The sequence below is a fragment of the uncultured Photobacterium sp. genome (assembly GCF_947039875.1).
Classification (GTDB): Bacteria; Pseudomonadota; Gammaproteobacteria; order Enterobacterales; family Vibrionaceae; genus Photobacterium.
Genome location: NZ_CAMRAN010000021.1, coordinates 1 through 57,671 on the forward strand (window position 1 = coordinate 1; position 57,671 = coordinate 57,671).

The following is a 57,671-nucleotide window of genomic DNA, read 5'->3' on the forward strand; positions in this document are numbered from 1 at the left end:
GCAGCCGCTTAATTTAAACACCTATAAAGGTGTACAGTTTTACTTGACCACTTCAGTTGTAAAGTCATTGCTCTTCCTCGCCCCTGTTTCCCTCACCCTATCTTACGTCCTATGCTATTCTGTTGCTCTTAGTTACTTCAATAGAGTAACTTATTCTAAACAATGATTTATTTAGGGCTAAAAATGAAAATTGTCGCGGTAACGGCCTGTCCAACGGGCATCGCACACACCTACATGGCTGCGGATGTACTTAATAAAACCGCGCATCAGATGGGGATTAAAATTCAGGTCGAAACCCAAGGTGCAATGGGGATTGAAAACTTTTTAACCGCCAAAGACATTGCGGCTGCAAATATTGTCTTAATTGCCTCGGATATTGAAGTTGAACAACGGGCGCGTTTTACCGGTAGCCGCATTCATTGTGTGACGATAGAAGAAGTATTGGTTGATACAATCGCAGTGATTGAGCGTTGCCAGCAATTATGCCAATAATTATTGGGCTAATAACTTCATGCTAATAAAACAGGTCAGAACACGACAGGGATAATGGATGTTAGAGCGACGGATCACCTTCTATTGTGGTGCAGCAGGTCTGCCTTCTTACCAACTTAATCAGCTAAAAAAACTGACGGGTTATTTTCAATCTCATGTTGAATTATTTAATGTGAGTCAATTGACGCGCGCGCCAGTATCACAGCCATTAAAAATGCTATCGTTGGCGAATAAACCCCATGCGTTATGCCAATTAATTATCAAGGGTTGCGATGCTGAACTCGCGAACTTGGTGTTAACCGACTTTATTTCTCAATATGCACTGTCATTGACACAATACTCACCATCGAGACCGTTTAATATAAGCTTGCCATTAACCAGTATTGGTTGGGCTGATGGCGGTGAGAATCATAAAATAGACACCATTACGCAATTAAGCCAGATGCTAGTGGCACAACAGGCGATCACTTCTGAACAACAGCCCGCATTAAAACAAGCACTATTGGCTCGAGAAAATGTTTCTGCCACTGTTATGGGGCCGGGTATTGCCTTGCCACATGTGATGCATGAAATGATCGCAAAACCTGCAATGGCAATAGTGTGTCACCCTCAGGCGATTGATTGGGGATCGTCACGGGGTAATATTAGCCGTGCGGTTGCGATGATCTTGCCCAAGCCACCTCAGAAAGTCGTGATCATGGCCTTTGCGCAGTTTTCAAAATGTTTATTAAACGAGGATTATTGTACTGCACTAACATTAGCCCAACAGCCTCAAGAGCTAAAAGCATTAATTATTGAAGCGTTAAGATAGCAACGTTAGGTAACACCTCGGTATTCCGATGGCGTACGACCCGTTTTATTTTTAAATACACGGCAAAAATAATTCACATCGACAAACCCGCAGCGGCTAGCAATTTCAGTTAATCGAAACGGGTATTGGCGTAACATAAATTTGGCACGTTCAATCCGTACCCAGCAAATATAATCCGCGAGCCGCATATGACCTTGTTGACGAAATAAACGCGATAGGTGATTGGGGGTAATATTAAACCGATTAGCAATCGTGTCACGGCTGATGGCACGGTGAAAATTTTCTTGAATATAAATACAGATCCCTTGATACAGATCTTCAGTCCGATTTTTTGATTGATGCAACGGAACATGGAGCATATTTTGGGTGTAGCTGAGTAAAGCTTGTAATAAATGCTCATCCATTGGCTGCTGTTGGTGTTCTGTTGCTAACATATTCAGTGCCGTTAAAATGGGATCAACCGCGTGTCCTGTCCATGCTTGAATCGAGTGTTTTTGAACATCATAAAACTTGGGGCTATCCTTGGTTTTACTGACTAAACTAAAGCCCAATTGACGTTTACCAAACAGCAAACTCAACACGGAACATTCGGTATTCCAGCTTGGTTGATTCCAACTATTAGGCGGAATATAGATAGCATCACCTCCCATTAAACTAATTTGACAGATACCATTATCACCATCATCGAGTTGGTTAATATATTCGCCTTTTAATACTAATTCGAGCCGTGGAAAATTTACCTGATAGCTAAATTGTGGCGGTTGAGTTTTACCGCCAGCAAACCAAATTCGATTAAAACTTTCCCGTTCAGTTAACACCGAATCAATTAAATTAAAGAAAACATTGTCCATGGAATTCACTATATGTTTGGAATGGTAATAGCTGGATGATGAGTTTGTGCTGAATAAACCGATTAAGTTTTGTTATAGTGCTGTCAGTTAGCGTATGACGTCAATAATAATGATTGATGCCATACCATAAATATCGTGAGCAATAATAACAATAGGATCTGACAATGACTGACTCTACCCGCACTGTCTTTTTTAAGATGGATAACGTGATCCAAGATTATGCTTGGGGCAGTGTAACATCAATTGAGCAACTGTTTGCTATTCCAAATCTAGACCAAAAACCGCAAGCTGAAATGTGGATGGGTGCCCATGCTAATGGTTGCTCAGTGATCACGGTTAATGGTGAAGCAGTACGCTTAGCTGATTTTATTGCCACCGATCCTGACGCAATTATTGGCGCAGAAACTCAAGCTAAATTTGCTGAGTTGCCATACTTATTTAAAGTGTTAGCAGCTGAAAAAGCGTTATCAGTGCAAGTTCACCCAAGTAAACATCAAGCTGAAATTGGTTATGCAAAAGAAGAAAAAATCGGTATTGCGCGTAATGCCGCCAACCGTAACTACAAAGATCCTAACCATAAACCTGAGCTAGTGTTTGCGTTAACACCTTATCAAGCAATGAATGGTTTCCGTGAGTTAGCAGAAATTGTTGAATTATTTACCACAATCAATCTTGATGTGATCAGCGATCTTGTTAATACTTTTGCAGCTAATCAAACTGATGCAGGTTTACGAGATTTCTTTGAAGCGATGTTATCGCTTGAAGGTGATCCTAAAGAGGCTGCGGTTAATGGACTTTTAGCGTTCTGTTATGAACATAAAGATCAGCCATTATTTGCGTTATTGATTGATTTATCTGAGCAATACCCTGGTGATATCGGCCTGTTTGTTCCATTAATGTTGAACGTATTAACATTACAACCAGGCGAAGCGATGTTCCTAAGTGCATGTACACCACATGCCTATATTAAAGGAACTGGCCTTGAAATCATGGCTAATTCAGACAATGTGCTACGTGCTGGTTTAACCCCTAAATTTATGGATGTGCCGGAGTTAGTTGCTAATACTGAATTTAAGAGCATGGCGGCAAATGAATTATTACTGGCGCCAACAATGGTTGCTGGTGGTTTAGATTACCAGATCCCTGTACCTGACTTTAAATTTAGCGTGTATAAGCAAGTTGATGATATTGCATTACAAAATACCAGTGCTGAAATTTTATTTGCCATTGACGCACCGCTAACAGTAACGCATCAAAATGGTGAGACATTGACGCTTGAAAAAGGCCAGTCAGTGTTTATTCCTGCTTATGCGAAGGCATATTCAGCGCATTGTGATGGTATGTTTGCTCGCGCGTATAACTAAGTAATGAGTTTCGAGTTTTAAAGATTACGAGACTAAGCGATGGGTGAAAGCCTATCGCTTTTTTTGTACCCATTCCGTCATTCCCTACAGTGAGGTTACGAACGAGATAGGAAATCTCCTGTTAGCGCGTTGTAGGATCATTTATTCCTCAGACTTCTTTTCCTCGCTCCTCCTTTCTGTGATCTATCGCACTAAAAAATCGAAAATTCAGCTAAGTAAAAGCCTCTTTTAGATAGTAGGTGAAATTATTCGATAATCGTTTTTTGATGTTTTCACCCATGATTAATAATTTAAATTATTGAAAATATTAATATAAAAATACAATTCAACCTGTTTTATATACAGTAAAAAATATGAGTGATAGCTCACACTGATAGTTTAATGTTACAAATTTCCAGTTAAAGCCTGTTTTGTACTCTACTTTATCCCCATTAAAAAACCGACAATATTGCCATGCTGATGACCAATACAATGTCATCGAGCCCATAATAAAATTATCGGGGATAGAATATGATTACCACCCTCATCAATGAACAGTTGATTAACATCAACCTTAAAGCGACCACTAAAGATGAAGTGTTTGCTGAAATGGCAGATATCTTAGTTCAGCAAGGTCGCGTTGCGAATAAAACCCAATTTTTAGCAGACATTCAAGCACGTGAAGAATTAGGTAACACAGGTTTTGAAGACGGTGTTGCACTACCACACGCTAAGAGTGCGGCAGTTATTAAACCTGCGGTTGCGATTGGTGTTAGCCGTACAGGTATTGAATACGGCGCAGAAGACGGCTTGCCATCAAAACTATTTTTCATGATTGCTTCTCCTGATGGTGGTGATAATCACCATATTGAAGTATTGGCTGAGTTGTCATCAAAATTGATTGAAGATGGTTTTATTGACGCATTTCTAACGGCTAAAACACCTGCTGATGCATTGGCATTGTTGCTTGCTGAAAAACAAGCGGTAGCAACATTACCCCAAGATAAAGGTTTATTGATTGGGGTTACTGGCTGTCCTGCTGGTGTTGCGCATACTTACCTTGCAGCAGAAGCATTAGAAAAAGCGGCGGCTGAATTAGGTTACGAAATCAAAGTTGAAACTAACGGCTCTATCGGTGTTAAAAACTCACCAACCGCTGAAGAAATTGCCCGCGCAGAAGCGATCATTGTTAGTTGTGATAAGCAAGTCGATATGGATCGTTTTGCAGGTAAGAAATTAATTAAGACTGGCGTAAAAGCCCCGATTAAAGATGGTAAAGGCGTTATTCAACAAGCATTAGTCGCGAAACCATTTGATGTTAATGGCGATGGCTTAGATGACGGTGAAAGTAAAGTTTCTAAAGCCCGTTCTGATTTATACCGTTTCTTAATGAACGGCGTATCACACATGATCCCGTTTGTTGTTACCGGTGGTTTGTTAATTGCGTTGGCATTAGCGATTGGTGGACAGCCAACGGATACGGGAATGCAGATTCCTGTCGGTAGTATGTGGCAAAAAGTACTCGATGTCGGTGTGGTAGCCTTTACATTAATGATCCCTGTACTTGCAGGTTACATAGCGTATGCAATTGGTGATCGTCCTGCATTAGCACCGGGTTTCATTGGTGGCTGGATTGCAAATAACGGTTCATTTTATGGTGCAGATGCAGGTACAGGTTTTATCGGTGCCATCATTGCTGGCCTATTAGTGGGTTACTTTGTACGTTGGGTTGCAACACGTAAATACCACAAGTTATTACAACCATTAGTACCAATTCTTATTGCACCAATTACAGGTACATTATTCATTGCAAGTGCGTTTATCTTTGTTATTGGTGCGCCAATTGCAGGCCTAATGCATACCATGAACACTGTACTAACTGAAATGAGTACAGGTAACGTAGTATTACTGGGTATCGTATTAGGTGGCATGGCTGGCTTTGATATGGGCGGTCCATTTAACAAAGTGGCATTCTTGTTCTCTGTTGGCATGATAGCCAATGGCCAAACGCAATTTATGGGTGCGATGGCATGTGCAATTCCTGTAGCGCCATTGGGTATGGGTTTAGCAACGATTATTGGTCGTAAACTCAATATCTTTGAGCAATCAGAAATTGAAGCAGGTAAAGCAGCGGGTGCAATGGGCTTAGTCGGTATCTCTGAAGGTGCGATTCCATTTGCAGCGCAAGATCCAATCTCTGTTATTCCAGCAAACGTATTAGGCAGTATGGTTGCCGCGGTAATGGCGTTCTCATTTGGTATCACTAACAGCGTAGCTCACGGTGGCCCAGTGGTTGCATTATTAGGTGCGATGAACAAACCATTACTTGCTTTAGTCTGTATGGCAACAGGTATGGTAGTTACAGCGCTGGTAGCGGTATCACTGAAGAAATTCCGTAAAGCAAAAGCGGATAAAGTGTTAGCGGTAGCGTAGGGGCTAGATTTCGAGTATCGAGATTAAAAGGCTACGAGATAAAGCGATGGGTGAAAGCCTGTCGCTTTTTTTGTAGGTGGGAGGGGAATAAGGGAAGAGCAGAGGCTAGATTTTGAGTATGAATACCAAGCCCACTCCCGTCATTCCCTACAGTGAATGCCCGCGAGGGCGATAGGGAATCTACTATCAGCGCGTTGTGGAGTTAATATATTCATGTGTCTTTAAGGCTCAAGCACGCGTTAAGTCGATCCCGGATAGTATCGTGCCTCAACTTTCGGGATGACGAATAATGGGCTAAGTGAATGCTTGCCCCTACTTTATTCCTTGCTTTTCAAATCACATCTTTGCAGTATGTATTAATCACCATAATTAAAAATGCATGTAAGCATAGATATCTCACAGGGGAAGTCATGGCCGGAAATACCATAGGACAATTGTTTCGCGTTACCACCTTTGGCGAAAGTCATGGAGTAGCATTAGGATGTATTATTGATGGTTGCCCACCAGGATTAGCGCTCACCGAAGCTGACATGCAACACGATCTTGATCGCCGTCGCCCTGGCACTTCAAAATATACCACTCAACGTCGTGAAGCGGATGAAGTTAAAATTTTATCCGGCGTCTTTGAAGGCCAAACTACAGGTACTTCGATTGGTTTATTAATTGAAAATACCGATCAACGCTCAAAAGATTATTCTAATATTCAGGATTTATTCCGTCCCGGTCACGCTGATTACACTTACCACCAAAAATATGGTGTACGTGATTACCGTGGTGGTGGCCGTTCATCTGCACGTGAAACTGCAATGCGTGTTGCTGCGGGTGCTGTTGCGAAGAAATACCTTAAAAAAGTGCATGGCATAGAAGTATGTGCTTACTTATCACAGATGGGTGATGTCAAAATTGATAAGGTTGATTGGCAACAAATTGAACAAAATGCCTTTTTCTGCCCAGATATCGATAAAGTCGATGCCTTTGATGAGCTGATCCGTCATCTTAAAAAAGATGGTGATTCGATTGGCGCAAAAATTACCGTGGTTGCTCGCAATGTGCCTGTCGGTTTAGGTGAACCGGTATTTGATCGTTTAGATGCCGATATTGCGCATTCACTGATGAGTATTAATGCCGTTAAAGGGGTTGAAATTGGTGATGGCTTTGATGTGGTTGAACAACGGGGCAGTGAGCACCGTGATGCAATGACATTACAAGGATTTAAAACCAATCATGCGGGCGGTATTTTGGGGGGGATCTCATCAGGCCAAGATGTCATTGCGCACATTGCTCTAAAACCGACCTCAAGTATCAGCGTTCCGGGTGAAACAATCACTAAGCAGGGAGAGTCAACCGAAGTGATCACCAAAGGCCGTCATGATCCATGTGTTGGTATTCGTGCGGTGCCTATTGCTGAAGCGATGTTAGCGATCACTCTCATGGATCACTTATTGCGTAATCGTGGTCAAAATGCGGATGTAGTAACCACAACGCCGAAGATTTAGATGTGAGGCAAGAAGGTTCAGAGATTACGAGTATATTAGTAACAAGTTTTGGCATGACTTCTAGTTATTGTGTTTTTACTTAATAACTAAAATACTCTTTTTCTTTCTTTCTTTCCTTCTTTCCTTCTTTCTTTTCTAGCCTTTATTACGCTTCAGCTTCTTCGAAGTTAAATACGGGTAAACTCCAGCTAAAGAATACCGCTGCCATACGTAAACTAAAGCCAACAACCAATGTCACTAGTGTCGTCGTATCAGCTGGTATATTAAAGTGCAGCATCGTGACATATATAATGCCAGCAAGGAAAGACACTGACGCATAGAGTTCTTTGTGCAATACCATTGGCTTGCGACGAGTGATCATATCGCGAAGTAACCCACCAAAAACCCCTGTAATTACTGCCGCAACGACACAGATAATTGGCGATAATCCCATTGTGATTGCAACTTGACAGCCAATAATACTAAATACTATTAAACCAATAGCATCAAGAATAATAAAAATCTTATGAAAGCGGACTACCCATTTACCTAATACTGTTGTTAATAATCCAGCAACGCAGGTGATGACTAAATATTGTGGGTGCGCTACCCAGCCAAGTGGATAATGGCCTAATAAAATATCACGCATTGTACCACCACCAATCGCGGTTGCACTTGCGACTAACATTACTCCAAACCAATCCATGTGACGTTTACCTGCGGCGAGTGCGCCCGTCATAGCTTCTGCAGTAATACCGATAATGTATAAGATAGAAAGTAGCATAATAACTGTGATGGCCATTGTTAATCATAAGGATAGAGTATTGTAATAGTGACGGTTATCAACTTCTAATGAAAATAATTTAGTATCAGATGAATTGAATTCATGTATAAATAATATAAATATTGACTAGAATATATTATCAATAGCGAGAGTTCGCGCTCAGTTATGAAAACATATATACTTCGGCGGTTAAAGAATAATGACATGCTGATTATAATTAGATGAAAACATATATAAAACATGACTATAACGATCTTATTCGTTTGTTTAACTCGGTATTCTTAGAGCGTTTAAATACTGAGCTATTATTAGGTGGCGATGAGCCTATTTATCTTCCTGCCTCGAAGGAACGTGTCCATCACCAAATTATTTTTGCGCGCGGTTATTATGCCTCAGCAATGCATGAGCTAGGGCACTGGTGTATTGCAGGAGAAGCAAGACGTTTGTTGGAAGACTATGGCTATTGGTATCAACCTGATGGACGCAGTGCTGAAGTGCAAGCCGCTTTTGAAGTCGTTGAGGTTAAGCCACAAGCTATCGAGTGGATTTTATCGGCCAGTTGTGGATTTAAATATCAGGTAAGCTGCGATAATTTGAGTGGAAACTGTGAGCCTGATAGAATGGGTTTTACTTTAAAAGTACGTGATCAAGTTATCAGCTATTTGATTAATGGTATTCCAGAGCGTGCCCAAATGCTCTCTGACGCCTTTCGTGATTTTTATAGTATTGCGCCGTTAACAGTTGTTGATTTTTCTAAACCAATTCCATTAACTGATTATGCTTAATAGCAAGGATAGAACATGATCCACGATTATGAACACAAGCTATTGCAGCTGATTGATGACAATATTGATACTGCAACCGATGATGAATTGTTTGCTGGTGGCTATTTACGTGGGCATATCTCACTTGCCGCTGCTGATTGTGAGATGCTAAATATTACCGATCTCCATCTGATGGAAGATAAAATTAAAATTAATATTAATAATGCTAAAAGTGAGCTTTCACCTCAAGATTATCTTTTAGTTTGTAACTTTATGAATGATATTTTTAATAAAAATTAGTAAATTATATGATTACCATTCTATCATAACTATATATTTAGACTTACATTTAGATATATTGGTTTAGTTTTTAATTGATTGTAAATATAAATAATATTTTCACTTGAAAGTTGCATTACTAAAAGTAATAAGGAAAATAAAATGCAGGATAAAGTTGTTTACGTATCGGGAACGTTTGATTTGTTTCATAGTAATCATTTAAAAATGATTAATTACGGAAGAGGTTTAGGCTCAACACTAATTGTTGGTGTAAGTACTGATGAGTTAGTTGATAGTTATAAAAAGCCACCAACAATTCCTTTTGAAGAGCGTATTGCTATTGTTGAAGGTTTAAAAGCTCCTGATGTTGTTATTCCTCAACATACACTAGATCATAATTCAACTGTAGAAAATTTAAATGTTGATATTTTTGTTATCGGGGATGATTGGGTCGGTAAGTATGATTATTTAAAAGATAAAGGAGTTAAAGTATTTTACTTTCCATATGGTAAAGGTATTAGCTCAACAAACTTAAAGAAAAAAATATATAAACAATATACGGAAATATTAAAAGATTCTGATGAACATCCTATTCCAGAACCAAAGGATCATCTATTATGATGAAAAAAATATTGATAACGGGAGGAAATGGTGATTTGGCTAAGATGTTAATTAAACAACTTAGTGATAGCTATATAATAGAAGCACCATTAAGGGATGAATTAGATGTTACATCTATAAACAGTGTCGATCAATTTTTTAAAAATAGAGAATTTGATATTGTAATAAATAGTGCTGGAACATTATATTCCTCGACAATTATTGATTCAGATCCAGAACTATGGATTAAAGATATAAATGTAAATCTAATTGGAACATATTTAGTTACTAGATCTGCATTATTAAAGAATAAAGATACATTAATAATTAATATATCGTCAACGGCAGCTTTCAATTCATATAATGATTGGACATCGTATTGTTCATCGAAAGCAGGAGTGATAAAAATATCACAAGGACTACAAAAAGATAATTATAATGTAGTTACATTATGTCCAGGTGCTATTGATACAAAATTGAGAGATGGTTTAAGTATTATTAACAGTAATGTTATGACGTTAGAAGAAGGAACAGCTCCAATTATTAAAGCAATAGCATTAGAATATAATAATGGTGATATTATTTTCTATAGAAAAAACATGTTAGAGATAAACCCTAACTATAATCAATTATAGTTAAGTTATGTATAGATATAAAGTTGATTCATAGCTATAAAATATAGCTATGAATCAAACTATTTATTTCATTAGTTTTTTAATATATTCAAAATGCTCATCGCAGTTTCCACTATACTTAACATTAAATAATTCGGATAAATGTTTTTTCTGAGTACTATAATTATTATTTTGCTCTTTTAAAGCACTTAAGAATTCTTCAAAAGTTAAAGTTTTAGGCCCTGGTGTTAGTTCATCATATTCCATTGAGAAACCAGTAAGCTTTGTATAAATTTCAATATCATATGGAATAAACATGAATTGTGTACGTGAGTTTGCTAATCCATCGAGATATAAACTTGAATAATCAGTAATTATTATATCCATATCTAAAATGTAAGGAGTAAAGTCAGGAATAATGTTTGAATTGAGCACTTTCACTCTAGGATGATTACATAACCCTTCAGGTATAACTGCAGGATAAAATGGATGTTCACGTAAAATTAATACAGAATCACTATTTTCCAAATGAGAATGGAGCTGGTTTATATCAAGATCATCAAATGGAAAAAATTTAGTTATAGAATCATATCTCCATGTTGGAGAATATAAAATATGATTTTTAATATTTAACTCATCATCAAAGAACGATGATATATTTTTTTGTTCTATAGATTGTGATATAGAGTCATTTCTTGGTTGTCCTAAAGGAATATATTCAGCTTTTAACTGACCAAACATTTTTTCCATTTTACTTTTAAATTCATCAGAGTAACAGGTGATATGAGTAAAACATCTAATATTTTTATAGCGATTTATATAACGCGGAATTGATATCTTTGGTTCATTTAATCCTATATTCTTTAAAGGGACGCCATGACCAAAATGATAAACAATTCTATCTGTATGCTTAAAGCAAAAGTAAATAGGCAGATCAATTGTAGAGCATAGCCATATTTTTGCTGACGCAATAGTTTTTATATCTTGGGATAAATAATTGGTAATGAACTTTCCGGGATAAATCTTATTTAAAGAATCTCTTTTTTTATCGTCATTAACAATAAAGTAAACATTGAAATCATGTTCAACACTTTCTAAATATTCAAAAAAATACTTTGAATTAAAGTTGAAATTATTGTTTACAGTTGAATTTATAATAATCGTCTTTTTATTTAGTTTACTCGTTTTGGTGAATAAACTTGCGAGACATCCATTAAAAATATTTTTTTTGATAAGTTTTTTATGGGTAATATTGAATTTATTTTTTACTTTTGGAAATATTTTGGATGTAGAGATATAATAGAGAGCTTGTAGATTAACTAATATTGATTGTTTAAGTAATAAATTACCAAAATACTTTTGATTTTTTATGTTTTTTGATTTTAAACTTTGAAATAACATGATAAGTAGCCATGTTGACTTATCTTGTTCTTTCATTTTATGTTTATGCTTATTATAGGCGCTTTCAACCACTTTAGTCATCAAATCATATTTTTGGAGGACAGAGGTGTTTGACGATTTACTTACATTATCACTTCCAGTTAAATCATAACAATATCCGGGTTTATTAATAAAAGATGATTCTTCAGTATGTGAAAAATAGGTACGCCAAAAGCAAATAGCATCTCCCCAACGATATTCTTCATCCATTCCACCCGACAATAGGTAAATATCTCTATTTAAGCAGTATGGAGGTAATCCAGCATAGTTAAGTGGTGATGCGAGCATATATTCATTCATATTAGTGTTGGAGCTCATGTTTGCTTCTTCAATAACACGGCCTGTATTTCTAATCATTTCAATTTTATTGAATGCAATAAATTTGGAGCCTGTAGCAATTTCAGCTGCGCATTCAGCTAGAATATTATTGTCATAAAAAGTATCGTCACTATCAAGGAAAATGATATATTCACCAGTAGCTAATTCAACACCTTTATTTTTTGCGGCTCCAGCACCTTTGTTATCTTGAGAATAAATGATGACTTTATCTTTATACGAGTTAAGAACTTGTTGGTAGTTGTCTGTTGATCCATCATTTATAATTATTATTTCTTTGTTAATATAGTTTTGCTCAAGTGCACTTTCTATCGCATCTTTAACGATATGTGCACGATTATATAGAGTAATGATAATAGATATTTTCATGATTTCACTTTTGGTTATTTTGGATTATCTCTTGAGCGCGATCAATACGATAATAATCTAGATTTAAATAAGATGGTAATTCTGTTAATACACTTTGATATGGCATGAATACAACTGCATTTGCCTCAAATCGTAATGTGTTATATAAATTAATAAATGAAAATAATATACATATAATAACACCAAGACTTCTTGAATTTTTTCTATTTAATATGTTATATATAAATAAAGGGTAATAACATGAAGCAATTACCATAAAATAAAACTTCAGTCTTGTGTAAATTGCTTGGATGTCAATAAATAAAATATAAATAGCAAAGTAACTTAGTAAAAGAAGAGCGATTAAATTTAAACTTCTATTATTATTTTTTTGAATAAATAGATAATGAAACATAATGGATAGGAAAAACAATTTTTCTATAAAACCAAATCCAATAGTTCTGCTTGCCCCAAAACGTGTGCTATTAATATAAAATTCTATTTTTTGATTTAGTCCTTGAGGAAGGAAAGAATGAAAAATATTATAGAAAACCTCAAATATTGATATATGACTTATGGCAAAAATAGTTATTATTAGCAATATTGTTATAAAAAAACCTTTTTTGATTTTTATTATTGTACTTAAAAAAATTAAAGGTAAAAATATTATGGCACTGAAATGAAATAAAGTTGCTGTTAAGAGGTATATTAATACTTTTAAATTGCGTTTGTTAAAATAGCTATCAATTGCAAGTAGAACTAAACCTGCAGCAATACCTTGTCGTAAAATAGAAAAATTAATAAATAAATAGCAAAGACTATAAAATAACAATATAGCTGAGTTTTTGTATTCTATATGTCTATTTATAAAAGAATAGACACAGTAAATAACAAATAGATTACATATGAATATTAAGGTTTGAAATCCTAAACCGATAGATTTAATAATAGATATTAGAAACTTAAAGCCTAGATCGAAATAAACTAATGGTGAAAAACCATTTGTTAGAAATATAGAAATAGTATCTACTTTATTAAAATAAAAACGATAAGTTGCAAAATCCCAACCAGTATCAAGTCTCAAACTTCCAAAAAGAAATAAGATAAAAAAAGATACGATAAATGCCAGTTTGCTATAACGCTTATCTTGCCATACATCAGTAAATGAAAATAATGCAAGTATACTGAAAATTATATAATAAATCATAATGTTATACGTATTGTATTAATTAATAACAGAATTATCGATACAAACAATTTATCTTTTAATGATATAGATAAAGAATGTATTTTGTGAAAGCTTAATTTTAATTCGTTTTCTGACTCTAGCTTTAGCATACTAAATAATACTGAAAATTGTTTTTCTTTTAATAGCTTGATAAACATTGTTTTCAAATAAGTATTTATGTAAATATATAAGGCGCTTTCTGAATTGTATTTTTCTTTTATTATACAATAAATAGAGTCTGCAGAATGTTTTCTATTCTTTAAAGCTTCTAGTGTAACTTTATTACTTAATGATTGTTCCGTAATTCGGTAAAGAAATCGTTCTTTATTATTAATGATTTCAACATCATCATTTTCTAAATATTTTAAGCATGTAATGTTAAATAAAAAGTCTTCTCCAATTTTAATATCGCTATCAAATCTTATCATATTTTCATCTAAGAAATTTTTCTTATAGAGTTTTCCCCAGACATAGACACAAATTCTATTTTTAAAAAAATCTGATTGTAATTTTAAATTGTTAGGCCAAGGTTTAATATTATTAAGAGAATACATGTTGTAAATGTTTTGCGCGCAAACAATATTTTTATTGTTACTTTGGTTATATAGTTCAGCATAAAAATCATTATCAATAATATCATCAGCATCTAAAAATGAAATATATTCACCTTGAGCTATATTGATGCCAATATTTCGAGCATTACTTACACCATTATTTTCTATTCTTTTTATTTTAACATTTATATTATTTTGTGAGATTGTATTTATAATATTTGAAGTTGAATCGGTTGAGCCATCATCTATAATTATAATCTCTAAGTTAGTATAAGTTTGAGATAATAATGATTCTATTGTATCTCTTATATGAGTTTCTGCATTATAAGCTGCAATTATAACTGATATTTTAGGATTCATATATTTTCTTCATTAAACCAGATTTGTATACGAAGTATAGTAATAGTAATAAACTAATTATCTCTGTAAGTAATATGCTAATACCTGATCCTATTGCACCATATAGATTTGATAACGGTATTACGTAAATAAAATGACAAATACAAGTGATAATTGGTACTGTTAGGTAATAACGTTTATATTCCCATGAAAGAAGTAAATAATTTGATAATAATACACTTAATGGTACGAATATTACCATTGGGCTCATTATTTTCAATAGAATAATAGACTGATAGAAGTCTTTACCTAAATAATTATGAACAATGAAATTTGCAGATAAATAAATTAGAATAGAGAAAGCAAAACCTAGACTTGTTTGTAAAAAGAAAACTTTTTTTATAAATCGAAGAGCTTTAGGTTCTGACTCCATGCGTAATTTATTTACTCTTGGGTATATAACATTCGATAAGATTAAAAAAATAGATATAAAAGCTCCTCTAATTTTGTCAGTTGCGGTATATTGTCCTACTTCATATGCAGTGCTTACAAGTCCTAGAATTATAGGTGTACTCATTGTATATAGGCTTACACTAACTGTACCTAAAAAAATTGGTGAGGCATGTTTTAATTGATAAGTAATATCCTCTATTTTTATTCTTACAAAATGAATTTTCTCTTTAGTTGCGATTAGAATCAGTATCAATGCGCTAGCTAAAAAGGTAGAGCTTTGAATAATAGCTAGTTTGTTTAAGTCGAATTCTGTTTTTACGAAGTAAAATATTAAAGGTACTGAGCTAAGTTTTATAATAATATTTACATATGAATAGATACGTACTTTTTCAATGCCTTGATATAACCATATCGTTGATATAACAGAAGACAAAAGTTGAATATTTAAAATTAAAACGATAGTTTTTATATCATGAAACTTTGTAATATAAAAAGGTATTACTGAAATGACACTACATATAGGTATAAATAATAAAAGTTTTGTTATTATTGTAATTGTATATGTTTTATTGATTTCTTGTTTATTCTTAGCTTTTGCAATCATTCCTGAAGAATAAAGATTAAATCCAAAATCAATAAATAAGCAGCCATATAGAATAATAGACAAAGCTAAATTGAATTTACCATACTCTATTGGGCCTAGTACCCTAACTAGGTAGGGTACTAATACTATAGGTACAAGAAAATTTATACCTTGTGAAAAAAATAGCATGATTATATTTTTCAACATATTCATTATTAAACGGTCTTACGTGTACTGAATATATTTAGCGCCAGAGAGATGACCATGCCAATACAAATAAATAATAGAGCGAAAACAAGAACAATAACTTTATTACTTGTTGATATATGATCTGGGTTTTTATAGGCGGTTTGTATGAAACTAAAGAATGAATTACCGTTTAGAACTGGCCCATCAATGTTTTCTAGATATTTTATTTTTGAATTTAGTTGAGTGATGCTTCCGTTTAATACTGATAAATCTGTGATGGATGCAATTGCTTTATTTTCCGCTTTAAGTGCTTTTGAACCAAGTGCTACATTAAATGTTGATCCTTTTTCATAATAATTACTTAATGGTTCATTAATTCCTGCTTTTTCTGCAATATTTAAAGCTAATTGAGTGTTTTGTATTTTTACTTTTTGAATATTTTTTGTATATGAAATGTTATAACGTAATTGTTGCTGTAAATTAATTAATTCTGTTTCTTTATATTTTATTAATGACAATGAAACAGCATCATTGTAAATTTTTGTTGTGAAATCAATGTAGTCATTTAATAAGCTGTAACTGTTATCTAAATCATCAGCTTGAACTACAATAGTATAAGAGTGCTCATTTAAAATTAAAGACTTTTTCTTAACTATAATATCATCCGATAAAGTGTTGAGTTTTTTTGTTATTTTGTCTTCAGAATCTATATTGTTTTCATTTAAATAATCTAGGATTATTTTATTCTTTTGTAAGAATGCAAGTTTGTTTGATTTTGAGCTTAATAAGTTAATGAATGAGGTGTAATTGTTGTTGATATTAGTTATCCGGTTTAGATTTTCAACAACTGCTTTGTCAATGTTAATCTTATCTGCGTAATTTATAAAGCCTGAATAATTTGAATATTGTGGGTGAGTTATTTCAGCACTACTTTCCCACCATTGTTTTGAATTATTAATAATAATCAATGCTAAAATAATCCCGAAAATCATACTGGATATAATTATAATTTTCTTTGCCCAAAAAACTTTAAATACATTGATAATATTTAGTTGATTTTCATGATAGATAGATAGCTCATCTGAACTCATTTTTCTGCAGACCTTGTGTTGTATAGCCTAAAATGATTACGCTACCGCCCTTGGGTATCTAGCTCCCACAAGCGATAAGTATTAGTTAATTCTGTGTTATTATGCCTGATTTATATAAATAATATCAAGTTTAGTAAGGTTAACTGTCATTGTATAACATTTTGTTTTATAAGCCATATGCGCTTTGTTATTTTCATGTGATAATTATAGTTTATTAGAATTTACATGCTGTACAACTGTTATTATACTGATAGAATTAGATAAACGTTTTAGTTGTTTTTCGGTAAAGTATAGTGTGGTTATTTTATGAACAACATTTCAGTCTTAATGTCTTTGTATAAAGGTGAAAAGGCACAATATTTTTCTGATGCTTTAAAGAGCATTGAGACTCAAAGTTTACAACCAGCAGAGGTTGTTGTTGTACATGATGGCCCTTTGACTAATGAATTATACAGCCTTTTAGATGTTTGGCGTTTAAAGTTACCCTTAAAAGAAGTAATTTTAGAACAAAATCAAGGTTTAGGTATTGCATTAAATATTGGCCTTGATGCTTGTTCTTATGAGCTTATAGCTAGAGTTGACACTGATGACATCAATGTGAATAAGCGTTTTCAGACACAGTATGATTTTATGAATGCTAATCCACAAATCGACTTGTGCAGTGCTCATATTGCTGAATTTGACGTAGACCCTTCGGTAATATCTAGTTTACGTAATGTACCTCTTTCTGATGATATTGAGAGGTTAATTTATCGAAGAAATCCAATAAACCATATGGCTGCGATGTTTAAGAAATCTTCAATTATAAAGGCCGGTGGCTATTTGCATATGCCTTATATGGAAGATTATTACCTATGGGTAAGAATGCACGTAATGGGTATGACAATTGCTAATATTGATGATGTGCTAGTATATGCTCGAGTTGGTAATGGTATGCTTGAGAGGCGGCAGGGATATAAGTATTACTGTTCTGAATTGCAATTTATGAAGAAATTGTTAGAGCTTCCAATAAAAGGTAAGCCAAAAGTAGCGCTAATTTTTTTAATAAGAGCTCATATGAGATTATTACCGATGAAGGTTTTAGGTAATATATATAAATATATTCGACAATAAGTAAGTATAAGATGAAGAATAAAGAGAAAGGAATTAATTTTGTAAAGGTCTTTAAAACTTTACTAAATAACACCTATATTTGTCATAGTTTAGGTTTGGTTATAGTTGTTTATTTAACATATTTATTTTCCGGATATAATGTAAAAGCTGTTCCCAATACTGTCATGAATACATTATGGTTATTAGTTGTGTGCTACTTAGGCATATGCACTGTATTGCCAAAAATAACTTCATATCTTTTAGTTGAGCGTAAATACTATATTTTACCTGTTATTATTTCTGTTTTTATTTTGATTATGTCAATCGTGTTTATGACTCGCATTGATTATTCAAGAAGTGTATTAATTAATGGGGCTATAATTTCTTTTATATGGTTTTATACAACGGCTCTTCTTCGTCAAGAAAGTCAGCGTTTAATCCTTTTTGCTATTCCTAATTTTGATATTAGTTCTTTAAATCAAAAGGGAAGAGTACGCGTTATCGAATTAAAAAAACCTTACGATATCAGCAACATTAAAGGTAGCTTAGTTGTTGACTTACATCGTAATTTATCGCCAGAAGCGGAAAAGTTCATTGCTGATTGTAGCTTAAATAAGATTGCTGTTTTCCATGCTGAAAGTATTCGTGAAATGCTGGAAGGTAAGGTTCAAACTAAGCATTTAATGGAAAATGCGATTGGTTCATTACAACCAAATCCGCTCTATATGACTTTTAAACGTATTTGGGAATCATTAATTATTATCGCAACGTTACCGATTACGTTACCTATTATGGTTATAACGGCTATTTTGATTAAGCTTGAAAATCCGGGTCCAGCAATGTTTATACAAGAACGTGTAGGGCAAGGTGGTCGCTTATTCAGAATTTATAAGTTCCGTAGCATGACGGTGAAAGAAGCGGGTGCTGAAGACAAATTTGCTACGGCAGAACAAGCGCGCGTAACCAGAATTGGCAAAGTTATTCGTAAAGTCCGTATTGATGAATTGCCTCAATTTTTTAATGTTTTAAAAGGGGATATGGCGTTAATTGGTCCTCGTCCAGAACAAGATAGTTTTGTTAAACAGTTTGAGCAAGAGATTCCATTTTATGGTTATCGTCATATGGTGAAACCAGGTATTACTGGTTGGGCACAAGTTGTTCAAGGTTATGCTGATGATACTGAATCAACATCTGAGAAGTTAGCACACGATTTATATTATATAAAAAACCTGTCTTTCTGGTTAGATATTAATATTGTATTTAAAACTATTCGTACCATGCTAACAGGCTTTGGTGCTCAATAATTAAAGCGTGTTTTAGATATAAATAAAAGCCCAATTCAAATAATGAGTTGGGCTTTTTTGCTTATATTTCTTGCCACTTGCCACTTGCCACTTGCCACTTGCCACTTGCCACTTGCCATTTGCCACTTACTAACTCTTCGTTCCTTTTTCTTCTCCGAGTTGAAGTCTCCCTTCCTCGAGCTACTTGAAACCTGCTTCTTCCTGCTATTCCTTTTCCTGATGCAGAAATAAAAAAATCCACCATAACCGTGAAGTTATGGTGGATTATTAGTTTATACCTGTATTAGTAATTAATACGTAAGGTTAACTTTTCTTAGCAGTAGAAATTACTCAGCAGCTACTTTAGTAACTGTCTCGATGTTTAGCTCAGGAACAATGATGTCAACACGACGGTTTTCAGCACGGCCTTCAGCTGTATTGTTAGGAGCGATTGGATCTAGCTCACCACGGCCTTCGCTAATTACGCGATCTGAACCAACATTTAGCTGAGTACGTAATGCTTGAGCAACACCTTCTGCACGCTTCTCAGAAAGTTTCATGTTGTATGCTTCTGAACCTTTGCTGTCTGTGTGACCAACAACTGTGATTGTTGCATCAGGGTATTGGTTTAGGCGCGCTTCGAAAGGTGCTAATTTGCTTGCATCGCCAGCAGTGATTGTTGTGCTATCGAATCCGAAAGGTACAGTTAGTTTTAGCTCTTCGATTGTCGCTACAGAAACTTGATCAACATAAACAACTTCTGGAGCAACAACAGGTACTGGAGCGCCCCAGTGGTATGCTAGAGAAACGCCTGCGAATTGAATATCAGCACCGCCTACATCTTTGTAGTATTGGTATTCAACACGTGTAGATACATTGTTGTTGATGTAGTATTCAGCACCAACACCCGCAGTACCAGCCCAGCCGTTATCATCAGCAGTTGCGCCATTCTTAGCATTCCAATCGTAGTAGAAAGCACCTAGCTTACCAAATAGATCGATTTTATCGTTGATAGCGTAAGAGAACTTACCCACAAGGTCTGCGCCTTGAGCTGTAAATTTACCTGCGCCATTAGTAACGCTTGCGCTACCGAGGTTCGTGTAACCAACTTCACCAGCAAACCATGGTGTGATTTGGTAACCAGCGAAAACACCACCAGCAAGGTTTTTGTCATCAAGCTTGATGCTGTTAGTGCTGTCTTTGATGTCGTAAAAGCTATTACCTAAACGAGCACCAGCATAAAAAGGGTTATCTGTTGCCGCATTTACCGCGCCAGATACAAGAAGAGCAAGAGGTAGTACTAGAAAAGTTTTTTTCATAATATTTGCCGTATTTTCCTAATTGTAATAGATCCGACTTAAGCCGGTAATTTTTGCACTATTTATGTGAAAGTGCTTATCTATACCCTACAATAGCAAATGCTATTAGGATATATTTTCAATATATAATAATGCATTTTTTTTGAATGACATAGCAATTAAACAGTGTTCCATTTTAAATGTCACTTTTAATGTAACAATCTGTTAATAAAGGATATAAAAATTCCTTTATCGTATTTCTTAGGTATTCAATTGCTTTTTAGGCAATAGTGTAAAATGATTATTTATAGAAATGAGTCGAATAATGACAATAATCGGCAACTCAAGCGTGTGCTGCCGATTTATTATCACTATTTAGTTATTAAAGGCTTTGCGTCCACTCCATGGCTGACGTCCATCGGTTAAGTCATATAATTGATATTTATGGCCTAACATCTGACCGCCATCACGGTTCATCGGTAACCAAGATATATCGGCGCGGCTAGTGCTTGGCTTCACGGTTAAAATATCGAATGGAATCGAGATATAAAAACCTTTGTTAAAGCTGCCTTCACCATATTCTTCTGCTGACATATTGGTTTTAGTAATAAAAGCGCCAGCGATAATTCCACTATCAAATTGTTTAGAGAAATCGATAGTTACACCAGTATCTTCAGCTAAATAACGTCCAGCGCTGACTTTTAATAAAGTATTTGGTAGCCATTGCCATTGTGGTTGGTAATAAGCAGTTAGATTACCTGTGGCAGCTCCGGTTTGAACTTCATATGGACGATCCAAATGATCATCGTATTGATTTTGATTTTTAAAGAAACCAAATGCTGAATTAGGATCACGCTGTTTCACGTAATTGACATCTAATCCAAATGCCCAATTACTGCCAACAGGGCGATAAAGCACTTCACCACCAATACCACCAAACATCATTTCTAAATAACCCGCATAAGCTTGTGCATACCAATCATTAGAAACTTGATCTAGCCATGTCAGCTGTAAATTATTCATGCGTAACGTGTTATCTGCAATGTATTGACGCACAAGGGTACGGACACGCTTATTATGGGTACCATCTGGCGGCACATCATATTTAAATTTATCGTAGGTATCGTAAAGGTTTAAATAAACTGAGCCACCGACAGTGAAGTGATTATTAAACCAATAATCAGCACTGCCTGTGACACCGACATTGAACATGTAAAAGCCTTCAGAACCACCTAAGGATTGTTGTAGTGTTGGCGCAATTCCGGCGTCCCAGTTTTGACTAAGATCTGCTACTTGCTGGCCTTGAATATTTGTCGGTGCCGTCGTGGTACGATTATCTGCAATATTACTGCCGATATAATCATTATTAGCCACTTGCAGCAGTTGCTGACGATTAAGTACCGTTTCGGTAATCGGTTGGTTAGCGACAGTTTCTACAATATGGAATTGTTCAACTGCTGGCGCTTGGTTATTGAGTAAGATCCCTGCTCGTAATTGGGCTTGATCACGATCGCGATATTTAACTTGTTCGGCAGCTACTGTAATACTGTTAGCGCCATTCTGATAAATGGTCGGATTTTTGTAGCCAGCAATGCTTTCCACATCTTGAGCGAGTTGTTGCCATTGCTCGGCGGTGAGTGTCTTTGCTGTTGGCGTTGTTGTTACTGATGGCATTGGCTCATCTAACCAACTGGCTTTTAATTGATTAAAGTTAGTGTTTACACTTAAACCAAAGCTAACTGTGGTGCCTCGTTCATAACTGATATTGGCGGTTGCCCAATCGGTTAATTGATAAACAGCACCAAAATTAAATGGCGTTTTTGGCTTCATGTTATGACCGCGATTAGCACGGAAATCATCAGTATAATCGTTACCGTCATATTCAAGTTTTAATTGTAATGGTTGCCAAGGGGTTTGGTATTCAACACCACCATAAAGAGCGGCATTACCTTTAAACCAGCGACTGATATCAAAACTACCACCATTATCTTTAAAGCCATTATCACGATCACAGAAACTATCACTTACTTTGCAGAACGGATTGGTAATGTTTCCGCGTTGGCCGATGTAACCCCAGCCTAGCCCAAGGGTGAAATCTAGTGGTCCCACTTGCTTGTTTGCAGCAATAAATTCGCCATCAAATAAACCAGTACCGCCAAGATCTCGAAGGCCCACGGCAACTTCAGGTAACCAATAAGATTCTTGCCATAACCGTACTTTGGCATCGATACCCTTATCGGTATATAACGTATCACCACTAAAACTTTGATCGCCACTGTAATAAAGATCAGGCACTTGGGTGTAACGAATAGTGGTTTCAAGCCAAGGCAATAGTTGTAAAGATACCCAATAATGGTGGTAATCACTGCTAATGGTGGTACCAAAAATAAATTCGCCTTCAGGTTGCATACGCGCCGTTGGCATTTGCATTAAACCCACGCCACCAAAATCACTATTAGAATAGCGCATTTTAGGGTAGCTAAACTCATCTGCCTGTGCATTACAGAAAGGAAGTAACGCGATAGCCAATGCTGATAAAGCAAATAAAGGACGTTGATATAGGTTGTGGCAAGTAGAAGCCGATGTGACAGAGTTCATTACAACGTCCTGTTGATTAGCATTGAAGAAATAGCATGGTTTAAGTCACTATAATCATCAAACAGTGAGTGATAGCCAAGGTAAATGATTGCCCCCGGTGCAATATCATTATGATGATTATTCCAGTACGCAATTGAGTGTTGTTGCATCACACCATCAGGCTGAATAACCGTAACTTCGCTATTGGCGGCGATTGAAAGTGGTGTTACTTGGGCTAAATACTCTTTTGCTGACATGCGAGGTTGCCACTTAATTGTTTGTGGCTTTTCAATGGCACCAATAACGATCACTGACGTCGGACGATTCGCTAATTGCAGTAAGTAATTGCCGTTTAATAGTGGATTGTCGGCTTTATTTAAGCGTACTTTATCGATATCAATGCTAACGGGCAGGCGCTGATGATGAATATGCTGTTGTAACCATTGACCTGTATTGGCAAAACTATCGCTAACCACTGTGTCGTCACGGTATTGTTGGCTTAATTGTGTTAACTGGGTGATCAATGCTTGTTTATTTTTAGGCTCTGTTGGGGAGCTTAAGCTACTGCCTAGCCAAAAAGGGATGTCAGTCATTGTACGTTGTTTAAGGCTATCACTAACAACTTGCGCTAAACGTACAGGATCTGTGTAGTGTAAAGTTACAGCTGTGGCAGAAGAACCATTAGCATTTAAAGTGATCACACTTTGAGCCAAGCTTGGTATAGAAATGAATAAACATAAACTCGCGAGCGTATAACAAACACGGTGTCGAGTCGCGGGTGTAATAAATGAACAAAACATAAAGACGCTACCGTTAGCTAAAAGGTTTCAGAATAGTCATTTCAACAATTGGTAAAGATGGCGCAATATATTGCAGGCTCTTAACTACTTTACCTGTTTGTTGCTCAACCCAAAAAGTATTGCTGTAATGTTTATCTAATTGCTTAACCGATACATTTTCATTAAATCGTAAGATAGGCACTGATTTGCCATTAATGGTTAATACTTCTGTGTGATCAAATACAAACACGGAATCTAACTGATAGCCACTGTGGTAACCAGGTTGCCAATCAATCGTACGCTGCCATTTTTTGGGGGTGGTTGCTAGGTGTAATCCTAAAGCCAACGGATCGGGGGCATCGCTGTGCGTCGCTAATAAATTCCCCTCGCTTAAATTAACTGTTTTTATAATTCGTCCACTCTGAGTAACTAGCATCCCGTTATCACTGGCAAGCCATTTAAGTTGTGGGGGCGAAGTTTGAGGGGAAGCTTGAGTGATTGTGTCACCTGAGGCTGATTCCGCCAGCGCTAGTACCATAAATAACTGAGACTGATTATTTATACGAATATAAGTACTTGCATAAGGAAGTTGAGCAATATCATACGCTGATTTATGCACATCAGCTGTGCCTTGAACAGCAAGGCGAATAGTATCATTAACACTGGTGATTTTTTGGCTACAGCCCGAAAGCAATAAAGTGGTCGCAGATAAAAGCAACAACCTTGAAATTGAATGATAAATAATATTTTTACGCATTATGTCGCTTCCGATATGCCATTCTAATTGAGCTATAGATTGCAATAATCGAATAGCTGATAAAAAAGAATAACCGTGGCAGCACGGTTATTCTTTTATTAACCTAATTTTTTATCAGGTTAAACGTCAACAATTACTTTGCAGCGTTAACAGAAGTTGTTGTTGAGTTAGTATTATCTGAATCTGATGCTGCAAGTGCGACAGCTGCAACTGCTGCTGCGCCACCAACAACAACAGCTGTTGTTGTACCAGTTGAAGTTGTTGCAGCTGTTGTTACACCTGCCGCATCACCTTTTGCTGTGTCAGCAAATGCTGATGAAGACATAGCCATAGCCGCTAGAAGAATTAATGCATTCTTTTTCATGATGTAAATCCTTATCGATAAAAATAACATATAGATCGTCAATAAAATGACGACTTTGTGATGGGTTATAATTAGTGCACTGAATTAATAATTATACAGAAAAAAAGTATATAACTATGCGAGTTTTTTTTACCTTTTATGTGTCTGCGTGTATAAAATGTGATTTACACCACTTTTATTAAGTATCGTTCAATATTAAACGAATAAGTGGGTTGTAAATGTTTTTATTTTATGAATGGTCTTTTTTTTCAGTTAGTTACGAATTTATTGAGGTATGATCTAGATAGTAAATAGACTGATTTTTATATTTCATTTTATATGTAAATTAAGTAGAATCTACCAGTTATATGAATATTAATCAGATCGTTTTTTAGTTTTTTTTTAGATTCATATGTGATTTAAATGCTAATTTATGTATTTATATGTTTATGCATTTATATGTTTATGTATTTATATGTTTATAGAGCTTTAATATTCAGAATAACAAAAACTTATACTTCTATAGCAAGTGAGGAGCTGTAACCTTCGGGCGGTAGCATGCTCGTTTGTAATAAATTCCATCAATCAATGCTGAAATGAACTTAATCTAATGAAATTATCAAAAAAATTACTTGTTACAGCAATTGCTTCTGTAATGTTAGCTGGCTGTAGCATGCCAGGATCACATCTTAGTCTTGATGGTAAGCACGTTACTGAAACTAATCAGGGACAACCTACGCTTGATCAAGAAGTGAATGTATTCCCACTAACGGTCAATAATATTAACCAATTTAAAGAAGCTAAAGTTGTCGCACAAATCAACCCCAAGCTTGAAAAAGAATTATCTGGTTATCAATACCATATTGGCCCTGGTGATATATTAAATGTCACTATCTGGGATCACCCTGAATTAACGATTCCTGCGGGTTCTTATCGTAGTGCGAGTGAAGCAGGTAATTGGGTACACGCAGATGGTACTATCTTCTATCCTTATATTGGTCAAATGCATGTCGCTGGTAAAACCGTAACAGAAGTGCGTCGTGATATTGCTCAGCGTTTAGCTGCCTTTATTGAAAAGCCACAAGTTGATGTTAATGTTGCTTCGTTCCGTTCGAAGAAAGCTTATATAACGGGTGATGTTAAAAACCCAGGTCAACAAGCGATTACTAACGTACCATTAACCTTACTTGATGCGATTAATAAATCAGGTGGCTTAGATGCTGACGCTGATTGGCGCAACGTCACGTTAACGCGTAATGGCAAAGATCAAACGTTATCACTGTATGCTTTAATGCAACGTGGCGATTTAATGCAAAACCGATTATTACGTAATGGCGATATTGTCCACGTACCACGTAATGATGCTCAAAAAGTGTTTGTATTAGGTGAAGTTAAAGAGCCTAAACTACTTAAAATCGACCGCGTAGGTATGAGCTTAACCGAAGCGTTAAGTAGTGTTGGCGGCATTAATGAATTACAAGCAGATGCTACTGGCGTGTTTGTTATTCGTGCTAATCATCCTGATTTAACAAAAACACCGCATGCACCTGCTGCGAATATTTATCAGTTAAATATTAAAGATGCGACAGCATTAGTGATTGGTACTGAATTTGAATTACAGCCTTATGATGTGGTGTACGTTACAGCTGCACCTATTGCGCGCTGGAACCGTGTAATTCAACAACTGGTTCCAACCATCAGCAGCTTTAATCAGCTTTCTGAAGGTATGAACTACTACATGAATTTGAAGTAGTTACTAGAGACGAGTTGAAGAGGGGCGAGTTAACGAGTAAAAGCAGATATAATTATTAATCATTGTATCGCTTTAATTTCAACACTCGCACCCGATAACCTTATTTCTATGTAACTAAATGATGAGATTATTTGAGCATTTAAATACTCGGAATCTCGAAACTCATAAACTTGAAACCTATCTCTATGTTCAATAAAATTCTTGTTGTTTGCGTCGGTAATATCTGTCGTTCACCATCAGGCGAACGTATTCTACATGCAAAATTACCCAATAAACATATTGCTTCGGCGGGCGTTGGTACTGAAAATAGTGGGCTCGCGGGTAAACCTGCCGATAAAATGGCAGCTGAAGTGGCACTTGCGCATGGTTATTCACTTGAAGGTCATCAAGCACAGCAACTGACTAGCGATTTATGCCGTAATTATGATCTTATTTTAGTGATGGAAAAAGGTCATATCGATGCTGTTACCCGTATTGCACCAGAAGTACGTGGCAAAACAATGTTATTTGGACAATGGATTGGCCAGCAAGATATTCCCGATCCATACCGTTTAAGTAAAGAAGCATTTGATCATGCGTATGATTTAATAGAAAAAGCAGCAACAGCTTGGGCGAAGAAATTGTAACTTTCTAACTCCGTTATTCCTTAGAGTGAATGCTAACCCTAACTCCGTCATTCCCTGCAGTGAATGCCGCGAGGGCGATAGGGAATCTACTGTCCGCGCGTCGTAGAGTTATTGAATTCACTGGCTTCTTTAACGCTCGATCACGCTTTGAGTAGATCACGGATAGCTCGTCCCTCACTTCCGAGATGACGAATAATGGGCTAAGTGAAGTTACGAGGGCGATAGGAAATCTACTAATCACGCGCTGTAAACCCTATTTAACTTTTGGATGATGCCTTGGCTCTTCCTCATCTCTTAAAAATTTAACATCGGAATCTTTACTTAATGAGTATCACCCAAAACCCTCAAGCTAATACTTCTTCGGGAAGCGATGAAATAGATCTTGGCAAACTATTTGGGATTTTAATTGACAGCCGCTGGCTAATTATTCTCACTACTTTTATTTTTGCTTGCGTTGGTATCGGTTACGCCTTATTAGCAACCCCTATTTATAAAGCTGATGCCTTAATTCAAATCGAACAAAAAAGCACAGGCATGCCCGCTCTTGGTGGCGATATGGCTGAAATGTTTGGTGGTGCAGAGTCAAGTGCTACCACAGAAGTTGAAATCATCAAATCACGCATGGTGTTGGGTGATACGGTTGATAAATTAAATTTAACCACGGTTGCTACTCCTATTTATACGCCTGTTTTTGGCAAAGGTCTGGCGCGCTTATTAGGTGATAGCCATCAGATTGACGTTTCTCGTTTTACTGTGCCTGCTAATACGGCATTGAATAATGATGTAATAACGGTTACTAACAGTGTCCAAGGTGAATATAGCTTAACGAGTAGCGAAGGTCGTGAATTACTTACGGGTAAAGTTGGCACATTAGCAACCAATAACGGTTATAGCTTATTTGTAACCCAGTTAATCGGAGATGATGGCGCTATATTTAGTATTGGTAAAATCAGCCGTTTAGATGCTATTCAAGGGTTACAAAAAGCCTTGTCTATTACCGAACAAGGTAAGCAAACCGGTATTCTGCAATTATCAATGACGGGTGAGAACAGAACCAAAATTAAAAATATTTTAAATGATATTAGCCAAACCTATTTTCTACAAAATGTTGCTCGCAATTCAGCAGAAGCCGAAAATAGTTTAGCATTTTTAAAGCAACACCTGCCAAAAATTAAGCAACAACTAACATTAGCAGAAGATAAACTGAATCGTTACCGCCAAAAGAATGAATCGGTTGATTTACCATTAGAAGCAAAAACAACGTTAGATACCATGGTGACATTAGAGGCGCAAATCAATCAGTTGACCTTTAAAGAAAGCGATATTTCGCAGCTTTACACCAAGGAACATCCGGCTTATGTTGCTTTGCTTGATAAGCGTAAAACGTTAATGAAAGAAAAAATGCGTTTAAATAAACGTATTGAAAAATTACCAAAAACCCAACGTGCAGTATTACGTTTAACGCGTGATGTTGAAGTTAACCAGCAGATTTATGTACAACTGTTAAATAAAGTACAAGAGCTGAGTATTGTTAAAGCAAGCACCGTTGGTAATGTACGTATTCTTGATAATGCACAAGCATATTCACAAACAGTAAAACCGAAAAAATCATTGATAGTGGTATTAGCAACATTATTAGGCGGCATGTTATCTGTAGCTATCGTGCTGCTGCGTGCTGCTTTACATCGTGGTGTTGAAAACCCTGATGAAATTGAAGCATTAGGGTTACCCGTGTACGCGTCAATTCCGTTATCTGATTCACAGTTAGAGTTAGATAAGAAATATAAGCTTAAAAAGCAACATACAGTCAATGAAACATTGCTGTCTATTGCTAACCCTGCTGACTTATCGATTGAAGCACTACGCAGTTTACGTACCAGCCTACACTTTGCGATGATGGAAGCGCGTAATAATATTGTGATGATTTCCGGCCCGAGTCCAAGTATCGGTAAGTCATTTGTGACTGTGAATATGGCAGCAGTCATAGCGAAAGGTGGTCAGCGGGTATTAGTGATTGATACTGACATGCGAAAAGGGCGAATGGAACGCCAAATGTGTGTTGATAGCAAGCCTGGTTTAGCCGATTATTTAAGTGGCCAACAAACTATTGAGCAAGTGATTAAATCTCCAGGTATTGAAAACCTTGATTTTATTGCTCGTGGCGCAGTGCCGCCTAACCCTTCTGAGTTATTAATGCATCCGCGTTTAAAAGCATTATTCGATTGGGCGTCTGAAAATTATGATTTAGTATTAGTGGATACTCCACCAATTTTAGCCGTAACTGACCCGGCAATTGTCGGTACTCATGCTGGTACAACGATGATTGTTGCGCGTTTTGGTTTAAACCCGGTTAAAGAAATTGAAGTGGCTAAAAACCGTTTTGCACAAAATGGTATAGACGTTAAAGGTTGCATTCTGAATGCCGTCGAGCGTAAAGCCAGCTCAACTTATGGTGGTAACTACGGTTATTATAACTACAGTTATGCGAGTGATAAGAAATAGATAGCCAATCCTCGCCACTCCCTATAGTGAATGTCCACGAGGGCCGATAGGAATCTACTCCCCACGTGTTGTAGATTTAAGACGTAGAGTGTAGCAGAGAATCTTGGGGAGTAGATATTCTCTTTATCCCCAGTCATTATTAAACATAACACATAAAAAGCATTAGCCTTAACAGCTAGTGCTTTTTTGTGCCTAAATCAATGTAATCAATAAATTATGATGGAGTTTAATTATAAGCAGGAATAAAACAATAGGGATAAAAAAAAGAGTAATAACAACTGAATATCTTATTTAATACTTCATTATTATAAAGTTGGCCGTTATGTATAATGCTTATCTGTTTGTTTTTATAACGTCGTTTATTACGTTATTTATCATGCGAAAAGTAGCAAAGAAAATTGGTTTAGTAGATAAACCCAATGCACGTAAGTTACACCAAGGTGTAGTGCCTTTAGTTGGCGGTATCTCTGTTTATCTCTCCTTATTGATCACTTTTATTCTATTTTTACCAACCAGTTTAAATATTTGGCTTTACCTTGGTTGTGCAGCGATTCTTATAGTGCTGGGTGCTATTGACGATTACCTTGATATTAGCTTTAAAATTCGCTTACTCGTTCAAGCGGGGATTTCTTTGGCAATGATTTGGGTTGGTGGTCATAGTCTGCATAATTTCGGTTATCTAATGGGCAGTAATAGCATTGCGCTAAATGAATATGCCGGTTCTGTGGTGACTATTATTGCGGTTATTGGTGCAATTAATGCCTTTAATATGGTTGATGGTATTGATGGCCTATTAGGTGGTTTGGCTTCAGTGACATTCACCGCGCTTGGAATAACATTTTATCTCAGTGATAATCAATATTTAGCCACCATTTGTTTTCTCATTGTTGCTGCACTTGTTCCTTATATTATGCTAAACCTTGGTTTTCCATTAGGACGCCGTTTTAAAGTCTTCATGGGCGATGCAGGTAGTATGTTCATTGGCTTTTCAGTGGTATGGATGCTGGTTCGCGGCACTCAAGAAGCCGATATTATTGCTTTTAATCCTGTAACCGCACTATGGATTATTGCGATTCCATTAATGGACATGGCAACCATTATGATTCGCCGTATGCGTAAGGGCCATTCACCGTTTGAACCTGATCGTGAGCACTTACACCATATATGCCAGCGGATGGGTTTATCATCATTAATGACATTATTTGTAATTTGCTTATTGGCTGCAATGTGCTCCGTTGTCGGTATTGTCGCTGATATTAATGGTGTCGCTGAATCGATGATGTTTATTGGTTTCTTAGTGATGTTTGCGGTGTATTTTACCGCTATTAGTCATATTTGGCGTATTACGACTTGGGTCAATAAGTTGTTTGGACGTCAAGAAGTGGCAATCAATAATCCGCAACAACATTAATTATTAACGTTTAATTCTTATTTATATAAAATCAATCATTAAGGATCATCAGTGAAGATTTTAGTTACAGGTGGTGCAGGCTTTATCGGCTCTGCCGTTGTTCGTCATATTATTAATAATACTCAAGACAGTGTTGTTAACGTTGATAAATTAACTTATGCGGGAAACTTAGAATCATTAATTACCGTTGAAAATGATGATCGTTACGCATTTGAGCAAGTAGATATTTGTGATCGTGCAGAGTTAGATCGCGTTTTTGCTGAGCATCAGCCAGATGCGGTAATGCACTTAGCCGCAGAAAGTCATGTTGACCGTTCAATCGATGGCCCTGCTGCATTTATCGAAACTAATATTGTTGGCACCTATACCATTTTAGAAGCTACTCGCGCTTACTGGAATCAATTAGACCAAGCACGTAAATCAGCATTCCGTTTTCATCATATCTCTACTGATGAAGTGTATGGTGATTTGGAAGGTACGAATGACTTGTTCACTGAAACAACATCTTATGAGCCATCAAGCCCATATTCAGCCTCTAAAGCATCAAGTGATCATTTAGTGCGCGCATGGTTACGCACTTACGGTTTACCAACCATTGTAACTAACTGCTCAAATAATTACGGCCCTTACCATTTCCCTGAAAAATTGATTCCGTTAATTATTCTTAATGCGTTAGACGGTAAAGCATTACCTGTTTACGGTGATGGCATGCAGATTCGTGATTGGTTATATGTCGAAGATCATGCATCAGCGCTTTATACCGTAGTCACTAAAGGCGAAATTGGTGAAACCTATAATATTGGTGGTCATAATGAAAAAGCCAATATTGAAGTGGTGAAAACCATTTGTTCATTGCTTGAAGAGTTAGTACCGAATAAACCGCAAGGCGTAACTGAATACCAAAATCTAATTATTTACGTTACTGATCGCCCTGGGCATGATGTTCGTTATGCGATTGATGCCTCTAAAATTGCACGTGAACTTGGCTGGAAACCTGCTGAAACCTTTGAATCGGGCATTCGTAAAACCGTTGAGTGGTATTTAGCGAATCAAAAATGGTGGAGCAGAGTATTAGATGGTTCATATAACCGTGAGCGCTTAGGTAACTAATTCATTTCTTTATTTTTTTGATCTTTGGTTGATCTTTTCCTTTCAACCTGAGACCTATAACCTCGGATTCTATTTATGAAAGGCATTATTTTAGCGGGTGGTTCTGGTACACGTTTATATCCAATCACCATGGGTGTTTCAAAGCAGTTATTACCAGTTTATGACAAGCCGATGATTTATTACCCATTATCAGTATTGATGCTTGCTGGCATTAAAGAAGTGTTAATTATTACCACACCTGAAGATAAAGAAAGCTTTCAACGCTTATTAGGTGATGGCAGTCGTTTTGGTGTTTCTCTGGAATACGCTGTTCAAGAAAAGCCAGAAGGTTTAGCTCAAGCATTTATCATTGGTGAAGAGTTTATTGGTGATAAGAGTGTTTGTTTAGTGCTGGGCGATAATATTTTCTGGGGGCAGGGTTTCTCTCCTAAGTTAATTTCAGCAACAAAACAAAATTCAGGAGCGACTGTTTTTGGTTATGAAGTACAAGATCCTGAGCGTTTTGGTGTGGTTGAATTTGATGATGCATTTAATGCATTATCGATTGAAGAAAAACCAACCGCGCCTAAATCTAATTATGCGGTAACGGGGTTATATTTTTATGATAACGACGTAGTACACATCGCTAAAGATATTCAACCATCAGAACGTGGTGAATTAGAAATCACTTCGATTAACCAAGCGTATTTAGAACGTGGTGATTTAAAAGTTGAATTGTTAGGTCGTGGTTTTGCATGGCTTGATACGGGAACTCATGAATCATTGCTTGAAGCATCAAGTTTTGTTGAAACCATTGAAAAGCGTCAAGGTTTTAAGATTGCGTGTTTAGAAGAGATTGCTTACCGTCAAGGTTGGATGACAACAGCAGAAGTTAGGATTGTAGCTGAACCGTTTAAAAAAAATGGGTATGGTCAATATCTTCTAAAAATGATTAAGGAAGAACGTCAATGAGTTTGATTAATTTAATTGAATTTAATCATCTTGGCGATGACCGTGGTGGGCTGATATCTTTAGAGCAAAACCAAAACATCCCTTTTGACATTAAGCGTGTTTATTATATTTTCGATACCCAACAAGATGTTGCTCGTGGATTTCATGCCCATAAAGATCTACAACAAGTTGCTATTTGTGTAAAAGGCTCATGTCGGTTTTTAATGGATGATGGTCATAATAAAGCTGAAATAGTATTAGATAAACCTAATCAGGGGATATTAATTGATGTAATGCAATGGCATGAAATGCATGATTTTAGTGAAGATTGTGTATTGCTTGTATTAGCTAGCGATTATTACGACGAAGCGGATTATATTCGTGATTATAATGATTTTTTAATAGTGAGTGCAAAATGATAATTCATCCTTTAAGCGATGTTCAATCTACTAATATTGGTACAGATACGCGTATTTGGCAATTTTCTGTTGTTCTAAAAGATGCCGTTATTGGAGATAATTGCAATGTATGCGCACATACTCTGATTGAAAATGATGTTGTAGTTGGTAATAACGTTACTATTAAATCTGGTGTATATCTTTGGGATGGTATTCGCATAGATGATGATGTATTTATTGGTCCTTGTGTTGCCTTTACCAATGATAAAACGCCTCGTTCTAAGCAATACCCAGAAGCCTTTTTGTCTACAACAGTTAAAAAAGGTGTGTCAATTGGTGCGAATGCAACAATTCTACCAGGCGTTACTTTAGGTGAGTATTGTATGATTGGTGCTGGCGCTGTAGTGACAAAAGATGTTCCTGCTTATGCTGTTGTAGTTGGTAATCCTGCATCTGTTATCCGTATTTTAGAGAAATAAATAATGATTAAGTTTTTAGATCTTCAAGCAATTAATGGCCAATACCAAAAAGAACTAAAAGAAGCATGTGTGCGTGTGATTGATTCTGGCTGGTATATTATGGGTAATGAACTAGAAGCATTTGAGCATGAGTTTGCCGAATATTGCGGTGTGAAACATGCAATTGGTGTCGCTAATGGTTTAGATGCTTTAATTTTAGTTATTCGTGCATGGAAAGAACTAGGTAAGTTAAAAGCTGGAGATGAGGTGATTGTTCCTGCTAATACTTATATTGCTTCTGTTCTTGCAATTACTGAAAATGGTCTAATTCCTGTTTTTGTTGAGCCTAATCCAACAACGTATAATCTTTGTCCTATAAATGTTCGTGCTGCTATTACTAAAAAAACAAAAGCAATTTTGCCTGTTCATCTTTATGGCTTAATTTCACCAATGCCTGAATTAATGGATATTGCTAAAGAGCATAATTTATTAGTATTAGAAGACTGTGCTCAAGCTCATAGCGCTAATATTGACGGTAAAAAAGTCGGTAATTGGGGCGATGCGGCTGGTTTTAGCTTTTACCCAGGGAAAAATTTAGGCGCATTAGGTGATGCAGGTGCAATTACGACCAATAATGATGAACTTGCTCAAACAGTTAAAGCATTACGTAATTATGGATCACATAAGAAATACGAAAATTTATATCAAGGTATAAACTCTCGTCTTGATGAAATTCAAGCAGCAATGCTTCGGGTTAAATTAGGCTATTTAGATCAAGAAACTGCTCGTCGCCGTGAGATTGCTAATTGCTACCGTAGCGAAATCACCAATCCAGTGATTCAATTGCCTGAATGGAATGATGATAATAATCATGTTTTCCATCTATTTGTTATTCAAACCCCAAAACGCGATGAATTACAACAATATTTAGCTGATAATGGTGTTCAGACCGTGATTCATTACCCAATTCCACCACATAAGCAACCTGCTTATGCTGAGTGGAATCAGCAATCATTGCCGCTGACAGAAAAAATCCATCGTCAAATATTGAGTTTACCTATTGATCCTACAATGACTTATGATTGTGTGAAACAGATTGTTACTATTTTAAATGATTTTAACTGGAAATATAATGAATAAATTATTTAAAATAATATTATATATAATAATACGGATAAAAAAATTCATTTATTATAATGCATCAACGGCTAAACTTAAATGCAAGATAGTACAGCCAGTTATCGCTCGTGGTGAGGGATGGATAGATATAAATAAAACTGTTGTATTAGGTGTTGAACGCTCCCCTTTTTTTTTATGTAATTATATTTATATAGACGCAAGGAAAAAAGGTAGCTTAATAAAAATAGATGATAATTGTATTATTAATAATAATGCAAGAATAATATCAAATGGTTCAAAAATACATATAAAAAGAAATTGTTTGATTGGATATAACTTCGAAGTAATTGATTCTGATTTTCATAGTATATCTGTAAATGAAAAAGTAATTAATAGAGGTGTTGAAATAGGTGAAAATGTATTTATTGGTAATAATGTTATTATACTTAAAGGAGTAATAGTCGGAGATAATAGTGTTATTGGTAATGGTTCAGTTGTTACTAAAAATATTGATAGCAATACTATCGTTGGTGGTAACCCAGCCATGGTAATAAAACAAAAATGAATCTATTGAAAACATCTATGTTAACTGCTATTTCTACTTTAATAAGGATGATTAGTGGATTTATAATAACTAAAGTCATATCTGTCTTGGCGGGCCCTAACGGGTTAGCGTTAATAGGGCAATTACAAAATATTATAAATTTGATAATGTTATCAGCTGGGAACTTTTTACAAACGGCTGTTACTAAATATACCGCCGAATATAAAGATGAAAATTTAAAAAAGTATAAAGTATGGAGTGTGTCGCTTAAAGTAATCTTTGTTATAAATATCATATTGAGTCCATTAATATTTTTGTTTTCTAATGATATAAGTCTATTAATATTAAAAACAAGTGAGATGTCTTATTTGTTTAAAATATTTTCATTTAGTATGCCCTTGTTTGTTCTTAATACATTATTTCTATCTATAATAAATGGTTTAAAGGATATTAAGAAGTATGTTTCCATAAATATATTGTTAAGTGTAGTATCTTTACTCCTTACTACATTACTATGTTATTTCTGGGGCATAAAAGGTGCTCTTATTTCTTATGTAACAAATCAATCTCTTGTTTTCTTTATTACTTTTTATTTAGTAAGAAATGAAAAATGGATGAAATTAAAAAATTTTAAAGTTAAAGTTGATAATGAAGATTATAAGAAGGTATTGAAATTTATAATAATCACAATATCGGCAATATTAGCTTCTAATTTATCTTTAATCGTTATTAGGAATAATATAATAAACAATTTATCTATTAATGATGCTGGATATTGGCAAGGAGTTTGGTCGTTATCACAAGTTTTATTTTCATTTGTGACTATGACATTAGTTACATATTTACTTCCTACATTATCTAGTATTAAGGATAAAAACAAACTAAATAAAGAAGTATTAAATGTTATATCTTTTACATTTCCTCTTATAGTTATATTATGTTTGTTATTTTATTTTTTTAGAGACATCATTATTTATTTACTATACTCATCGGATTTTAAATTAATGAGAGATTTATTTTTATGGCAATTTTTTGGAATAGCTATAAAATTAATTGGCTGGGTTTATGGCTATGTTTTAGTAGCTAGAGGAATGGTTAAATATACAGCATCAACTGAGATTATATTTGCAATATCTTTTATCTTAATATCGATATCATTAATACATTTATATGGCTTAGTGGGAGTTACTTATGCATTCTTTATTAATTCAGTTTTGCATGCATTAACTATGTATATAATATATAAATTCAAGGTTTATATTTAAGGAGTTGTAGTGAGCTATAGCATAACGATTATTATACCAACGTATAACGGTGATAAGTATATAAGTGAAACTATAGAATCTTGTTTAAATTTAAATTATATAAATTATAAATTGTTAGTTATAGATGATTGTTCAAATGATAAAACTTTTGAAAGAGTTTCTAATTTCACATCAGATAAGATTACAATTGTTAAAAATAAGGTTAATTTAGGTTTAACTAAAAATATTAACAAGGCTCTATCCTTTGTAGAAAGTGATTATTTTATTCTATTAGGGCAAGATGATCTTCTTGATAAAGAACATCTTAACATTATGACAAAATGTATAGATACTGATACTGCTATTGTACATTGTAATAGTTATATAATAGATAAAAACAACCAGAAAATAGGTGTTTCTAGAATTGATAATATTCAAATAAAAAAGACAAAGTCAGCTATGTTGGAATTATCTATTGATAATTTTATAAGTAGTACTGGAATGTTACAAAAAACGTCAGTTTTTAATATGGCTGGAGGGTGGGATGAAAATTACAAAAATTTTGGTGAATGGCTATTTTATATAAAGGCTTTAGATTTTGGTGGAATAAAATATACAAGTGAGATTAGAGCCTATTATAGGAGGCATGACACAAATATCACAAATACATTTACTATTAAAAATGTAAGTAAAAGTGTTGATCTATATAAAAAGTACTGTAGATTATTTGCATGGAATAAAGTAAATAAAAGCTTAAATATAGTCATGTATTATTATTTTAAAACATTAATTAGACATATAAAGTATATACGAAATGGCAATTAAAATCTTATCTATAAATGAATGTCACTCTGATAATCTAGGTGATCAAGCAATAAGTAAAAGTATCAATTATATTTTTAATAAAAACAATTGTGTGGTTATTAATGCTGATTATAGCTGCAGTCAGAATATAAAATATAATAATATTAGTTCACTTAATAAAAATAAGAGTAAATTTAATCTATTAAAGAAAATAAAGGCTTTGAAGTTTATAAAATGGGCTGTTTTTAATTATAGATATATAATGAATGAATCAATGAAGGATGTTGATTTTGCAGTCATAGGTGGAGGGCAACTTATATTAAGTAATAGCCATTTTCCTATATCCATTTTTTTATGGACATTTTTCTTATCTATATATAAAAAAAATATTTATCTATATAGTGTTGGATGTGGTGAGAAATTCAGTTTTATTGAACGTATTCTGATCAAATATTCATTAAAGAAAGTGAAAATTATTTTTGTTAGAGATCAAGATAGCAAAGATAAGTTAAAGTTAATATTTAATATAGATTCAATTATTATCCCTGATGTTGCATATGCATTATTTAAGAACGATAATTATATAAAAGATAATTTCTGCGTTCTAGGTGTTGTTGATTATAATGTTTATAATCGATATAAAAGAGAAATTAATAGGTACTATTCTACTAGGAATGATTATTATAATTCTTGGATTGATGAGATTAATGAGATTAATTGTCAAGAAATAATTCTTTCATCGACGACTTTAAGTGATCGCGATGAATCAATTTCCTTTTATGAATATGCAAAAGATAAAACAAATAAAAAGTTAACACTTATATCAAAGTTACAAACTCTCGATGAGTATTTTGATTTGTTATCTAAATCCAGTTTTGTTATTTCTGGGCGTATGCATTCATTAATTCTAGGTGAATGTTATCATTGTTCAGTGATCCCATGGTTTATTTCTAAAAAAATAATATCTTATCAAAAAGAAAGAAATCACAGGAATATAAATTTATCATATCAGATGTTAGATAGCGCTGTTAAAAAAGTATTAGATAATGAAACGAAAAATAATAATATTTAGTAAAGAATATCCTCCTGAGGTTGGAGGTGCTGGTGTCATCGCAAAAACTATATATGATGGATTAAGTAAAGTTGGTGATATAAAAGTCTCGTTAGTAAGACTTCATAACATATTAGATAAATGTTTATTTCCATTGTTTTTTATGAATTTTTTACGAGCTGACTATATCATTTTGAATGATTTATTTAGTAAGAAATTTTGGATTAAATTTTTAAAATTATCCTTATCAAGGAAATGTATAATTTATTTGCATGGTTCAGAACCAGAGTATTTAGTTAATGATATTAGGTACCGAAAAGATTTTTTGAATTTGTGCTTATATTCTAAAATAGTTATATCTGTATCAGATTATATGAAAATAAAATTTATCGAATCTATACCTGATGACTTTGAAGGTAAAGATAAAATTATAAGTAAAATAGTAATTATTAAAAATGGTATTGATACAGGTATATTTTATAATGATATTAATTTAAAAAGATGTTCAAATAAACTATTAATTACTACGACAAGTAGAATTATTAAAGAAAAAGGTTATATTAGAATGGCTGATATAATTAAAATATATATTTCTAAGTATTCAGAAGAGGTCGAATGGAGTATTGTCGGTGATGGAAAAGATATTGATTTAATTAAAAATTATTGTAAAGAAATAGATATTTATAAATTCACGACTTTTCATGGGGTTCTTAGCCATAAGCTTTTATTTAAATTATATAATAGATCTCACGCCTTTTTATTATTATCAGAATTAAAAGAGTCTTTAGGTTTAGTTTATATGGAAGCTAGTTCATGTGGGGCTTTTTCCCTTGGTTATAATCGATATGGCGTAAAAGAAGCAATTGTAAATAATATTAGTGGTAAGTTGATTAATAATGAATCAAATGATGAGATAGCATTTATATTGAATGATATTTATTGCGAGAATAAAATTTCAAATATTGAGCCTGATTTTTTTTCAAAGGATAATATGTTAATTAAACTGAATAATTATATGAGGCTGCATGAATAGATATAATAATATTATACTTTATATTGCATTTATATCATTACTCCTTACCCCTGCATTTATCTTACCAGGGGGGATTCAGATGGCTCAAAAGGTTTATTTTGTGTTGGAAGGAGGTGTGTTGTTATCTATTTTTATAGTTTATATTAGTATAATAAAAGAATATAAAATACCTAATTGTAATATTTTTTGCATTATGTTTTTGCTTACAACTATAATTATAATTTCAAATTTATTTAATAATGCATTATTAAATGGTTCATCATTATTAGCCACGATAAGATATCCATTATATTTTTTCATTGTGCTTCTTTTTTATAATTTATCAAGAATTGCTGATTATTATAAAATTGAGAAATTATGTGTTTATTTTTTTATAATAACATCAGTGTTTACTATTTTTCAGTGTTTTTCAATATTCGAACCATTTGTTAAATTATATACAGATGGTTATAATAGTTTTTTAGGTTTAAGAGTTAATTCTATATTTAGGTACTCATATCTTTATGCTGTATTTATTAATTTCTTTATTGGGTTTTTCTTTGCTATTTATATAAGAGATAAACAAAAAAGACATCTTTTATATATACTTGTTCTATTTATATTTTTACTTTTAACACAGTCTAAAACAGCATATCTATCATTGTTCTTTACTATTTCTATATTATTATTACTTTATTTGATAAATGAAAATATAGACATATCTAGTAAGCTTTTTGTGTCAACTGCGATTATTATTTTTTCTTGTGTGATAATTTACATACTGTTTGTTTTTTTTAGTGATAAAATTAGCCATGTTTTAAATTTTATTAATTATATCAATGGTACTGCAGGGATTGATGGTTCAACCCAAACTCGATTAACACAATTTAATACTACAAAATATTTAATTGATCAAATGGGATCAGATATATTATTTGGTTTAGGCTCTAATGGTTCTGGTAGCATTATTCTAGAAAATGCATATTTAGATTATGTAGTTAGCTATGGGATTTTAGGGCTATTATGTTACGTGTGTTTAATTTTTTACTTTATTTTTATGGGGGGGGGAGATTTTAGAAAACTATTAACAAGTTATACCTCACCATTTACTATAGGGTTTCTATGTATGTCGGTATCACTTCTAATACTAGCTTTTTCTAGCTCTCCAACTGATGCCTATAGATCTTCCTTTATAATATATGCATTAGTTGGAGTAAGAATTTATATTGGTGTGGAATGCAAAAAATAATATTTATTATAGATAGAATTGAGGGTGGTGGTGCGGAAAAACAAATGCTTAAGGTGATTGAGCTTTATAATATTAATTATGAAATAATAGTTACTTCACTTCATGAGCCATCAGGTGAAATGAAAACACTATTGAGCCAGTCGTCTTGTGAATATATGAGTTTCCGTTTTAATAATTTATCTGATAAACTTCGAATAATTAATTATTTATGTTTTATTTTTAGGATTCGTAATTATATAAAAAAAGAAAAAGTTAGAATCGTTTTTTCTTACTTAGAATGGAGTAATGTCTTAAATATAATTTCAAATTTCAAATTAAAGACTAGAACATTTCTTAATGTTAGAAATCATTTAACAAGTCAGTATAAAGATAAGGGGAAGGGGTACTATAGATTATCGAAAATGATATTGAAGTACTTTTATAATAAAAGTGAATGTATTATTTGTAATTCACAAGCTATCAAGGAAGATTTAAAAGAAAATTATTTCATTAAAAATAAAATAAATGTTTTTTATAATATATATGATTTGGGATACATGACAAATAAAGCAAAAGAATATATGGATTATAAATTTATTGATGAGTGTCATTTAAATGCTGGTAAGGTCTTTTTGACTGTAGGGCGATTAGTTTCTCAAAAAAATTTAGAACAACTTATAATAACATTTTCAGATTTTAATCGTACACAATATGGTGTTAACGACTTGTTGGTTATAGTTGGTTCTGGTCCCTTAGAGTCAAAATTAAAACATCTAGTTAAAGATTTATCTGTGAATGTTATTTTTATTGGTCATATATCAAACCCCTATCCATTATTTATAAAATGTGATTACTTTATACTTAATTCAAAATTTGAGGGCTTTCCAAATGTTTTAAGTGAGGCTATTATTTTAAATTGTTTCCCAATTGTAGTTGATTGTTTTTCAGGCCCAAGAGAAATAATTTCGAATTTTGAAATTATTGATTATAAAACTGAACTTAAGAATGTTGAATGTCTAAAATCAGGCATTCTTTACAAAAAAGATGACTCTTTAGCTAATATTAATTTATTTGAATCATTAGTTTTAGCTAGAGTAAATTTTTATAAAAAAACAGATATAACATCAAAGTTGAAATCTGAAAGCTTCGGTAAGGATCAGTGGTCGTGTCTTTTATAAATGAAAATATTGAAAATAAGATACAATGTAAGAAAAACTTTAAAAAAATCATGTTAAGTGACGAAAGAGCTGTTATTGGTTTTATTAATCCTTTCTCTTATGAAGTTGTAGCAAATGAACAAGATCTAATCAATGGTATAAAATATTGGTTTTGTGATGGTAGTCTATTAGTGTTTTTAACTAATTTGAGAAGAAAAGTAAAAATTGAAAGGGCTAGTTTTGATTATTCATCTGTTGCACATGATGTTTTTGATAATGCAATGTTAAATAACTTAAGAGTATCTTTTATTGGAGCTGATACAAATGAAATAAAAGAAGCTGTTAGAAATATTGAGTTAAAGTATGAAAATATTAAAGTAACATATTATAGAGATGGATACTTTGGAAAGGAATATAAAGAAAATATATTTGATGAAATAATAAAGTCTGATGCGGATTATTTAATTGTTGGAATGGGATCACCATATCAAGAAAAATTCGCAATAGAAGCTCTTGAAAAATGTAAAAACTTATCTAAAGTATTCACGTGTGGTGGCTTTTTGACACAGACAGCTATTAAGAGTGATTATTATCATCCGTTAGTTAAAAAACTAGGTGTTAGATGGTTACAACGGGCTATTATGCATTCTCATGTCAGAAAACGGTTAATAAATAATTATCCTGAATTCGTTTTAAAATATTTATTAAACAGTAAAAGATAGTATTTATATCTTAATTTCTGTCATATAAAAAACTGATTAGAATAAATATTGTATATTTAATAGTTGAGATCTTATGAGTTATCTTAAAATCCCAAGCTTTGTTATTAATGTTTAATGAGGTGTTGTCTAATAAATACAATGTGACTCAAGCTCATATTAAATAATTATAAAGTCCGTGGGTGTTATTAATAATAAATAGCTTACCCATTTATTCTAATATATTATAACGTTTAGTTGGTTTTATGAAAATTACTATTGCTGGTACAGGCTATGTAGGCTTGTCTAATGCTGTGCTGTTAGCTCAGCATAATGAAGTTGTTGCTGTCGATATTATCGAAGAAAAAGTTAATTTACTGAATGATAAAATATCGCCAATTGTTGATACTGAAATTGAAGATTTTCTTCAAAATAAAGATCTTAATTTCACTGCAACATTAGATAAAGAATTAGCTTATAAAAATGCTGATTTTGTTATTATCGCTACGCCAACGGATTATGATTCTGTTAATAACTTTTTTAATACCTCGTCTGTTGAAGCGGTTATTAAAGATGTAATGGAGATTAACCCAGAAGCAGTGATGGTGATTAAATCAACGGTTCCTGTAGGTTATACCAAGCAGATTAAAGAACAGTTTGGTTGTGAGAATATTTTATTTTCGCCAGAGTTCTTACGTGAAGGTCGTGCACTTTACGATAACCTATATCCTTCTCGTATTATTGTGGGTGAGCGTAGTGAACGAGCTAAAGTTTTTGCTAACTTATTAGCCCAAGGCGCGATTAAGCAAGATATTAAAATTTTGTTTACCGATTCAACCGAAGCTGAAGCTGTAAAGCTGTTTTCTAACACTTATTTAGCCATGCGTGTTGCTTACTTTAATGAATTAGATACCTATGCTGCGTCTAATGGCCTAGATACTCGCCAGATTATTGAAGGTGTGGGCTTAGATCCTCGTATTGGTAATCATTATAATAATCCATCATTTGGTTATGGCGGTTATTGTTTACCTAAAGATACTAAACAGCTTCGTGCTAACTATCGCGACGTGCCAAATAATATTATTGGTGCGATTGTAGATGCCAATACGACACGTAAAGATTTTATTGCAGATTCTATTATTGCTAAAAATCCACAACGTGTCGGTATTTACCGTTTAATCATGAAGTCTGGGTCTGATAACTTCCGTGCATCAAGTATTCAAGGGATCATGAAGCGTATAAAAGCAAAAGGTATCGAAGTCGTTATTTACGAACCTGTATTACATGAAAAAGAATTCTTTAATTCATTAGTGATTGACGATTTAAATGAATTTAAAAAAACATGTGATGTCATTGTATCTAACCGCATGGTTGATGAAATTGCTGATGTTGTAGATAAAGTCTATACCCGTGATTTATTTGGTAATGATTAATATTAAAAATAAAACGATATATCATTTCTAACTTTTATTTAATGAGTCTTATATGAAATATTTAGTAACAGGTGTTGCGGGTTTTATTGGTAGTGCAATTACAGAACGTTTAACTGCACTTGGTCATCAGGTTATTGGTGTTGATAACTTAAATGATTATTATGATGTAAATTTAAAATTAGCTCGTTTAAAGCGTATTGAGCATGTTAATTTTGAATTTATTAAATTAGATTTAGCTGATCGTGAAGGAATGGCTGAATTATTTAAAATGCAACAATTTGATCGTGTAATTAACTTAGCCGCACAAGCAGGTGTTCGTTACTCTATTGATAATCCGTTAGCGTATGCTGATAGTAATTTAATTGGGTTTGTTAATGTGCTTGAAGGTTGCCGTCATAATAAGGTTAAGCACCTTATTTATGCATCATCAAGTTCTGTCTATGGCTTAAATGCTAAAACACCATTTGAAACCAGTGATTCAGTTGATCATCCAATTTCATTATATGCTGCGAGTAAAAAAGCCAATGAGTTAATGGCGCATACTTATTCTCATTTATATGGATTGCCAACGACAGGATTACGTTTCTTTACTGTTTATGGTCCTTGGGGCCGTCCTGATATGGCACTGTTTAAATTTACCAAAAAAATCATGAATGACGAAGAAATCGACATTTATAATAATGGTGATATGCAACGCGACTTTACTTATATTGATGATATTGTAGAAGGTATTGTTCGTATTCAAGATGTTGTCCCTGCAAAGCAACCAGATTGGACTGTAGAGACGGGTTCTGCTGCTGATAGTTCTGCCCCTTACCGTATTTATAATATTGGTAACGGTAAATGTGAAAAATTAATGGATTATATTGAAGCTTTAGAAGATAGCTTAGGTATTCAAGCGAAGAAAAACTTTATGCCAATGCAACCTGGTGATGTATATAAAACTTATGCAGATACCAGTGGTTTATTTGAAGCAACAGGTTACAAGCCTGAAACACCGATTAAACAAGGTGTTGAGAATTTTGTGCAGTGGTATCGAGAGTTTTATAATAAATAAGCTATAAATTCATTAAGTACGGATATGAAATGAACAACAAAATAAAAAAAGCAGTCATCCCTGTAGCTGGCCTTGGCACACGCATGTTACCTGCAACCAAAGCTATTCCTAAAGAAATGCTGCCAATCGTTGATAAACCGCTGATTCAATATATCGTTAATGAGTGTGTGAATGCGGGTATTAAAGAAATTGTTTTGGTGACTCACTCATCGAAAAACGCGATTGAAAATCACTTTGATACTTCTTTTGAATTAGAAGCGACTTTAGAAGCGCGTGTTAAGCGTCAGTTGCTTGATGAAGTGAAAGCGATTTGTCCGAAAGACGTAACGATTATGCATGTGCGTCAAGGGCAAGCAAAAGGCTTAGGTCATGCGGTATTGTGTGCTAAACCACTGATTGGTGATCAGCCGTTTGTGGTGGTGTTGCCGGATGTGATTTTAGATGAATACACCGCCGATCAAAAAACAGAAAACCTAGCGGCGATGATTGCACACTTTGAGCAAACAGGGGCTAGCCAAATCATGGTTGAGCCTGTGCCAATGAGTGATGTGTCTAAGTACGGCGTGGTTGACTGTAACGGTGTTGATCTTCAAGCGGGTGACTCTTGCCCTATGACGCGTATGGTTGAAAAGCCTGCGGTTGAGGATGCACCGTCTAACCTTGCTGTTGTGGGTCGTTATGTTTTATCTCACAATATTTGGGATAAGCTTGCGATGACACCACCAGGGGCAGGAGATGAGATCCAACTGACTGATGCTATTGATATGCTGATGAAAGATGAAGTCGTTGAAGCTTTCCATATGACAGGCCGTTCGCATGATTGTGGTGATAAGCTCGGTTATGCCAAAGCCTTTGTTGAATACGCTATGCGCGATAAAGTATTAGGTGAAGCGTTTAGTGCCTATATTCAATCGTTAAATGAAGTATCGTTTACTGAGTCTCTTGATTTAACACCGCTAAAATCAACGATGAAAATTTGATTTTGATTATTGTTAATTAAACGCCCGTATTGGTTCGCTAATATGGGCGTTTTTGTATGTGGTGATCACCAAGACGTTATCGCGTTTAAGTTGAGTCTCATCTGAATGGATACGTATTATTTTGAGGGGGATAAAAGCTTGGCTGCTTTTATCGTTTTCCTTGCTATCTGCTCTCGCTCTTTAACCCACGCCAAAATCCCTTGCACATGATAATCAATAATTTTTTGTCGACCTGTTGGTGACATTAAAATCAAACAACATTCGAGTTCATTATCCATAAAGAAATTCTCAGTTAATACTGCTGCCATACGTGTTTTTCTGAGCATATAAAAGCCGCGCTCTTTATCACTGTCGCCATCGCTATAATCACTTCGAAGGGGTTTATTGGGAAACGCTTGCGTAAAAGCGTGGGCGATATGATCGGCAACCATGTCGCTGCTGGTTTGGCCGCGACTGGTATAAATTTCAAATCCTTTACCACCGCCAGCATTGGCATGGACCGAGATTAATAAGCATTGATGATTCGAGTATTGGGTTGCTAGATGGTTAGCACGATTAACGCGGATGCGAAGGCTGATATCTTCCAGCTCTGGCACAATAATTGTATTTTTAATGCCGTGTGAGGTTAGGGCTTGGCTTATTCCTTGGGTGATCGCGCGATTAAATTCCCCTTCAAATAATTGTTTACCATTAGCCCATAATGGTGAGCGTTTACCTGCGGTTTGGTAAACGCCATCGATAATGCCGCCATGACCGGGATCTAATAATATAAAGGGTTTCATAATGTCACCTTTGGAATGCCATATTTTGCGATAACATCACTCCATAAATAGCCATATGATTTGTGTGAATTTCCTGGATAGTGATTGGTGATGAAATAATCTTGAGGTTTGATGTGATGACGATTAGCAAGGTAGTCATCACTTAAATCATGATCGATACATACGATGTCGGTTTTATCACTGACATTGATCCATTGCTCGGTGACACAATCTGGAGTAGCTAATTTTTTGACACTGGGTTGTTGGGTTATTTTAGGTAAAAAGCCTTTAACACTGGTAAGTCCAAGAGGCGAGCCAAAGGTAAACCATGTGCTAATTTGTGGTGGAGTAGTTTGACGACTCAGTTGATGCAGTACGTTATAAGCGATCACTGTGCCCATTGAGTGGCTGAGTAAAATAATCGGTCGGTGTTGATATTGCTTCAGTAGGTTTATTAATGGTTGCTCGACAGCTTGTTGATAGCTTTTATCATGGAAATAATGATGAATATCAGGCAGCAGTGATTTTAAAAAAGGTTTTGAAATAAAAGAAAAAATACTGAATTTATCTTCAATCCATTCTGCAGTTTTAGTTGCCCAATGTGAGGTGTTAGTGGTCGTTAATCGCAGCTGATTATTATGATTACTATCAGGTGTTAGTAATGGTTTTATGGTGTAAATCTGCGTAATCGCGGTGGTAGTGGCTGCTGATAATACTAACGGTTGTTGGTAAAAGTGATCAGCATAATAGGCCATTTTAAAATCAATTTGAGGGTGTAATTGGGATTGATTATAGCGTTGTAAACCGTGTTTAAGTGCTTGTTGCCAATGTGCACTTAACGTTGTGGTGGGAAGTTTATTTCCTCGGCCATGAATAGCAATAATGATCGGATACATAATGGGAAAGCTCTCTCAAGTTGTTATCTGAGAGCTATTACATTCAATATGTGTGTTATTGTATATCTAAATGCGCTTTTTTGTGAGCCATTAAAGACTCCTTGATGTTTGTTACATTACATTAACATTGTAATCGCGAATGCTTCCTAGTTCTATCTGTTAACATTTTTAACAATATTAATGTGCAGGCACTATAGGTTTCTTATTTAATATAAACAGGAGAAGATAGCAGTGAATATTGTTCATCATGGTGCGAAAACGGGAGTAACGGGATCATGTCATGAGCTTATTATGGGGGATAATAGTTTATTAATTGATTGTGGTTTATTCCAAGGTAAAGAAGCCCGTGATACGTTAGATATTGAATTTGATATTAATAATATTGCTGCATTACTCTTAACTCATAGCCATATTGATCACATTGGACGTTTGCCGTGGTTACTTGCCGCGGGTTTTTCTGGGCCTATTTATGCAACCGAGGCAACAGCAGCGTTAGTCCCCTTAATGCTAGAAGATGGACTTAAAATTCAGTTAGGGCTCAATAAAAAGCAATGTGAAAAAGCATTGGCATTAATACACCAGCGTATTCGTCCGGTACCTTATGATTGCTGGGCACAAATTGTATTATCGACTGGTGAGTTAGTTAAGATTCGTTTTCGTCCTGCCGGGCATATTTTAGGTTCTGCCTATATTGAGATTAAATTACCGACTAATGAAATAGTGGTTTTTAGTGGCGATCTTGGACCTAAAAATACCCCATTATTAACTGATCCTATTGCACCGACAGCTGCACATACTTTAGTTATCGAAAGTACTTATGGTGATAAACCTCACCACCAACTTGAGCATCGTCAACAGGTATTAAAACAGATCATTGAGCGTTCATTGCAAGATGGTGGCGCAATTATTATTCCTGCTTTTAGTGTTGGTCGTACTCAAGAATTATTGTTTGATCTCGAAAATATTATTGCAGAAGTGGATGTTGATCCTAATGAAGATCAAACCATTAAACGGGTTTGGCAAAGTTTACCGATAATATTAGATTCACCATTGGCACAAAAGGTAACAGAACAATATCGTCATTTTCATGAGTTATGGGCCAAAGAAGCCAAGCAACGACGTTATATGGGGCGACATCCATTAGCATTTGAACAATGTATTACCATTGATAACCATGCAGACCATATTGAATTGGTTAATCGTCTTCAACATTCAGGTGAGCCTGCGATCATTGTTGCCGCCAGCGGTATGTGCTCTGGTGGGCGAGTTGTAAACTATTTAAAAGCCTTATTAGCAGATAAACGTACTGATGTGATTTTTGCCGGTTATCAAGCGCAAGGTACGACTGGACGGGCATTAGTCGATGGCGAAAAAGTCATTAAAATTGACGATAAGGTGATTGATGTAGCTGCGCAGATCCATCAATTGTCAGGCTATTCTGCCCATGCTGCACAAGAGGATCTCGTCAGTTTTGTAGCTGATATCGAGCAAGGGCCACAAGTGATTAAAGTCGTGCATGGCGATCTTGAAGCACAAACGGCATTAGCGACTGAATTGCGAAGGGTTAAGCCTGAGGCTGAAATTATCGTAGCTGCAAGTGAGTAAGAGATAGGAAGGGCAGGAACGAGGTTTTTAGGGACGAGGAAAAGCAGGGATGAGGTTGCGAGTTTCGAGATAAAAGCGAGTGAAGTGGTCAGGTATGCCTTAGTAACTCGCCACTCGCCATCTTTAACTTTGCTCCTCCTCGTCTCTGCCTTTGAGTAGCGAGTTGCATCAACTGTAGCAACTTGCTACAGTTAGTGTTAAGAATTTATTTAATAGGAATAGAACAATGGCGACAGCAAGCGTTCGAATTGACCAAGCGCTTTTTGATAAAGCAACAATCATCGCAAAAGCACTTAATCGTACAGCGCCTAAGCAAATTGAGCATTGGGCAAAAATTGGTGAAATGATGGAAGATAATCCAGACTTACCGTACGAGTTTGTAAAGCAAGCTATTATTGCAAAAGCAGAAAAAGAAGCAGGTAAATTAGAGAGTTATAGTTTTGATTAACATTACTCAAATTCTTCAAACTCCCACATTTAAAAAAGCGGTAAAGAAACTACATAAAAATCAAAAAACGGATCTTGATAATGCTATTCGTCAGCTTTTGACAGATCCTTACCTCGGAGAACAGAAAAAAGGTGATCTGTCATTTCTACGTGTTTACAAGTTTAAAATGGTAAAACAATTGACATTACTTGGATATAGCTATGAGGATGGGACGGTTACTTTAGAACTAATAGCGTTAGGATCTCATGAAAACTTTTATCGTGATGTGAAGGTAATCTATTAAGTTGTAATTCTGATGGTGGATAATAGACTGAGTGGATACCAAATCTACCCTATAAGTCTTTGTATTGAGATAACGAGTCTCGGTACTAAATCTATCGACACTCGCTATCTTTAATTTTGCTCTTCCTCTCCCTCTCCCCTAAAAATCTCGTCCCTCGAAACCTTATTACTTCACCTCTTTCCCACGGACTAATTTTCGGACCCACATGCGTCCAGGGTGGAGCGCATCTAGCACTGTGTGTGGTAATGGTAGTGGATCGCCACAAATTTGTGACGCTAATAATTCACCTAGTAAAGGTGCTGAACTTAACCCGCGTGAGCCTAGTCCAACAATGGCAAATAGGTTTTTGTAGACGGGGACATTTTGTGCGTACAGCTGATTATCTTTTAGATCTTGATATTGCTTAATCAAATCATCATAGCGACACACATTGCCAACAAACGGTAAATGATCGCGACTGGCACAACGGACACCAATGCGTGCGCGTGAGGGTTGATCAAATGCGTCAACATCAATCTCACTCGCCCATGAGGCTGTTGCGGGAACACTGTCTAATAAACGCTGTTTGTTTTGTTGTTGGTCTACTTCATTGTAATCAAGATCGCAATTACGACGAGCATAACTGGCGCCAATACAATGACTGTCTGAATGGGTGTTAGCTGGGGTTAAGTAGCCGTCATAACACAATACTGTTTCAAGTTTGGCTAATTGAGTATTCGTTGGTACATGGCTAACTTGGCCGCGTACTGATGAGGTTGGAATCGGCGCTGTTTGTGGATATTGATTAAAGCGATGACCATTAGCCACAACAACGGTGGTGTGATTAACCGTTGTACCATTAGCTAATGTTAGCTGCCATTGGTGGTGACTATTCTCGGTTTCAATTTGCTCAAGTGTCGTAATATCACTATTAAGGTGTAATGTCAGTTTACCCGTTTTAACGGCAGATTCTATTAATGCTTGGGTTAATTGTTGTGGGCATAACCAGCCACCGAGCGGATAATTAACACTGCGACAATCAGTTTCAACACCTGTGATTGCAAGGGTTTGCTCAACAGTCAAACTTTGCACTAATGATGATGGAAAGCCCCCCGCTAACATACAATCTAATTTTTGGGTCTGACGACCAAGTTTTTTATCATTAGTCGTGATTGCGTGTTGTTTTTCTGTTTCAGTGAGATTTTTACCGTTCTCATCCCATGCTAATTGGGTGACGCCACACCAATCATGATCAAATTGGCAGTATTGAGCCGCTTGTTCAACAAATTGACGCGCATAAATAAAGCCTGGCGCAAAAAAACGAGAGAGGGCGTCATGTTTACCATTAAGAAGCGGATATACTGCGCCTTGACGATTGCCTGATGCGCCTTGGGCTAATTCGCTATCAGCACAATATAAGCTGACCGTTTGGCCACGACGAATTAATGCAATAGCGGTTGTTGCTGAAGCGACACCCCCGCCAATAATGGCAATATCGCTTGGCTCTGATTGAGCGGTTTGTTGTGAACTACGTGCAAACCACGGTTTAAAATTCGCTTGCTGGTGGTTTTTAATGACGGTACCCACGGTCATATGACGCTTAACCCCAAAACCTTTGGCTTTTTTAATATCAAAGCCTGCATCACTTAAACCTCGACGAACAAAACCTGCGGCTGTAAATGTGGAAATTGTACATCCAGAGCGTGCCATGTTAGCCATGCCATTAAAGAGGCTTTGACTCCACATTTCAGGGTTTTTCTTTGGCGCAAAACCATCTAAGAACCAAGCATCAACAATGCCGTCATTGCCGACCCAAACTTGAGGCATACATTCTTTAATATCGCCAAACCATAAATCAAGGGTGATCATACCGTCTTCAAGCACAATACGGTGACAATCAGCAACGGCAGGTGGATAATGTTGATCAAGCTTTTGAGTGAACTCGGCTAGTTCAGGCCATACTTGGTGTGCTTTTAGCAGATCTTGTTTAGTGATAGGAGCTTTTTCAAAGCTAATAAAGTGTAATTCTTTGACGGTCGCGTCTGGGTGTTGCTCACGAAAGGCTTTAAATGTTTGCCACAGTGCAAAAAAATTAAGTCCAGTACCAAACCCTGTTTCTGCAACCACAAATCGACGTCGATCAAAATCATGCCAGCGCTCAGGTAAGCCATTTTGTTTGATGAACACATAACGTGTTTCTTCTAGTCCATCGTCATTTGAAAAATAAATATCGTCAAAGTCAGTGGATAATGGGTTACCAACGTCGTTCCAATCAAGGATGGCATTTTCAATCCGGAGTGTAGACTTTGCTGGAGTAGGACGAGACAAAACGAACCTCTTGTTTTAGCTGCTGAGCATTTTGCCACCACTTTATGCATGAAAATGCATCAATTAGGGGTTCTAAATGCGATTGAAGGGCAATTTTGACTAGATTGTACCTGAAATACAGGAAAGCTGACCACTTTTCAGGAGCAAAGCCGTTATAGTTCTCGTACTAAATAATCGTTAACTTTTTTGTTTTTTTTTAAAGAAGAAGATTAAATTAGGCACTATCGGCCCAAACATCTTTAATATCGCGTGTTTTCGTTCGCCATCGCTAACGAAAGAGGGAATGTGAGCGCAGATTTTAAAGCCGTTTGGGACGTATTCTAGTCATTGAAGTGGAACAATCGTTGTTTCATTAAGTGAGTAGGTATTTCCATTAATATCAGTAGGAATTCATCATGAAACGAGCCGTAATTACAGGCATGGGTATTGTATCTAGTATCGGTAACAACGTTGCTGAAGTATTAGAATCCCTAAAAACTGGCAAATCAGGTATTAACTACTCTGAGCAATTCGCTGAAATGAAATTGCGTTCAAATGTTTGGGGTGATCTAAAAATCACACCGTCTGAGCACATTGATCGTAAAAAAATGCGTTTCATGGGTGATGCGGCTGCGTTTGCTTACCTATCTATGGAACAAGCGGTTGCGGATTCTGGTCTAGCGGAAGATCAAGTATCTAACGAGCGTACTGGTTTAGTTGCAGGTTCTGGTGGTGCATCATCATACAACCAATATCATGCAGTCGACACACTACGTGAAAAAGGCGTTAAGCGTGTAGGTCCTTACATGGTGCCACGTACTATGTCTTCAACTGTTTCTGCATGTCTAGCAACACCATTTAAAATTCGCGGTGTTAACTACACCATGAGTTCTGCATGTGCAACATCTGCACACTGTATCGGTCACGCGGTTGAGCTTATTCAACTAGGCAAACAAGATGTTGTTTTTGCTGGTGGCGGTGAAGAACTTGATTGGTCACTAACCATGATGTTTGATGCAATGGGCGCGTTGTCTACTAAGTACAACGATGATCCATCAAAAGCATCACGTACTTACGATGCAGACCGTGACGGTTTTGTTATCTCTGGCGGCGGCGGTATGGTGGTTGTTGAAGAACTTGAGCACGCATTAGCACGTGGCGCAAAAATCTACGGTGAGATCGTAGGTTATGGTGCGACATCTGACGGCTACGATATGGTAGCACCATCAGGTGAAGGCGCAGTGCGTTGTATGAAGATGGCAATGAAAGACCTTGATGCGCCAGTTGACTACATCAACACTCACGGTACATCAACACCTGTTGGCGATCTAAAAGAGCTTGGTGCTATTCAAGAGCTATTTAACGATCATAGCCCTGCTATCTCTGCAACTAAAGCAATGACTGGTCACGCACTAGGTGCGGCTGGTGTTCACGAAGCTATCTACTCAACATTAATGCTTGAGCATGGCTTTGTTGCGCCAAGTATCAACATTGATAACCTAGACGAAGCAGCTAAAGGCCTTGATATTGTGACTGAGAAGCGTGATGTTGAACTTAAAACTGTAATGTCTAACAGCTTTGGTTTCGGTGGCACAAACGCAACGCTAGTGATTAAGAAGTACGAAGCGTAAGAATTAGTTTTCAAGGGGCGAGGTTTCGATCAGCGAGATTTTGTTGTTTGATAATTACAGCGTAAATAAGAAGCGATAGGTGAAAGCCTGTCGCTTTTTTGTATGTGTGAGGTTTGAGGAGCGAGGAAGAGCAGGGACGAGGTTTCGAGAATAAAACAAAATTTAGGTATAAAGGAGAGTAAAAGAAGGTAATACGGTATATATAATAATGCCTCATTATTATTCATGTATATAAAATGCGGACAGTTCTACATTTATTTATTGAGATATGATGTATAAATAGAAGATATATACCCTATTAGTATTGTCTATATGGAAATAGATTGTGGATAGATTAAAACCGTGCCGTAAATGTGGGCAATTTTTATTTACAACAGCAACTCGTTGCCCTAGTTGTTATTTATATCAGCCTGTTAGACGAAATATATATCGTAAAATATGTTATTCTTTTTTATTACTTGGTGGGATATATGCATTGAGCTATGCCACTTTTCTGCTTTATTTTGATCATATTTAATGCTTATTTTATTATGTGTTGTTTTATCGTGATTATTTTGAATATTCGCAATATGAGGATGGCATGTAAAAGATAGATTGGGAATAAACGTTAGACTTGTTCTTTTATTTCTGTAATTTGCCACTTTGCCACTTTGCCACTTTGCCACTTTGCCACTTTGCCACTTTGCCACCTCGTCATCTTCTTTCCCTTGTTCTTCGTTACAGTTAAACTAAGCAATAATAAGTAAGGGATGAATAATCATTACTTACACATTAATAGATTGAGGTTAAGTAATGAAAATTACTGTCGTAGGCACTGGCTATGTTGGTTTATCTAATGCTGTCTTGTTATCACAGCATAACGAAGTTGTAGCGCTTGATATTATTGAAGAGAAAGTTGCACTTATTAATCAAGGTTTATCTCCCATTGTTGATCAGGAGATTGAAGCGTTTTTACAAAAAAAAATGTTAAACCTTGTCGCCACAACTGATGCTGCACATGCTTATGATGGTGCTGAGTTTGTTATTATTGCAACCCCAACAGATTATGACCCCATTTCTAACTATTTTAATACCAGTTCAGTAGAAGCGGTGATTAAAGATGTTATAGCAAAAAATCCAGCGGCCACAATGGTAATTAAATCAACGGTTCCCGTTGGATATACTGAAAGTATTAAACAACAGTTTGGTATTAATAATATTATGTTCTCACCTGAGTTTTTACGGGAAGGTCGTGCCCTTTACGATAACTTATATCCTTCTCGTATTATTGTGGGTGAGTGTTCTGAACGCGCTGAGAGATTTGCAGATCTTTTAAAGCAAGGCGCGGAAAAACAAGATATTGCGGTGTTATTTACTCAATCAACAGAAGCTGAAGCAGTTAAGTTATTTTCAAATACGTACCTTGCTATGCGGGTCGCTTATTTTAATGAGCTTGATAGTTATGCTGAAGCACTTAACTTAGATAGTCGTCAAATCATTGAAGGTGTTGGTTTAGATCCTAGAATTGGTAATCATTATAATAACCCTTCATTTGGATATGGCGGTTATTGTCTACCTAAAGATACCAAGCAGTTACGCGCAAATTATCGAGATGTACCTAATAATATTATTGGTGCTATTGTTGATGCAAACACTACCCGTAAAGATTTTATTGCTGACTCTATTATATCTAGACAGCCTAAAGTTGTTGGTATTTATCGCTTAATTATGAAATCAGGTTCTGATAATTTTCGCGCATCAAGTATTCAAGGTATTATGAAGCGTATAAAAGCTAAAGGTATTGAAGTGGTCGTGTTTGAACCCGTAGTTGAAGAAGATGAATTTTTTAATTCAAAAGTGATTAAAGATTTCGACATTTTTAAAACAATGTCTGATGTTATTGTGTCTAATCGCATGGCTATCGAACTTGAAGATGTTCAAGATAAAGTATACACCCGAGATTTATTCGGTGCTGATTAAGTAAAGCAGGGAAAGCCTTAATGAAAATCCTTATCGATGAAAACATGCCCTATGCTCAGGAATTATTTAGCCAGTTAGGCGACGTTATTGCAAAACCTGGACGCACATTAACTGCTGATGATTTAGTGGATATTGATGCTTTAATGATCCGTTCTGTCACTAAAGTTAATGCTGATTTGATTGCTAAAGCCGCCAAACTTAAATTTGTGGGTACTGCAACCGCAGGTCAAGATCATGTTGATCATGACTTGTTAGCTGGAAAGGGAATTACATTTACCGCAGCACCTGGCTGTAACAAAGTGGGTGTGGCTGAATATGTGTTAAGTAGCTTGATGGTATTAGGCCAGCAGCAGAATTTTTCTATTTTTGATCGCACGGTTGGCATTATCGGTGCGGGTAATGTAGGAACGTATTTAGCGAAATGTTTGGATGCGCTGGGTATTCGGTATTTATTAAACGATCCCTTAAAACAAGCGGAAGGTGATCAGCGCCAGTTTGATTCTCTAGAAACCTTATTAGCTGAATGTGATGTGATCACCGCTCATACACCGATTACACGTGACGGTGAATATCCAACCCATCATTTAATTGATGCTAATTTTCTAGCGGCAATGCAGCCCAATGCGATTTTAATTAATGCTGCTCGTGGTCCTGTAGTGGATAACCAAGCGTTAAAACAGGCATTACAAGCCTCAGTTGATGGCTGTGGTAAAACATTAACTGCTGTATTAGATGTGTTTGAACAAGAACCGTTAGTTGATTTAGCATTATTGCCGTTATTAGCATTTGCGACTCCACACGTAGCAGGATACGGCCTTGAAGGTAAAGCACGTGGCACCACGATGGTGTTTAACAGTTTTTGTCAGTTTTTAAGTAATGATCACCATGCGTTAGCGAGTGATTTATTGCCGATTGCGCCTGTACCACAGGTACAATTAAGCAGACAATGGGATGAAGCGACGTTATTTAGCTTGATCCAATTAGTTTATGATGTTCGTAAAGACGACGGTATTTTCCGTCGTGAAATGTTAGCTGCTGGCGACGATAACAGCAAAATGGCGACCGCATTTGATCTAATGCGTAAAAATTACTGGGATCGACGTGAATATAGTGCGATTACAGTAGCGGCGAAGGCCGAGTTTGCGGTAGAG

Annotated in this window: 52 protein-coding genes (1 of these 52 running past the window's edge); 37 read left to right on the forward strand and 15 right to left on the reverse strand. The window is 35.4% G+C overall.

Annotated elements, in window-relative coordinates; genetic code table 11:
• Nucleotides 1–183: 183 nt before the first annotated feature.
• Together Q0V26_RS09200 and Q0V26_RS09205 are read left to right on the forward strand one after the other, a co-directional pair.
• On the forward strand, nt 184–492 hold the full coding sequence (locus Q0V26_RS09200; RefSeq protein ID WP_297481022.1) for a fructose PTS transporter subunit IIB: 309 nt from the start codon (nt 184–186) through the stop codon (nt 490–492).
• Between the two features lie 58 nt (nt 493–550).
• A complete protein-coding gene (locus tag Q0V26_RS09205; protein ID WP_297481025.1) occupies nt 551–1,303 on the forward strand; it encodes a PTS sugar transporter subunit IIA in 753 nt (250 codons plus the stop codon).
• 5 nt (nt 1,304–1,308) lie between these two features.
• Here the strand turns inward: Q0V26_RS09205 and Q0V26_RS09210 are convergent, their stop codons facing one another.
• Nucleotides 1,309–2,154 (reverse strand): AraC family transcriptional regulator, encoded by an 846-nt coding sequence (locus Q0V26_RS09210; RefSeq protein ID WP_080158055.1) that lies wholly within the window; start codon nt 2,152–2,154, stop codon nt 1,309–1,311.
• A gap of 164 nt (nt 2,155–2,318) precedes the next feature.
• Here Q0V26_RS09210 and manA point away from each other — a divergent pair, with 164 nt between their 5' ends.
• The 3 genes from manA to aroC all read left to right on the forward strand — a co-directional run bounded on the left by manA (nt 2,319) and on the right by aroC (nt 7,426).
• Nucleotides 2,319–3,518 (forward strand): mannose-6-phosphate isomerase, class I, encoded by a 1,200-nt coding sequence (manA, locus tag Q0V26_RS09215; RefSeq protein WP_297481028.1) that lies wholly within the window; start codon nt 2,319–2,321, stop codon nt 3,516–3,518.
• A 510-nt stretch (nt 3,519–4,028) separates the two neighbouring features.
• On the forward strand, nt 4,029–5,930 hold the full coding sequence (locus tag Q0V26_RS09220) for a fructose-specific PTS transporter subunit EIIC (RefSeq protein WP_297481029.1): 1,902 nt from the start codon (nt 4,029–4,031) through the stop codon (nt 5,928–5,930).
• 410 nt (nt 5,931–6,340) lie between these two features.
• Entirely contained in the window at nt 6,341–7,426 is a 1,086-nt protein-coding gene (gene aroC / locus Q0V26_RS09225; protein ID WP_297481032.1) for a chorismate synthase, read from the forward strand.
• A gap of 145 nt (nt 7,427–7,571) precedes the next feature.
• On the opposite strand, the gene Q0V26_RS09230 is transcribed toward aroC, so the two are convergent.
• Entirely contained in the window at nt 7,572–8,189 is a 618-nt protein-coding gene (locus Q0V26_RS09230) for a trimeric intracellular cation channel family protein (RefSeq protein ID WP_297481150.1), read from the reverse strand.
• 233 nt (nt 8,190–8,422) lie between these two features.
• On the opposite strand from Q0V26_RS09230, the gene Q0V26_RS09235 reads away from it, so the two are divergent.
• From Q0V26_RS09235 to Q0V26_RS09250, 4 genes are all read left to right on the forward strand, one after another.
• Nucleotides 8,423–8,974 carry an elongation factor P hydroxylase gene (locus Q0V26_RS09235; RefSeq protein ID WP_297481153.1) on the forward strand — a complete coding sequence of 184 codons (552 nt, stop codon included), beginning with the start codon at nt 8,423–8,425 and terminating at the stop codon, nt 8,972–8,974.
• A gap of 15 nt (nt 8,975–8,989) precedes the next feature.
• Nucleotides 8,990–9,253: a YfcL family protein gene (locus tag Q0V26_RS09240; protein WP_297481034.1), complete on the forward strand. Its 264-nt coding sequence runs from the start codon at nt 8,990–8,992 to the stop codon at nt 9,251–9,253.
• Nucleotides 9,254–9,394: 141 nt separating this feature from the next.
• Nucleotides 9,395–9,853, forward strand: a complete 459-nt coding sequence (locus tag Q0V26_RS09245) for an adenylyltransferase/cytidyltransferase family protein (RefSeq protein ID WP_297481036.1) — start codon at nt 9,395–9,397, stop codon at nt 9,851–9,853.
• The gene (locus Q0V26_RS09250; RefSeq protein WP_297481039.1) at nt 9,850–10,467 is read left to right on the forward strand and encodes an SDR family oxidoreductase; all 618 of its coding nucleotides are present in this window, start codon (nt 9,850–9,852) and stop codon (nt 10,465–10,467) included. The genes Q0V26_RS09245 and Q0V26_RS09250 overlap by 4 nt, the downstream gene beginning before the upstream one ends.
• 63 nt (nt 10,468–10,530) lie before the next feature.
• Here Q0V26_RS09250 and Q0V26_RS09255 read toward each other — a convergent pair whose 3' ends face one another.
• The 5 genes from Q0V26_RS09255 to Q0V26_RS09275 are packed head-to-tail and all read right to left on the reverse strand — an operon-like array spanning nt 10,531 to nt 17,007.
• Complete coding sequence (locus Q0V26_RS09255; RefSeq protein ID WP_297481042.1) at nt 10,531–12,591, reverse strand: CDP-glycerol glycerophosphotransferase family protein; 2,061 nt, start codon at nt 12,589–12,591, stop codon at nt 10,531–10,533.
• 4 nt (nt 12,592–12,595) lie between these two features.
• A complete protein-coding gene (locus Q0V26_RS09260; protein WP_297481045.1) occupies nt 12,596–13,777 on the reverse strand; it encodes an EpsG family protein in 1,182 nt (393 codons plus the stop codon).
• Nucleotides 13,774–14,712 carry a glycosyltransferase gene (locus Q0V26_RS09265; RefSeq protein ID WP_297481047.1) on the reverse strand — a complete coding sequence of 313 codons (939 nt, stop codon included), beginning with the start codon at nt 14,710–14,712 and terminating at the stop codon, nt 13,774–13,776. The genes Q0V26_RS09260 and Q0V26_RS09265 overlap by 4 nt, the downstream gene beginning before the upstream one ends.
• On the reverse strand, nt 14,702–15,940 hold the full coding sequence (locus Q0V26_RS09270) for an oligosaccharide flippase family protein (protein ID WP_297481049.1): 1,239 nt from the start codon (nt 15,938–15,940) through the stop codon (nt 14,702–14,704). The genes Q0V26_RS09265 and Q0V26_RS09270 overlap by 11 nt, the downstream gene beginning before the upstream one ends.
• A 2-nt stretch (nt 15,941–15,942) precedes the next feature.
• The gene (locus Q0V26_RS09275; RefSeq protein WP_297481053.1) at nt 15,943–17,007 is read right to left on the reverse strand and encodes a Wzz/FepE/Etk N-terminal domain-containing protein; all 1,065 of its coding nucleotides are present in this window, start codon (nt 17,005–17,007) and stop codon (nt 15,943–15,945) included.
• Between the two features lie 306 nt (nt 17,008–17,313).
• On the opposite strand from Q0V26_RS09275, the gene Q0V26_RS09280 reads away from it, so the two are divergent.
• Entirely contained in the window at nt 17,314–18,120 is an 807-nt protein-coding gene (locus Q0V26_RS09280) for a glycosyltransferase (protein ID WP_297481056.1), read from the forward strand.
• A gap of 11 nt (nt 18,121–18,131) precedes the next feature.
• Nucleotides 18,132–19,403 carry an exopolysaccharide biosynthesis polyprenyl glycosylphosphotransferase gene (locus tag Q0V26_RS09285; protein WP_297481059.1) on the forward strand — a complete coding sequence of 424 codons (1,272 nt, stop codon included), beginning with the start codon at nt 18,132–18,134 and terminating at the stop codon, nt 19,401–19,403.
• Nucleotides 19,404–19,729: 326 nt separating this feature from the next.
• Here Q0V26_RS09285 and Q0V26_RS09290 read toward each other — a convergent pair whose 3' ends face one another.
• The 5 genes from Q0V26_RS09290 to Q0V26_RS09310 all read right to left on the reverse strand — a co-directional run bounded on the left by Q0V26_RS09290 (nt 19,730) and on the right by Q0V26_RS09310 (nt 25,157).
• Complete coding sequence (locus tag Q0V26_RS09290; protein ID WP_297481063.1) at nt 19,730–20,701, reverse strand: OmpA family protein; 972 nt, start codon at nt 20,699–20,701, stop codon at nt 19,730–19,732.
• Nucleotides 20,702–21,055: 354 nt separating this feature from the next.
• Complete coding sequence (locus tag Q0V26_RS09295) at nt 21,056–23,278, reverse strand: YjbH domain-containing protein (RefSeq protein WP_297481065.1); 2,223 nt, start codon at nt 23,276–23,278, stop codon at nt 21,056–21,058.
• Nucleotides 23,278–23,958, reverse strand: a complete 681-nt coding sequence (locus Q0V26_RS09300) for a capsule biosynthesis GfcC family protein (RefSeq protein ID WP_297481067.1) — start codon at nt 23,956–23,958, stop codon at nt 23,278–23,280. Before Q0V26_RS09300 ends, Q0V26_RS09295 begins: the two co-directional genes overlap by 1 nt.
• A gap of 112 nt (nt 23,959–24,070) precedes the next feature.
• Nucleotides 24,071–24,793: a YjbF family lipoprotein gene (locus Q0V26_RS09305; protein ID WP_297481069.1), complete on the reverse strand. Its 723-nt coding sequence runs from the start codon at nt 24,791–24,793 to the stop codon at nt 24,071–24,073.
• Between the two features lie 133 nt (nt 24,794–24,926).
• Nucleotides 24,927–25,157, reverse strand: a complete 231-nt coding sequence (locus tag Q0V26_RS09310) for a hypothetical protein (protein ID WP_297481072.1) — start codon at nt 25,155–25,157, stop codon at nt 24,927–24,929.
• 589 nt (nt 25,158–25,746) lie between these two features.
• Between Q0V26_RS09310 and Q0V26_RS09315 the strand changes: the two genes are divergently transcribed.
• From Q0V26_RS09315 to galU, 20 genes are all read left to right on the forward strand, one after another.
• Nucleotides 25,747–26,889 (forward strand): polysaccharide export protein, encoded by a 1,143-nt coding sequence (locus Q0V26_RS09315; protein WP_297481075.1) that lies wholly within the window; start codon nt 25,747–25,749, stop codon nt 26,887–26,889.
• 185 nt (nt 26,890–27,074) lie between these two features.
• Nucleotides 27,075–27,515: a low molecular weight phosphotyrosine protein phosphatase gene (locus Q0V26_RS09320; protein WP_297481078.1), complete on the forward strand. Its 441-nt coding sequence runs from the start codon at nt 27,075–27,077 to the stop codon at nt 27,513–27,515.
• Between the two features lie 324 nt (nt 27,516–27,839).
• Nucleotides 27,840–30,017, forward strand: coding sequence for a polysaccharide biosynthesis tyrosine autokinase (locus tag Q0V26_RS09325; RefSeq protein ID WP_297481081.1), 2,178 nt, complete (start codon nt 27,840–27,842; stop codon nt 30,015–30,017).
• Between the two features lie 322 nt (nt 30,018–30,339).
• Nucleotides 30,340–31,428: a UDP-N-acetylglucosamine--undecaprenyl-phosphate N-acetylglucosaminephosphotransferase gene (wecA, locus tag Q0V26_RS09330; protein WP_297481084.1), complete on the forward strand. Its 1,089-nt coding sequence runs from the start codon at nt 30,340–30,342 to the stop codon at nt 31,426–31,428.
• Nucleotides 31,429–31,479: 51 nt separating this feature from the next.
• A complete protein-coding gene (gene rffG, locus Q0V26_RS09335; RefSeq protein ID WP_297481086.1) occupies nt 31,480–32,538 on the forward strand; it encodes a dTDP-glucose 4,6-dehydratase in 1,059 nt (352 codons plus the stop codon).
• Between the two features lie 75 nt (nt 32,539–32,613).
• Nucleotides 32,614–33,489, forward strand: coding sequence for a glucose-1-phosphate thymidylyltransferase RfbA (gene rfbA / locus Q0V26_RS09340; RefSeq protein ID WP_297481089.1), 876 nt, complete (start codon nt 32,614–32,616; stop codon nt 33,487–33,489).
• A complete protein-coding gene (locus Q0V26_RS09345) occupies nt 33,486–33,887 on the forward strand; it encodes an FdtA/QdtA family cupin domain-containing protein (protein ID WP_297481092.1) in 402 nt (133 codons plus the stop codon). The genes rfbA and Q0V26_RS09345 overlap by 4 nt, the downstream gene beginning before the upstream one ends.
• Nucleotides 33,884–34,345 carry an acyltransferase gene (locus Q0V26_RS09350; RefSeq protein ID WP_297481094.1) on the forward strand — a complete coding sequence of 154 codons (462 nt, stop codon included), beginning with the start codon at nt 33,884–33,886 and terminating at the stop codon, nt 34,343–34,345. The genes Q0V26_RS09345 and Q0V26_RS09350 overlap by 4 nt, the downstream gene beginning before the upstream one ends.
• A 3-nt stretch (nt 34,346–34,348) precedes the next feature.
• Nucleotides 34,349–35,464: a DegT/DnrJ/EryC1/StrS family aminotransferase gene (locus Q0V26_RS09355; protein ID WP_297481097.1), complete on the forward strand. Its 1,116-nt coding sequence runs from the start codon at nt 34,349–34,351 to the stop codon at nt 35,462–35,464.
• Nucleotides 35,457–36,008: an acyltransferase gene (locus Q0V26_RS09360; RefSeq protein WP_297481100.1), complete on the forward strand. Its 552-nt coding sequence runs from the start codon at nt 35,457–35,459 to the stop codon at nt 36,006–36,008. The genes Q0V26_RS09355 and Q0V26_RS09360 overlap by 8 nt, the downstream gene beginning before the upstream one ends.
• A gap of 17 nt (nt 36,009–36,025) precedes the next feature.
• Nucleotides 36,026–37,252 carry an O-antigen translocase gene (locus Q0V26_RS09365; protein WP_297481102.1) on the forward strand — a complete coding sequence of 409 codons (1,227 nt, stop codon included), beginning with the start codon at nt 36,026–36,028 and terminating at the stop codon, nt 37,250–37,252.
• Nucleotides 37,253–37,261: 9 nt separating this feature from the next.
• The gene (locus Q0V26_RS09370) at nt 37,262–38,056 is read left to right on the forward strand and encodes a glycosyltransferase (RefSeq protein ID WP_297481103.1); all 795 of its coding nucleotides are present in this window, start codon (nt 37,262–37,264) and stop codon (nt 38,054–38,056) included.
• A complete protein-coding gene (locus tag Q0V26_RS09375) occupies nt 38,046–39,107 on the forward strand; it encodes a polysaccharide pyruvyl transferase family protein (protein WP_297481104.1) in 1,062 nt (353 codons plus the stop codon). Before Q0V26_RS09370 ends, Q0V26_RS09375 begins: the two co-directional genes overlap by 11 nt.
• On the forward strand, nt 39,082–40,119 hold the full coding sequence (locus tag Q0V26_RS09380; protein WP_297481105.1) for a glycosyltransferase family 4 protein: 1,038 nt from the start codon (nt 39,082–39,084) through the stop codon (nt 40,117–40,119). The genes Q0V26_RS09375 and Q0V26_RS09380 overlap by 26 nt, the downstream gene beginning before the upstream one ends.
• Nucleotides 40,112–41,347 (forward strand): hypothetical protein, encoded by a 1,236-nt coding sequence (locus Q0V26_RS09385; RefSeq protein WP_297481106.1) that lies wholly within the window; start codon nt 40,112–40,114, stop codon nt 41,345–41,347. Before Q0V26_RS09380 ends, Q0V26_RS09385 begins: the two co-directional genes overlap by 8 nt.
• A complete protein-coding gene (locus Q0V26_RS09390; protein ID WP_297481107.1) occupies nt 41,335–42,504 on the forward strand; it encodes a glycosyltransferase in 1,170 nt (389 codons plus the stop codon). Before Q0V26_RS09385 ends, Q0V26_RS09390 begins: the two co-directional genes overlap by 13 nt.
• Nucleotides 42,492–43,205 (forward strand): WecB/TagA/CpsF family glycosyltransferase, encoded by a 714-nt coding sequence (locus Q0V26_RS09395; RefSeq protein WP_297481108.1) that lies wholly within the window; start codon nt 42,492–42,494, stop codon nt 43,203–43,205. Before Q0V26_RS09390 ends, Q0V26_RS09395 begins: the two co-directional genes overlap by 13 nt.
• Nucleotides 43,206–43,447: 242 nt before the next feature.
• Nucleotides 43,448–44,614: a nucleotide sugar dehydrogenase gene (locus tag Q0V26_RS09400; RefSeq protein WP_297481109.1), complete on the forward strand. Its 1,167-nt coding sequence runs from the start codon at nt 43,448–43,450 to the stop codon at nt 44,612–44,614.
• A gap of 52 nt (nt 44,615–44,666) precedes the next feature.
• Complete coding sequence (locus tag Q0V26_RS09405) at nt 44,667–45,671, forward strand: NAD-dependent epimerase (RefSeq protein ID WP_297481110.1); 1,005 nt, start codon at nt 44,667–44,669, stop codon at nt 45,669–45,671.
• Nucleotides 45,672–45,700: 29 nt separating this feature from the next.
• Nucleotides 45,701–46,651 carry a UTP--glucose-1-phosphate uridylyltransferase GalU gene (gene galU / locus Q0V26_RS09410; protein ID WP_297481111.1) on the forward strand — a complete coding sequence of 317 codons (951 nt, stop codon included), beginning with the start codon at nt 45,701–45,703 and terminating at the stop codon, nt 46,649–46,651.
• A 116-nt stretch (nt 46,652–46,767) separates the two neighbouring features.
• On the opposite strand, the gene Q0V26_RS09415 is transcribed toward galU, so the two are convergent.
• Nucleotides 46,768–47,433 (reverse strand): N-acetylmuramoyl-L-alanine amidase, encoded by a 666-nt coding sequence (locus tag Q0V26_RS09415; RefSeq protein ID WP_297481112.1) that lies wholly within the window; start codon nt 47,431–47,433, stop codon nt 46,768–46,770.
• Nucleotides 47,430–48,308, reverse strand: a complete 879-nt coding sequence (locus tag Q0V26_RS09420) for an alpha/beta hydrolase (protein WP_297481113.1) — start codon at nt 48,306–48,308, stop codon at nt 47,430–47,432. The genes Q0V26_RS09415 and Q0V26_RS09420 overlap by 4 nt, the downstream gene beginning before the upstream one ends.
• Nucleotides 48,309–48,539: 231 nt before the next feature.
• On the opposite strand from Q0V26_RS09420, the gene Q0V26_RS09425 reads away from it, so the two are divergent.
• From Q0V26_RS09425 to Q0V26_RS09435, 3 genes are all read left to right on the forward strand, one after another.
• Entirely contained in the window at nt 48,540–49,913 is a 1,374-nt protein-coding gene (locus Q0V26_RS09425; protein ID WP_297481116.1) for an MBL fold metallo-hydrolase, read from the forward strand.
• A gap of 226 nt (nt 49,914–50,139) precedes the next feature.
• The gene (locus tag Q0V26_RS09430; RefSeq protein WP_297481119.1) at nt 50,140–50,361 is read left to right on the forward strand and encodes a hypothetical protein; all 222 of its coding nucleotides are present in this window, start codon (nt 50,140–50,142) and stop codon (nt 50,359–50,361) included.
• Nucleotides 50,354–50,644, forward strand: coding sequence for a type II toxin-antitoxin system RelE/ParE family toxin (locus Q0V26_RS09435; RefSeq protein WP_297481122.1), 291 nt, complete (start codon nt 50,354–50,356; stop codon nt 50,642–50,644). Before Q0V26_RS09430 ends, Q0V26_RS09435 begins: the two co-directional genes overlap by 8 nt.
• 165 nt (nt 50,645–50,809) lie before the next feature.
• Here the strand turns inward: Q0V26_RS09435 and mnmC are convergent, their stop codons facing one another.
• The gene (gene mnmC, locus Q0V26_RS09440; RefSeq protein WP_297481125.1) at nt 50,810–52,951 is read right to left on the reverse strand and encodes a bifunctional tRNA (5-methylaminomethyl-2-thiouridine)(34)-methyltransferase MnmD/FAD-dependent 5-carboxymethylaminomethyl-2-thiouridine(34) oxidoreductase MnmC; all 2,142 of its coding nucleotides are present in this window, start codon (nt 52,949–52,951) and stop codon (nt 50,810–50,812) included.
• Between the two features lie 395 nt (nt 52,952–53,346).
• Between mnmC and fabB the strand changes: the two genes are divergently transcribed.
• From fabB to Q0V26_RS09455, 3 genes are all read left to right on the forward strand, one after another.
• The gene (fabB, locus tag Q0V26_RS09445) at nt 53,347–54,561 is read left to right on the forward strand and encodes a beta-ketoacyl-ACP synthase I (protein WP_297481129.1); all 1,215 of its coding nucleotides are present in this window, start codon (nt 53,347–53,349) and stop codon (nt 54,559–54,561) included.
• A gap of 792 nt (nt 54,562–55,353) precedes the next feature.
• Nucleotides 55,354–56,520: a nucleotide sugar dehydrogenase gene (locus Q0V26_RS09450; protein ID WP_297481132.1), complete on the forward strand. Its 1,167-nt coding sequence runs from the start codon at nt 55,354–55,356 to the stop codon at nt 56,518–56,520.
• A 20-nt stretch (nt 56,521–56,540) separates the two neighbouring features.
• Nucleotides 56,541–57,671 carry the 5' portion of a 4-phosphoerythronate dehydrogenase gene (locus Q0V26_RS09455; protein WP_297481135.1) on the forward strand. Its footprint extends 45 nt past the window's final position, so the window shows 1,131 of its 1,176 coding nt (coding positions 1–1,131); the start codon lies at nt 56,541–56,543; the stop codon falls past the right edge of the window.

Coding starts and splice junctions, on each gene's coding strand:
- Q0V26_RS09205 (WP_297481025.1), top strand. CDS start 551: ATGTTAGAGCGACGGATCACCTTCTATTGTGGTGCAGCAGGTCTGCCT.
- Q0V26_RS09400 (WP_297481109.1), top strand. CDS start 43,448: ATGAAAATTACTATTGCTGGTACAGGCTATGTAGGCTTGTCTAATGCT.
- Q0V26_RS09365 (WP_297481102.1), top strand. CDS start 36,026: ATGTTAACTGCTATTTCTACTTTAATAAGGATGATTAGTGGATTTATA.
- Q0V26_RS09230 (WP_297481150.1), bottom strand. CDS start 8,189: ATGCTACTTTCTATCTTATACATTATCGGTATTACTGCAGAAGCTATG.
- rfbA (WP_297481089.1), top strand. CDS start 32,614: ATGAAAGGCATTATTTTAGCGGGTGGTTCTGGTACACGTTTATATCCA.
- Q0V26_RS09245 (WP_297481036.1), top strand. CDS start 9,395: ATGCAGGATAAAGTTGTTTACGTATCGGGAACGTTTGATTTGTTTCAT.
- Q0V26_RS09280 (WP_297481056.1), top strand. CDS start 17,314: ATGAACAACATTTCAGTCTTAATGTCTTTGTATAAAGGTGAAAAGGCA.
- Q0V26_RS09420 (WP_297481113.1), bottom strand. CDS start 48,308: ATGTATCCGATCATTATTGCTATTCATGGCCGAGGAAATAAACTTCCC.
- Q0V26_RS09350 (WP_297481094.1), top strand. CDS start 33,884: ATGATAATTCATCCTTTAAGCGATGTTCAATCTACTAATATTGGTACA.
- wecA (WP_297481084.1), top strand. CDS start 30,340: ATGTATAATGCTTATCTGTTTGTTTTTATAACGTCGTTTATTACGTTA.
- Q0V26_RS09275 (WP_297481053.1), bottom strand. CDS start 17,007: ATGAGTTCAGATGAGCTATCTATCTATCATGAAAATCAACTAAATATT.
- Q0V26_RS09210 (WP_080158055.1), bottom strand. CDS start 2,154: ATGGACAATGTTTTCTTTAATTTAATTGATTCGGTGTTAACTGAACGG.
- Q0V26_RS09385 (WP_297481106.1), top strand. CDS start 40,112: ATGAATAGATATAATAATATTATACTTTATATTGCATTTATATCATTA.
- Q0V26_RS09290 (WP_297481063.1), bottom strand. CDS start 20,701: ATGAAAAAAACTTTTCTAGTACTACCTCTTGCTCTTCTTGTATCTGGC.
- Q0V26_RS09260 (WP_297481045.1), bottom strand. CDS start 13,777: ATGATTTATTATATAATTTTCAGTATACTTGCATTATTTTCATTTACT.
- Q0V26_RS09255 (WP_297481042.1), bottom strand. CDS start 12,591: ATGAAAATATCTATTATCATTACTCTATATAATCGTGCACATATCGTT.
- Q0V26_RS09315 (WP_297481075.1), top strand. CDS start 25,747: ATGAAATTATCAAAAAAATTACTTGTTACAGCAATTGCTTCTGTAATG.
- Q0V26_RS09360 (WP_297481100.1), top strand. CDS start 35,457: ATGAATAAATTATTTAAAATAATATTATATATAATAATACGGATAAAA.
- Q0V26_RS09380 (WP_297481105.1), top strand. CDS start 39,082: ATGAAACGAAAAATAATAATATTTAGTAAAGAATATCCTCCTGAGGTT.
- Q0V26_RS09265 (WP_297481047.1), bottom strand. CDS start 14,712: ATGAATCCTAAAATATCAGTTATAATTGCAGCTTATAATGCAGAAACT.
- Q0V26_RS09320 (WP_297481078.1), top strand. CDS start 27,075: ATGTTCAATAAAATTCTTGTTGTTTGCGTCGGTAATATCTGTCGTTCA.
- Q0V26_RS09220 (WP_297481029.1), top strand. CDS start 4,029: ATGATTACCACCCTCATCAATGAACAGTTGATTAACATCAACCTTAAA.
- Q0V26_RS09415 (WP_297481112.1), bottom strand. CDS start 47,433: ATGAAACCCTTTATATTATTAGATCCCGGTCATGGCGGCATTATCGAT.
- Q0V26_RS09270 (WP_297481049.1), bottom strand. CDS start 15,940: ATGAATATGTTGAAAAATATAATCATGCTATTTTTTTCACAAGGTATA.
- galU (WP_297481111.1), top strand. CDS start 45,701: ATGAACAACAAAATAAAAAAAGCAGTCATCCCTGTAGCTGGCCTTGGC.
- fabB (WP_297481129.1), top strand. CDS start 53,347: ATGAAACGAGCCGTAATTACAGGCATGGGTATTGTATCTAGTATCGGT.
- Q0V26_RS09355 (WP_297481097.1), top strand. CDS start 34,349: ATGATTAAGTTTTTAGATCTTCAAGCAATTAATGGCCAATACCAAAAA.
- Q0V26_RS09285 (WP_297481059.1), top strand. CDS start 18,132: ATGAAGAATAAAGAGAAAGGAATTAATTTTGTAAAGGTCTTTAAAACT.
- Q0V26_RS09310 (WP_297481072.1), bottom strand. CDS start 25,157: ATGAAAAAGAATGCATTAATTCTTCTAGCGGCTATGGCTATGTCTTCA.
- Q0V26_RS09200 (WP_297481022.1), top strand. CDS start 184: ATGAAAATTGTCGCGGTAACGGCCTGTCCAACGGGCATCGCACACACC.
- manA (WP_297481028.1), top strand. CDS start 2,319: ATGACTGACTCTACCCGCACTGTCTTTTTTAAGATGGATAACGTGATC.
- Q0V26_RS09295 (WP_297481065.1), bottom strand. CDS start 23,278: ATGAACTCTGTCACATCGGCTTCTACTTGCCACAACCTATATCAACGT.
- Q0V26_RS09250 (WP_297481039.1), top strand. CDS start 9,850: ATGATGAAAAAAATATTGATAACGGGAGGAAATGGTGATTTGGCTAAG.
- Q0V26_RS09430 (WP_297481119.1), top strand. CDS start 50,140: ATGGCGACAGCAAGCGTTCGAATTGACCAAGCGCTTTTTGATAAAGCA.
- Q0V26_RS09240 (WP_297481034.1), top strand. CDS start 8,990: ATGATCCACGATTATGAACACAAGCTATTGCAGCTGATTGATGACAAT.
- Q0V26_RS09390 (WP_297481107.1), top strand. CDS start 41,335: ATGCAAAAAATAATATTTATTATAGATAGAATTGAGGGTGGTGGTGCG.
- Q0V26_RS09375 (WP_297481104.1), top strand. CDS start 38,046: ATGGCAATTAAAATCTTATCTATAAATGAATGTCACTCTGATAATCTA.
- Q0V26_RS09345 (WP_297481092.1), top strand. CDS start 33,486: ATGAGTTTGATTAATTTAATTGAATTTAATCATCTTGGCGATGACCGT.
- Q0V26_RS09305 (WP_297481069.1), bottom strand. CDS start 24,793: ATGCGTAAAAATATTATTTATCATTCAATTTCAAGGTTGTTGCTTTTA.
- aroC (WP_297481032.1), top strand. CDS start 6,341: ATGGCCGGAAATACCATAGGACAATTGTTTCGCGTTACCACCTTTGGC.
- Q0V26_RS09325 (WP_297481081.1), top strand. CDS start 27,840: ATGAGTATCACCCAAAACCCTCAAGCTAATACTTCTTCGGGAAGCGAT.
- Q0V26_RS09450 (WP_297481132.1), top strand. CDS start 55,354: ATGAAAATTACTGTCGTAGGCACTGGCTATGTTGGTTTATCTAATGCT.
- Q0V26_RS09405 (WP_297481110.1), top strand. CDS start 44,667: ATGAAATATTTAGTAACAGGTGTTGCGGGTTTTATTGGTAGTGCAATT.